The following is a 56,365-nucleotide window of genomic DNA, read 5'->3' as shown; positions in this document are numbered from 1 at the left end:
TCGCTGTTAATGCCGATGAATTGTCGAATCGTGATAAAGCCGTCGCGGTTATCTCAAGCATTGAAACTGGTGACCAAAACGCGATTTCATACATCAACCCAAACAAGTACATTCAGCATAATCTTGCGGTTGCAGATGGTTTAGCGGGCTTTGGCGAAGTAATGAAGATGCTGCCAGAGGGCAGTGCTAAAGCGAAAGTGATTCGTACCATTCAAGATGGCGAATACGTGGCATTGCACACGGAATACGACTTTTTCGGACCAAAAGCGGGCTTTGATATTTTCCGTTTTGAAGATGGTTTGATCGTCGAGCACTGGGATAACTTACAAGACGTGGCGAAACCTAATCCAAGTGGTCGCACTCAATTTGACGGTGCAACAGAAATCACAGATATAAACAAAACAGATGAGAACAAAGCGATAGTCTTTGATTTTGTACAAACCATTCTGATGAAAGGGGACATGTCTCAGATCAGTAAGTTCATCGGTGATAAAGACAGTGACTATATCCAACACAACGTTGCGGTGGCCGACGGTTTGAGTGGTTTGGGTGTTGCACTTAAACAATTAGCGGAAGCGGGCATGCCGATGGTATACAGCAAGAACCATTTGATTATCGGTGAAGGGAACTTCGTGCTATCAGTGAGTGAAGGACAGTTCATGAACCAACATGTCGCGTTCTATGACTTATTCCGTGTCGACAATGGCAAAATTGTAGAGCATTGGGACACGATTGAAGCGATTCCACCGAAGTCAGAGTGGAAGAACGGCAATGGCAAGTTCGGCTTTAAATAACATCTAACGACAACATTCACGAAAAAGAGAGTCACATTGTGGGCTCTCTTTTTTCGTTTTAGCGAGTTATATACCCAATAATAGTTCGAAAATAAATCAATGTGATACAGGTGTAAAATAAAAACAACTTAACTTTGGCTTTTATTTGTACAGAAATTAACGACATTAAGTGATAACTGGATTATTAAGGCCTTTATGAAATATGAATAGAATTAAGGCTCTAATTTTTCTCTTTCGTATTTTTGTTGTGGCGCATGAAAAATGTGTGACTTTAATTCCAAATAATATTTTGAAAATCGACTTATTTGATTTTCTTAACTTTTACATCCCTGTCATTTGTGTTGGTTATTAAATTGGTTTAATTATATCCTCCACTTATTTATTGTGCGAAAAATACTACAGCAAAAACAGTTAAGTTAATGTTTTTCATGTTTTATTTAACCAAGTTTTAGTTCTTTGTGTTGAATGTGAAACGAGGCTTTTGTTGCTAACTTGCTGTTAGAACTCTAGAAATTGCTGTCTTTTTTCTCAAAATAACGCCTTTCTTTTGATTGTGACAAAGCTACTATGAATTAAATTAAAATAAGCTAATTAAGTTTATTCTTTAACATGAATTTAAACTTGGTTGATATAATAATTAGCTTTATAAAATGGAGTGGTTATTCGCTATGAAAGATAAAGTTTGATATTTATCCCAGAAGTAAGAAGGAATTTTTGCCTTGGTTATTTTTATTTATAAATTAAGTGTGCTTGCAAAAAATAATTGAATCGTTAATTGCAGGTCTTTTGTGCAGTACCTAAATAATTAATATAAGACTAAGGACTTAATTATGTATCTAAGAAAGAGCAGTGCTACGCAGACAAACTCCATTGGTTATCGCACGTTAGGGTTAACAATGCTTTGTTCTGGTTTATTGTTGAATCCGATTTCACAAGCCATGGGGCTTTGTTGCGTAATTCGATGGAACTAAATCAAGAAACTACGATCTGAGCGGCTACGCCCATCAATCGTCGTAGCCTCATGCCTAAACCTCGTTACAAAACAACTAACTGGAAGCAGTACAATAAATCCTTAATCAACCGTGGTTCTCTGACCTTTTGGATTGATGAGGAAGCGATAGCTGAGTGGAAGCAAAACAAACAAGGCAAGCGTGGTAGACCTCGCCGATTCAGCGACTTAGCCATTACTACCGCACTGATGGTGAAACGCGTTTTCTCTATGCCCTTGAGAGCGCTGCAAGGTTTTCTAGACTCCGTATTTAAGCTGGCTAACATCCCGCTTGTTTGCCCGCACTACACCTGTATAAGCCGCCGAGCTAAGGAAGTTGAAGTTTCATTTAAAACCAAAACCAGAGGAGCAATACAACATCTGGCCATTGATGCCACTGGCCTCAAGGTTTATGGCGAAGGTGAATGGAAGGTCAAGAAGCATGGAACTGATGGGAAGCGAAGAGTCTGGCGTAAGCTGCATATCGCGGTAGATACAAGCACCCACGAAATAGTCGCAGCAGAGCTGAGCTTATCTAACGTAACTGATGCCGAAGTGCTCCCCAACTTACTCAAGCAAACACGTCGTAAAATCATTGAGATATCAGGCGATGGCGCTTATGACACAAGGAATTGCCATGATGCCATACGGATCAAGCGAGCTGTTCCGCTCATCCCGCCAAGAGAAGGAGCAGCCTTCTGGGAACAAGGGCATCCTCGTAACTTAGCGGTAGGTTGCCAGAAGCTCTACGGCTCCAACAAGAAGTGGAAAAAGCGGTATGGCTATCATAAGCGCTCTCTGTCAGAGACCGCAATGTACCGAGTAAAACAGTTGCTAGGTGGGAAATTAAGTCTAAGAAATTACAACGCTCAGGTTGGCGAGACTTACGCCATGATCAAAGCACTGAACAAACTTACAGGGCTTGGTATGCCTGAAACTCAGTATATTGTATAACAGTCGCTCAACTTTAGGAGGTTTGGTTTCTCGTCTGAATTACGCAACAAAGCCAAGCCATGGCGGCGGAGTTCAGCACCGATGCGGTTGCACAATCAGAAAGCGAATACTGGAGCACTTACAAGTTAGACATCAAAAACACTGGCTCAGACAGCGCAGACATGCGTGAGGCGGTGATTGAGTTCGTACTGCCTGTCGCAATTAACGACATTGGTTGGGCATCAAATCACCTTTCATACCCATCATGGGAGATCGCTCATACAACACAAGCTGACGGCGTGTTGAACGCTGTAACACTTAAATTCCCAGCAGGATCTTGGGTAGACAGTGAGTTGGCATCTGGTGAGTCGGCGGCGTTAACCATCTCTTTTGGCGGCGAACTGAAAGATCTCAATGCGTTTGAGAATTCCGTGGTGGTGAAAGTCGATGGTGAAGTTGTTCCTCCACCAGAGTTCTCATTGGATATCTTAGCGCCGGCACAAAACTCTGTGGTTTACACTGGCTCGAATGTAGACATCATCACGAGCGTAGAGGGTGAAGGTGCAAGCAAGCTAGAGTTCTGGGTCAACAATACTAAGCTGGCAGAACAACCTGTAGTAGACGGAACGACCGAGTATCAACAAGCTTGGCTACCAGCGGAAATTGGCGCCGCTTCAATTGCTGTCATGGCGTTCAACGAGAGTGGCGAAAAGCTGACTGAACAATCGGTACAAGTCACGGTTGAATCAGAATCTACCGCGCCGAACCCTCCTGTGATTGAGTTTATCTCGCCAGATTCAGGCTCTTCTCACCAAAAAGGTGACACGATTTCGATCTCAGCTAATGTTACCGATGTGGATGATGACTTAGCGACGGTTAAGTTCTTCGCTAACGATGCTGAAGTATGTCAGTTAGACGCGAAAACTACACAAGATTTCTCTTGTGATTGGACTGCACAAACAGCGGGTTCAGCAACGCTTCGCGCAGAAGCTCAAGATGACGAACAACATGTTACTCGCAAGAGCCTAACCATTACTGTGACAGACACGAGCACCAGCTGTGGCGATGTTCCTCAATATGAAGATGGCGTGCCATACAAGGTGGGTGATGAAGTTACCAATATCGGCAACATCTATTCATGTACCGTAGCAGGTTGGTGTGGAAACCCAGTTTGGACGCCTGGGACAGGTCACCCAGATTATCCAGATGCGTGGAAAGACGCGTGGGACGAAGTAGGGCAATGTGATCCGAACCCAGTTCCAGTGGTGGATGTTCAATCTCCTCGAGATGGACAAAAAATTGCACCAAACCAAGCATTTGATGTGATTGTCGATGCGACTGACGATACTGAAGTTGCTCGCGTTGATGTTCAGTTGAATGGTCAAGTGGTGGCAACATCAAGCACTCCATCACAAGGCGATACCTACACCATTACAGTTCCTGCACAAGACGAAGGCCAATACACGCTAACCGTCGTCGCTTACGATGACCAAGGCGCAAGTGCAGAAGCCGCACCAATTTCTCTGGCGATCACCGATAAAGACTTGGTGGTTTCGCTGTCTTCTCCTGTTGATGGTTCGAGCTACTTTGAAGGTCGAGCAATTTCAATCAAAGCCGACGCGAAGAGCTACGAAGGTGATATTACTTCAGTAAGCTTTATTGCAAATGGTAATGAGCTATTCAAAGACACCGAAGCACCATACGAATACGAATGGCTAGGTGCACAGAAGGGCGCTTACGCGATCACGGCTAAAGCGGTAAACACAGCAAGCCAAGAACAAACTTCGGCAACGTCTAACATTACGGTGAAAGAAAGCACTGGCGGTGGTGGTTTAGTTGATAACCCAGATCGCTCTATCAGTTACCTAACATCTTGGGGTTTGAATGACTACGAGCAGTTGTTCAATTCAGAGGGTGACGGTTACCTATTGTCATTTGGTAAGTGGGACGCGAGCGGCAACATTACGATCTCTGATGGCATGCTAACGCCACCAGATTACAATCCGGATTGGATGCCAACGCAGTACCTAGCTTGGTCAACACTTAAGCATGACAATGAAAATGTAACCATGATGGTGGCGTTTGGTGGTCAAACGTACGAAAGCATTTGGTCAGCGATCAGCACGCCACAAAGCCGTGAAGCGGTCGCGACTGGATTGGTTGATTTGGTACATACGCCATTCCCTGTGTACAAAAAGAATCTGACACCAGAAGAGATGGAAGGTGAATGTCTTGCATCAAAACCTGATGGTAGCTGTGATTACAGTAAATACCAGTTAGCAGGCTACGTGCACATTGACGGTCTAGATTTTGACTTCGAGAAAGCCGCTCGAATCACAGACAAAGAGAACCAAGATCTGACTGCTCTGATCAAACTGATCCGTGAGAAAGTAGGCAATACGAAGGTTCTGTCTTTGACGACTTACCATGTAGGTGCAGACCCAGTTGAGTGTATGGATGCGAGTGTGTTCGAAAATTGTTCTTACATTGAACCATCAGGCCGTTCGTCTCACCACGGTGAAGTGATCGATTTGCTGAAAGCAACCAAGAACGACTTCGATTTCTTCAACGTAATGACGTATGACGCAGGTCGAAACTTCCTCTACGACGTCGCGATGGCGAACTATGCTGAATATATTGGAGACAAGTCGAAGATTGTTTTAGGTAACACGATCAACAGCCAATGGGCGCCAGGTGGCAACTTTGTTGAAACGCGTCAAAACAACCTAGACCGTGCTAAGTGGCAGAAAGATAACGGTTACGGTGGTTTCTTTATGTGGACGTTAGGTTCAAACAACCAAGGTTTGAGCATGGCAGAACAAGTTGACTACTTTAACGACATGATCAGTGTAAGCAAGTAGTTCTCACCTCATCTTGTAATCTACTTGAACGACGGAAGGCTCTCATGCCTTCCGTTATTTCTTCAATCTTCATCATGGGAACGCCTCTCGCTCGCCGTATTCCCATGCAAATTCCAATTGAAATTCAGTGGTGACAATATGTCAAAACTAGATTCTGGTCAGCACCAGAAAGCGATTCCGCACGCCCAAAATAAGGCATTCAAACCTAAAAATGACTCACCCCAACGCCAAAGTAATACGTCACAACACTATGACGCGTTTAGTAAATGGTTACATTGGATAATGGCGGTGATCATCATCTACGCCACCATTGCTGGTTATGGCATGTTGTTTGTGATGGATATGCCGCAACTGTTTCATGTGTTGTCGACGCTCAACATGTCATTCGCGACCATTGCATCCGTGTTGTTAATCGTACGTTGGGGGTGGTCATTCTTTCGAAAGACACCAGAGCTACCAAGCACGATACCTAGTACGCAGAAAAGCATTGCTAAATTGGCCCATGGCACCATCTATCTTGTGATGTTTGTTGTCTTTGTCAGTGGCTTTTTGATGCTTAAGCATGAGTACCCATTCTTTTGGCTGTTTGCCATTCCAAACCCAATTTCTAATGCCGAAGTGAATGAGTTTTTCTTTATGGTTCATCGAGTTGGTTGTGCCACATTAGCGACGCTGGTGGCGTTGCACGTTGCGGCGGCATTGAAACACCACTTCGTGAGTAAGAATGATGTGTTAAGAAGCATGGCGTTGAGTACATCCAAGCAAAATTGATAGCAGGGAAACGGGCGCTTTAAAGCACATTAAAAAAAGCGCGTAAACCAAAAGAAAAAAGGCTTGGTGAGCCTCCAAGCCTTTGTTTCGCGTTATCAAGCCGTTTTGGACTAAATAACTACTTTTTAAAGGTGAGATTCAGAGTGAGTGGAACTCGGTCTGAAATCTTAATACCACCAACCGTTGCTGCTAGGTTCGTTAAGTTTTCAGTTGGGATACCAAAATCTGACGCGCCAATAATGACAGGCGTACTTGAGCTAACCATCACAGTATCGCCAGCATTGAGTACCACAACAGGGAATTCTACCGACTTGGTCTTACCAAAAAGCGTCACTTCAGCAGGTACTTTAAGCTTGTGAGAGCCTTCGCCTAGTGTCGACCAATCGACTTTACCGACAACTTTTACAGGGGCATGTTTTGCCGATTCGAAGAAGATTTCGTTGAGTCGCGTATTACGGATTGGAATGCCTGTTTCAATGCTGTTTAGGTCGATAGACACATCAAATTGTCCTTCGCTGTTAAGCGTGCCTTTGAGGGCATCGATGGTCGCGGGTTCAACAACAAACTGATTTTTGATGGTAGCAAAGCTGACTGAGGAGAATTTTGAATCTAGCGTGTAGTTATCAGCAGCGAACGATGCACCTGAAAATAGCGCAAGCGCGATGCTTAGGGTGGATAAAGTCTTTCTCATTATTATTAACCTTATATACGTTGAACAACGGTTCTCCTTGATAGTAGTTCGGATTTATAAAAGTTAATAAGGAATTAAATCGATTGATTTCGATGATTTTTTCGATGTGATTGTGCGCTCACTAATGATGATTTGATATCAATGTAACTGATGCCATTTACGCTTTTTATGTCAAAAATGTGCTAATTAGCAATGACTTATTAAGGTGTTGGTAAATCTATACGACCAATATGGTTATTCTATAAAAGTGTGATGCTGATATAAGAAAAGGTTCATTTTATTAAAGTTGTTGCACCTGATGCGGATAACGTAACTGAATAGTTAAAACCAGTGTCGCGGGAGAGTGATTTGGCAAAGAGAGTAATGCCAAACCATCGGCTTAATTAACCCCGTTGATAGAAATTAATCGCTTGCGTTGAGACAACCATAATGAAAAGAATCATCCTATTAGCCGTTTGTGCCATGTTTGGCATTGCTGTCATGGCGAGTATGGCGTCTACCTACTTTATCTCAAGTCAGAAAATCGATGACATCATCTTGCAAAAATCTCAAGTTCAGGCTGAGTTCTTAGCTGAGAATGCAAGTTACATCTTAGAGAACTCAAACCATCCGACCCAAGATCTCCAAGCGTTAGTTAACCAGTTAAAGCAACGCTCAGATGTAAGCTATGCCATTGTAATCGATAGCAATGTTTCTGCTGTTGCACACAGTGATAAACAAAAGCTAAACAAAAAATACGAAGATGATTATACGGTGGCGGGTGCAACCAAAGGTGTGCAGCAATACTCGAAGTGGTATGCGGATGTGCAGCAAGTGTGGGTGTTCGATATCATGGCCCCAATCTACGTGAATGGCCAGCTCTACGGCACGTTCGATATCGGTATTCCAATTACGGAAGTGAGCCAAGCAACGAACGGTATTATTAGCTACCAACTTGGTTCAATGATCGTGATATTTGTACTCTGCGTGCTACTACTTTCACTTCTGCTAAGCCACTTAATGAAGCCGTTATCTGTATTGAAAAATGCACTGCATGACATTTCGCAAGGGGAAGGAGATCTGACTGTTCGTTTGCCAACAAAAGGCAATGATGAAGTGGCTCAGATTTCATCAGCATTTAATGTCTTTGTCGAAAAGGTTCATGGCATTATTTCGCAAGTGGTGAATACTGGTGTTGCATTGAATGGCTCTGCAACTGCCTTACGTGAGCAATCTCAACAGGCGTTGACTCGTGGGCAGGAGCAAAACGAGCAAACCATGCTGGTGGTGACGTCAATGAATGAAATGATTGCGACGGTTAACGAAATTGCATCGAACGCAGCAGGTGCAGCGAGCGCGGCAAGTACTGCAACGGATGAAACACAAGAAGGCTACAAGACGCTGCAAAAGACCACTACGGCAATCACAAACCTTGAAACCGAGATGAACAGCACGTCCAGCATCATCGTCAGTTTGGCAGATAATACTCAGTCGATCGGTTCAATCCTTGAGGTGATTCGAGGTATCTCAGAACAGACCAACTTGTTGGCACTTAATGCTGCAATTGAGGCTGCTCGTGCTGGTGACGCAGGTCGTGGTTTTGCTGTGGTAGCTGACGAAGTGCGTAACCTTGCGACGAAAACCGCGCAGTCAACCGATGAGATTGACCTGATGATCAAACGCTTGCAAGACGAAGCGCAAAATGCCGTGAGTTCGATGGGGAACAGTAAAGCTCTGATCGAAGAAGGAACTGCGGAGACGGAACTTGCGCGACAAGCACTAGAAGCAATTTCTAAACAGGTAATGACCATTTTGGATATTAATACTCAGGTTGCAACGGCAACAGAACAGCAATCGACGGTAGCTAACGAGATCAACATGAACATGGATACGGTGAGCAACTCAGTGAAGCTCGGTCTAAATGCAAGTGAGCAATTAGAGCAATCGAGTCAACAACTGGCCGAGCTCTCACAAACGCTTGATCATTACGTCGGCTCGTTCAAAATCTAACCTACAACAAGCATGCAAAAGGCGACCATCGAGTCGCCTTTTTGTTTGCTGATACGTACACAAAGAGTGGTTATGGGGTGATGTTACTAAAGGTCACGGCTTGAATTTCGCTTTGCGCCGTTCGCTTGAAGTTATCCACTTTGCCTTGGAAATAATAAGGCGTGAAATCGGATTGCGCTTTGCTCGCATTTGCGTAATACAAAGTCACTGGCTGCTGGTTTAGTGCACCAGACGTTAAGGTGCCAATCAATGCGTGCTCGAATTGATGGTAACCATTGCCCCAATGAAACGCTTTGGTTGATTTTGGATCGAGACCGACGCCCCCATATTGATGATCAACCCATGCATCCATAAAAGTACGGGTAGTGTATGGCAGTACATTTCCCACCTTGTTATCTAAAATGGCAAGTGTCATGGCTGATTGGTCAAGCTCTGCCCATTCCCAAGAAGAGCTGCCGTTAGAATAAGGACGGCTTTGCCAAGCAGGGATGGACTGATTCGTCCATTCGCTTTGTAGTTCGGCAGAGAATAAAGCGCTAACTGGTTCAAACTGTTGTTGATATTGCGCTCGCTCTAATGTCGTTCTCATGCCTTGTTTCGCAAACTGTTTCCAATCGGCATTGTTTATTTGTTCTGCGACAAGGTAAGTCATCCAATACGCTTTAATGGTGTGACCAAAATCGTTATGTTTAGCGTTTGGCTGCATGACGGCTTTGTGATGAATGGCGCCGTAGAAGCGCTGCTCTTTATCTGAGTGATAATGTTCAACTAATGTATCTGTTAACCAAGTTAGATCACTGAGCCATGTCGTTCGGTGTGGTTCTGGTAATAGGGGAGCAACCAAAAGCATATAGCCGTTAATTTGGTCTAATTGTGCAACCAACTCATGCTGTTTTGCACTTTGCTCATCACCATCTTGTAAAACCCAAGCAAGTCCTACTTCATCGTTGAGTCTGTAGTTATCAAAGATAAATTTTTGCTGATCAATAAGCACTTTTTCTACTTGAGGATCGCCCGTTAAGTAGTAATACATTGCAAGTCCAACGAGTGCGTAAGCTTGGTCTTGTGAAGTTCTCTGTGTCCACTTTAAACCAGCTTGTTTGTTTTGCGTGAACGAAATAAAGCCGCCATGCTCTTTGTCTTGCAATTCATTGATTAAGTAATATGCCCCTTGTTTAGCTAACTCAAGGGCTTGAGTGTCTCCAGTCAGGTGGAAAAGAACCCCATAGGCGTAGGTTTGGCGTGACTTCATTCGCGTATATTCACGACCAAAATAGGGAGTAATCCAACCTCGATCTAACTCATTGCAGACATTAGCTGTATCCAGTTTGCGACCATCGTTGCAGCGGAAAGTGGGGAAGTTTCCAACAGGTTCTCCGTAAGCTTTTTCATCCATCCAGTAAGGGGCTAAGCCAGTTGTGACGTGGTTTAGCCATGTCTGAGTAGATGGAAAGGTCGTGGACGCCGCATTATTTGCAATCGCGTCTTGGGAAACTGTTTCGTGTGAAACGGAGCTTTCAATTGTCGCCGCCAGTGACAGCGAACTGGTGGTGAGAGAGAACGCTATTATTAACGACTTTGTCGAAAAAGGCATAAAGCAAGTCCTTGAAAGAAAAGAAAGAGTATATCGGTTGGAGACCTCTACAAACTGTTGAATCCCTCCGGTTTACTATTCCTTCTGCTGACAAGCTTGTCATTCTTTTTTGATAGAACGAGCGGGGTTACCAGCAACGCAGTCTCCCGGAGCAACATCTTTCGTTACGACCGATCCAGCCCCAATCACGGCTTCTTCTCCAATCGTCACGCCCGGCATAATGATCGCACCGCCACCAATCCAGACTTTATCTCTTATCGTTACAGGTTTTGCAGTTTCATCACCAGCAAGGCGTTGCTCTGTCTCTAAAGCATGCGCTGCGGTGTAGATTTGAACTCGTGGGCCAATCATCACGTTTGCGCCGATGGTTACCTGCCCGTTGTCTATGACGATGGCGTCCCAATTAATGTAAGTGTGCGAGCCGACTGAAAGGTTGCATCCATACGTCAATTGCAACGGGGCTTGGATACAAGCACCAACACCAAGATTGACACCCATTTCAACGAGAAGTGCATGTCGCTTTGTTGCATTGGGTTCATGGTTGAAGTTGAAAATGAGCTCACATGTGCGTTCCCGCATGAGCTGAAGTTCTTCGTCTAGGCAGTTATAAACCTTTCCTGAACGCATAAGTTCGAGTGCTGACATCTTTTTGCCCTTACCGCTTAAATAGTGCAACAAAGTGAGCAATATAAAGCGCGCGCTATACAAGTGGAAATTGAGAACCGTAAAATCAGAATATGGTCACTCAATAACACTTCATAACATCGCCTTGAGAAACACTTCAATACTAAACCGTTGAATGTACGGGGAAGTGTACTAGGTTTTATATGAGTGCTTGTTTTATGAAACCGTGGCTATTTAAGCCGTCGGTCTTTGATTAAGTGCGGATAAATACTGTGTTGGGTCTATTCACGCGTCATCGATTATCGGATTACCGATGAATAAGAATATGGCGCGAAATCAAAGGGAAAAACAGTTGAGCAATCCAAATGAAAACTTAGAGAAAGTGTTAGCTAAGGCGTTTACCACGTCTTTGATTCGATTCTCAGTCACGACGCTTATCGTTATTGTCTGTTGGTGGGCGTTTTTACCATTTCTTCCTATCTTACTTTGGGCGCTGGTGCTTGCCATTGCGCTCTATCCAGTCAAACTCGTCATTGAAAGAAAGCTTGGGTTAAGCTCGGCACGCGCTGCCACATTAATTGCCATCATTGGGGTTTTGATTCTCGGCACGCCAACGGCCATGGTGGGCAATTCCTTTGCTTCGAAAACACTCGGTGCATTTGAATCGTATCGAGATGGCACTTTGGTCATCGCCAAGCCTGCAGATAGCGTCAAAACTTGGCCTTTAGTTGGTGAAAAAGTTCATGCCGTTTGGTTTGAGGCCGCAGACGATCTGCCAACGTTTGTCGAAAAGCGTCAGCCTCAAATCAAAGGCTTCTTTAGTTGGTTCGTTGACAGTGCAACGGGAGCGGCGAAGAGCGTGTTTATGCTGATAGGCGCGATCATTATCGCCGGTATCATGCTCGCTTGGGCTCAACCTGCTGCAAAGTCGATACGTAAGATCTTCATTAGCTTCACTGATGAGGTGAGGGGGCCAGATTTACATCAACTCACCACGGCCACCATCAGGCAAGTCGCCGTGGGAATCATCGGTATTGCGTTCTTAACGGCAATGGCATTCGGTGGTGTCGTGGCGTTATCCGGTGTACCTGCCGCAGCATTGTTTACACTCATTGCGTTGATCTTTGCGATTGTGCAATTGCCAGTGACCATTATTGCGTTGGTTGCCGTCGGCATTCTATGGGCAGGAGATAGCGGCACGGTTCATAACTTCATCTTTACTGTGTTATTGATTGCAGCGAGTCTGATCGACAACTTCTTGAAACCACTGATTCTCGGACGTGGGTTAGAAGTCCCTATGCCCATTGTCTTGATTGGTGCGGTCGGCGGCATGATGTCGGGTGGTATTCTTGGCATGTTCATTGGTGCTGCCTTCTTAGCGGCGGGTTACCAAGTGTTTATGAAGTGGGTAGACACAGAAACCCAAGACGTTGCTGATGTGATCGAAAGTGAACAGGCACAAGAACCTACTCAAGAAACCGAACAAAAAGGAAAGGACTCGAACGACTAACGTTTTATTCAGTTTTTACTGCAGATAAACAAAAAAGACGGCTCACATGGCCGTCTTTTTTGTGCTCGTTAATCAGCTATAAACACGCTTTTAATGCAATCTATTCTCTGTGCGGTATTCGGAGGGAGTCAAACCGACTTTGTTTTTGAATAGGCGAGAGAAGTACTGTGGATACTCAAAGCCAAGTGTGTAGGCAATGGTCGCAACAGAATCCTCGGTAGAGAGAAGCAGATCTTTCGACTTATCGATCAAGGTTTTGTGAATCCAATCTTTGGTCGTTTTGCCCGTTTCTGCTTTAAGTGCATCGCTCAAGTATCGGCTGGTCATATTCATGCTTGAAGCCAATTCTTCCACTTCTGGGATACTAGAAGACTCATTAAGAATCGCTTGCATTCTGTAGTCCAACAGCTGTGAGAAGCGTTCGTATACTGAGCTTTCAGACTCTTTACGCATTAAGAACTGACGATGATAGTAGCGATTGGCGTACATCAGTAATGTGCCGAGTTGCGACAAAATCAGTTCCTTGGTGAAAGCATCCAAGTTATTGCGATACTCCGCTTCAATAGCGTCAAAAATCGCCGCCATTTGCTTTTCTTCTTTTGGCGAAAGGTGCAGCGCTTCGTTCACAGAATACTTAAAGAAATGGTACTTCTTAAGCTGTTCTTGCAGTTCGTGGCCGCGAATATAATCCTCATGGAAACAGATGCTTCGAGCCACAGAGTCGACTTTAATGCCAATGCCAGCAATCTCTTGCTCGGGTGCAATAAAGATCATGGTGCCATTGGAGCAATCGTATTTGGTTCGACCGTAAAGCAACTCGCCAGAAGTGATGTGTTTCAGCGAGATAGAGTAAAAGTCGCTTGAGATAGCAAAACCGTTGTCGCATCGCAGATCATCATCGTGGTCTTTAGAATCCATTTTGATGACATCAATTAACGGATGCTCAGGAGGGCGAATTCCAAACCACTCGTTTTGCTCTGCGATGGACTGAAAATGATACTTCTTCATACGATTACCTAAAATGACAGTGGCAGATAACCAAGCTGCCACTGTTGCCGTGTTGCCATGAATTAACTTGTTGGTTTATTTCGCGATACAGCCTTATGCGCTTTGGCTATTGAAGAACTCAGCAATCTTGTTCGCAGCAACCGTTACATACTCTTCAACATCGTATAAGTCTACATGACTCGCGCCAGGCACGGTAAACAGTTCTTTTGGCGATGTGACCTTCTCAAAGAATAGCTCAGTTGCGATTGCGGTATCTGCTCGTTCGCCTACAACACCCAAGAATGGCTGAGCCATGTGTTCAGCGTAGCGTTCACCGATATTCAGTACTGCCGACTCATAAATGTTCGATAACACTTCGTTAGAGAATCTAGGATAGGTCTCACTGCCTGCGCGAGCGGTACCGTAGAACTCATAACCTTCAAGTGCTGCTTCTGAAGCTTGAGGGTTGTTCCATTTGTAATCGGGATCGTCGTATCCAAACAAGTCGAATGTTTCCGAACTTTGCTCATCGTACATGCGTTGGCGAGCGTCATTTGCCGCGCCGATCATGCCTCGGTAAGCGGCTTTATCACCGAAGAACATAGCATCGGTTGCTAACATTGCACTGATAGAAGCAAAAGCTTTTACTCGTAAGTCTGTGATAAGCACGCTACTCATAATGTTGCCGCCGCCACAGATGCCAATGCCGTACAACTTGTCTTTGTCTACATAAGGTAAAGAGCAAAGGAAAGAAATCGCGTTGCGTAGATCTTCATGCTTACGGAAGCTGTTTTCATCGTTACTGAAACCTTCGCTGTAGCTGTCCGATTCACCCTTGCTGTTGTAATCAAAAGCAAGATACACGAAGCCCAGTTTTGCAAAGATAGGGCCGTACACCGCAGCGGTTTGTTCTTTGATTTGGTGCGCTGGTGGGGTAACTACGATGGTTTTGTATTGTTTTGATTCATCAAAACCTTGGGGTAGGTACATATCGCCAACCAAAGTTAGACTCAAGCTTTTAAATTCAACCTTTTGTACTGTCATCACGTTATCTCTCTTGTGTTTGTTGATGTGACTATCGTACTCCGTGGTGATTTTTAGTCAGTGCACAAAACACCGCAATGTGTATACAAAACCCCGAGGGACAACCAAACAAAAGTGGCGTGTTGTGAATGCGTGTTAAAGCGTTTGAAGTTGAAAATCCGAGCTGTTAGCGAGAGTTGAATGGTTTGCAAAAGGCAGCGGGGAAGCCGCCTTTGATATTCATACCTGTTGAAATGGCGTAGCGCTGTATGTTTCTAGTAATCCCCGCGTAAATTAACGAGTAGCATCGCTTCAATCGTGTCGACCATTTCATCGAGTGAAACTGGCATTGCTTTCGCCGTCACAGAGTATCCCTCAACGAATGGGATAAGAATCGATACTGCTCGTGATTGCGAGGTTTGATCTTTTGCTAGCGGCGCGATTTTCTCTTTCATTACCACGACCATCGTTTGATAGTAATCGCTCAGGTAAGACTCAATACTTTCATTACGCGTAGAGATTGCCCAATACTCTCTGAAGATTCGACACATGTCAGAAAGCTCATGACCGTGTGAAAGCAGCATAGAGACAATTGGTCTCAATGCCTTTTCTTCTTCCATCACCGGTAACGCTCTTAAATCGTCTAAACATTGTTGGAAATAACGATCGGCCACGGCTTTGAGTAAGTCATCTTTCGTTTTGAAGTAATACTGAACGTTGCTTAAAGACATGTCTGCGACGCTTGCGACCTTGCGCATCGTTACACCGAAGTCACCTTCTGTTTTTAATAGCTCGATTGCTATATCAAGAATTCTTTCTACTTTTGCTGACTTTTTAGGCATTTACAACATCTCGGAGCGTTAGATTAAGGATCACGTTTGATCTTAATTTGAAAAAGAGTATTGACATATTAGGTCTATTGACCTAATTTTTCAACCAGTAGGTCATGCGACCTAATTTCAAAAGGAGATACCCATGATTCAAGTCCAACGTACACCAGATGCTCAATTCGAAAATTTAAAAGATTACCCATTCAAACCCCACTATGTAGAAGGTTTAAAAGGCTATGAGGGTATTCGAGGTCACTACTTGGATGAGGGAAACCCGAACTCCGATGAAGTTTTCCTTCTACTTCATGGTGAGCCAACGTGGAGCTATCTATATCGCAAAATGATTCCAGTATTTGTTGATACGGGAGCACGCGTTATTGCACCGGATTTGCTGGGTTTTGGTAAGTCTGACAAACCAGTATCGGAAGACACCCATAACTTCGAGTTCCACCGCAACTATTTGCTTGGACTGATTGAGCACCTAGATCTAAATAACATTACGTTGGTGGTTCAAGATTGGGGCGGTTTGCTTGGCCTAACTTTGCCACAAGCGATGAAAGCACGTTTTAAGCGATTACTGATCATGAACACGGGTTTGTTGATGGGGCCAACCACTCAAGAAGCCTTCTTGGAATGGAAGAAAGACATCGTCGAACCAGAAGAGTTGGCGCTGGACCTCTTCATGAAGAAGTACGCACCAACGTTAGATGATGAAGAGGCTCGTGCTTACGCTGCCCCATTCCCTGATGAATCTTTCAAAGCAGCTGTTCGTAAGATGCCGAAGATGGTCGCTAATCCAGACCAAGCGTGCATTGATATTTCTACAGCAGCGGTTCCTTTCTGGGGTAAGGAATGGGAAGGGGAAACCTTTATGGCTGTTGGTATGAAAGACAAAATGCTAGGTCCTGCCGTAATGGGGTACATGCAAACGGTTATAAAAGGTTGTCCTGCTCCTATGGACGTGCCTGAAGCGGGGCATTTTGTTCAAGAATTCGGCAAAGAAGTCGCTCAAGCGGCTGTTGAACATTTCAAGCTTTAAGCATCGTTTTTAAGAGAAATCACCCATGAAAATTCTAAATCTCGTTTTCCATCCAAATTTGGAAAGCTCCCGCAACAACCAAACATGGAAAACTCAGCTTGAGGAATCTGGCAAGATCACCACAAGTCGCGATCTCTATGCGGAGTATCCGGATTTCCAAATTAACGTAGAGAAGGAACAAGCGTTATTGTTAGAGCATGACCGCGTTGTTCTGCAATTTCCTTTCTACTGGTATTCAATGCCACCACTGTTGAAAAAATGGTTAGATGATGTTCTAACCCACGATTTCGCATATGGCGCACAAGGTGACAAGTTGAAAGGGAAAGACATGCAGCTTGTCCTATCGGTTGGTGGTCGTGAAAAGTTCTACTCAGGCTTTGATATTTTCACCACGGTACCTGATTTGCTGCGACCATTTCAGCTCACGGCAAACTTAATTCAAATGAACTATCTTCAGCCTGAATATATGTTTAATGCTGATGCGGCCAAACCGGAGGAGATTGAGGCTTTTGGGGTTCAACTGGTAGAGAAAATTGATGATCCTAAGCGTTCAAACCCGAGACAGTATCTCTACGACAGCATGACGCAAGAGCTTGAAGATGTTTATGAAGATTTAGGTTTAGCATAAACAGCCAAGCTAGATAGCATTCTAATCTGAACGAGAGCGAATCAATCAGTTCGCTCTTTTTATTTATCGAAAAATTGTGTTTGTTTGTTGAGCTGGATACGTTGTCAGCAGTACGGAATATGGAATAATACAGAGCGGCTGATTGATAAAGCACATCGGCGTGAGTTGTGAAGAACAAGAATAAACAAGGAATGAAACAATGGTAGATTTTACTGTCGGTAAGTGGATTTTTGAACCTAAAGTGAGCGAAGTGACACAGGACTTTGTTTCCATCACGACGGAGCCAGAAACCGATTTTTGGCAGCGTTCATACTACGGCTTTAGAAATGATAATGCGCCGGCACTGCAAATCGAATCGGAAGAGAATTTTACTTTTACCACAAAAGTGAGTTTTGATTATCAGGCGCAATTTGATCAGTGTGGTTTGATTATTTACCTCGACAGCGAAAACTGGTTTAAAGCCTCTATCGAATATGAGAACGAAGCTTTCTCACGTCTAGGCAGTGTCGTGACAAACTTGGGTTACTCTGATTGGGCAACCTCTGACATCCCGCTGCCTGAGGCAATCTGGTATCGCTTGAGTCGCCGTGGCCCAGATTTTCTGATTGAGTCTTCTTTTGATGGCGTGGCATTTAAACAAATGCGAATCTTCCACCTACATAAGCTGGGTGAAACTACCCCAGAAATGGGCAAGTGCAACCCACCATTGCCGGCAAACAATGTTGTGAGTTTTGGTGTCTATGCTTGTAGTCCGCTTAAATCTTCATTTACCGCCACATTCACAGATATGCGTTTAGAGCCTTGTAAATGGCTAGCGCATGCGGTTTAAATCCAACTACACAACAAAGCAAAGTGAGGGATTATGAAGTTAACTGTGTACCTGTCGGGTGAGATCCATACCGACTGGCGTGAGCAAATCATCAAAGGCTGTGAGGCAAAAGACCTGAATGTGTCGTTTATTTCTGCCAACACGCATCATGAATCCAGTGATGCAGCGGGCGATGGCTTGGGCCCGGAAGACAATCCTTTTTGGCGCGATCATAAATCAGCGAAAGTAAATGCGATTCGAATTCAGACCGCCATTAAGTCTTGTGACCTTGCCGTGATTCGATTTGGTGACAAATACAAGCAGTGGAATGCGGCGTTTGATGCCGGTTTCTGTGCCGCTTTAGGTAAGCCTTACATCACTTTGCATGATGAAAACATTGTCCATGCACTTAAAGAAGTTGATGCTTCTGCTCAGGCATGGGCAACGACTCCAGAACAGATCGTCGAATTAATCGCGTACACGGTAAACCCTTAATCACTCGAAGCTAACTCTATCTTGTCATAGATATAAGCTGATCTTTAGGGTTTTAAATGCACTTAGATACTTAAACGCATAGTCATTTGGCTATGCGTTTTTTTCTGTTTCGCAATGGGATTGTGTGAACTTCGCACGGAATGCTTTGGGCGTAAGCTGCTTGTATTTTAAGAACAATCGATTGAAGTTCGACAAGTTATTGAATCCAGATAACTCCGCAACGAGGGAAACGGGCTTGTCGGTTTGTACCAATAGCGAACAGCCTTTACCCAGTCTTACTTGAGTGATGTAGTGACGGACACTCTGTCCCATCATCTTTTTAAAAAATCGCCCTAGGGTACTTTCACTCATTCCAACCAAAGAGGCCAACTCTGTGACTGATAGCGGTTCGGTGTAGTTTGCGTGTATTGCTTCAAGCAATTGACTGAGTAATCTTTGCTGGCGTTTGTCGGAGTCTTGTCGGTTCAAGGTTTGATTCACTGATATAGGTTGGTAATCAGCAGTGCTGCTTAGTTCATCAAGAATACTCAGCATGATGGTGAGCTTTTGCATCGGTGTTGCAGTGTCTAACTCTTCAAACAGAGGTAACAATTGCTTGGCGAGGGCTTGAGAGAAGTGCAGCCCTCTATGAGCTTCGAGTAGCAGGGGAGAAAAGGCTTGGCATTCAGGAAATAAACGGGAGAGTTCCTCTATCCATTGTGTGTCAAACCACAAGACATAAACCTTCTGCTCCTTATCTGTTTCTAGGCTTGTTCTTGATTGCCATGTGTGAGGGATGTTGGGGCCTAATAGCACTAAGTCAAAATCTTCATACTCAGAGATCGTATCGCCAATATAGCGTTCCCCCTTGCTGTTCAGAGTCAGTGTCAGCTCATACTCAGGGTGAAAATGCCATTCGAAAGGAATAGCCTCTAAGCGCCGAATCAGCAGTTGCCATGAATTGTCTTGGCTGTATTGAACCTTTTCGTATTGAGCTTTCATGAGTAATACAAACCTATCTAACGCGAATGTTTCTATGACGGTAAAGTATCAGTATCTGCGTTTTTTGTATCACTTTGTTGGATTAATTGTTGTCAGAATGTGACTAACCAAGCGCGCTCAACGCTTGTTAAACCAATAATAATCAGCCCTACAGGAATCAGTCACTATGAAAAACAAATACGGATTCGGCGACAACGCACCCGGAAATAACAGTGTTTCCAACATCAATTCAGCGCAACTAAAAGACATCAAAAAAACACTGCCGTTGAAAAAATTAACCCAAGAACAGTTCGACTTTTGGCAACACAATGGCTATTTGGTGCTGCGTCAAATCATCTCTCCGGAAGCAGTAAAGCGTTCACAGGATTTCCTATGGGAATTCCAAGAAATGGACCCAAACGATGCGAGCACTTGGTATCAAGCGCAGCGCCGTGACCACGCCATGGTTGAGCTCAACAACTCTGGTATGGTGGAGTGTTATAACAACCAAGTGCTGTGGGATAACCGCCAGAACCCAGAGGTATATAACGCATTTGTTGATATTTGGGATCAGGAAAACTTATGGGTCACTATTGACCGCGCTAACCTTAATCCGCCGAATAAATCGGGTCGTGAATTCAGTGGCTTTGTTCATTGGGATGCGGATTCCTCACTCGATCCATTGCCAGTAAACGTGCAAGGTGTGCTGGCACTGTCTGATACGGACGAAGAAACTGGTGGTTTCCAATGTGTGCCGGAGCTTTATCGTCAACTGGAAGAGTGGCGCAAAACCCAGCCTGCTGACCGTGACCCTTATGTGCCAGATCTCACCGGTTTTGAGGTGCAGTTTATTTCGATGAAAGCAGGGGACTTGTTGATCTTTAATAGCCTGCTTCCTCATGGCATTCGCCCGAACCAGTCCGATAAAGTACGTATGGCGCAATATATCTCTATGGTTCCGGCAGAAGAAGATAACCAACCAATTCGAGATTGGCGTGTTCGCTCTTGGCAAGATCGTCTTCCACCAGAAGGGTTTGCTTTCCCGGGTGATCCACGCAATTGGGAACAGGTGAAGTATCCCCAAGCTAAGCTCACACCACTAGGTGAGAAGTTGCTAGGTCTGGTGAGTTGGAAAGTACCTGAGTCTGCCTAAACAGATAGCTCTGGCTAAAACCAAGGTAAGCTGAAAATAAAGTTAGCTAAAAACAAAAGACCTCCATCACGGAGGTCTTTTTGAATTGTGCTGTTAATGTCACTAAGACAAAACTTAGATATTCACGACGACTTTACCAATCGCTTGACCACTGGCTAGACGATCATGCGCAGCGCCGGCTTGCTCAAGGGTAAACTCGTGTTCATCGAGAACCGGTTTTAGTGCGCCTGATTCTGCAATCTTAGCTAACTCTTTTAGGATGATGGCATGTTCACGTCGACCAACATTATGGATCATCGGAATAAGCATAAATACCACGTGCAATGACAAGCCTTTCATGTGAACGGTACTTAAATCTTGCTCATGCAAAGACACGGTTGTTGCAACTTGGCCGTTGAGTTTTGCTGCATCAAACGAGTTAGTTAGGTTTGCACCGCCAACTGAATCGAAGACTACATCAAAACCATCACCAGAGGTGTGTTTCGCAACGTAATCGGCTACTGACTCAGTACGGTAATCAATAGCTGTAGCACCAAGTTCAGTAATCAGGTCATTCTTCACTCCTGTGGAGCCAGTCGCGAATACTTCAGCCCCCATGTGACGAGCAAGCTGCAGTGCAATGTGGCCAACACCACCTGCGCCGCCATGAACCAGTACTTTTTGACCTTGGCGAACGCCAGCACGAATTAAACCTTCGTAAGCCGTAATGCCAACCAATGGAATTGCCGCCGCTTCACGCATAGAAAGGTTGTTTGGCTTGTGAGCGATAAGGTCAGCGTCTGCCACCATGTATTCCGCTAGCGAGCCTTGAAGATCACCAAGGCCACCCGCACAACCATAAACCTCATCACCAACCGTGTATTCGGTAACACCTTCACCAACGGCTTCAACCGTACCTGCGAAGTCCATCCCTAGAATGCCCGGAAGTTGTGGGTGGAAGGGTAAACCTTCGCCCATTTCACGCAGCATCATGTCAACAGTATTAACGCTTGATGCAGCGACTTTAACTAGAACGTGGCCCGCTTTAATTTCCGGTTTTTGCACGTCTGCTGTTTCGAATACTTCTGAACTACCAAACTGACGAATTACGGCTGCTTTCATTATGATTTCCTCGGTTGTGCGTTTGTATGGATTCAGTATAGGCGCGATTTCAAAATTGATAATTGGGCTGAAAAAGAAATCAGTTTTAAGTTTTTGTTGATAATAATACGAGTAGTAAACCGCAGAGTTACTTACTCACTAATTGAGAGTAAAGATCAGATTTGCGTGATTTGTTGCTAGCCGTTATTGAGGAAATCACCTTTTAGTTTTCGTAGATACTGTTTCTTTTTATGCGTCATTGTTTGATGTTTTTTAGAGGCGTAACGTTAATTGAGTTGCTTTGAAAAATAGCAACCTAATGATTTTATTGGAAAAAGGAAAAGGATATGGCTTACGAAGGCTACAAAACGTTTACTGCAAAGCAAGAAGACGCAATTCTTTATGTCACGTTTGATTTTGGTACGGTAAACGTGCAAGGGCAGGAAATGTTGGCGGATTTGAATGGGTTAGCACTGCGATTAGAACGTGATCGTAGTGTCAAAGTGGTTGTATTCCAATCAGCCAACCCGGAGATTTGGGTTTGTCATTACGATACCGAATTGCTTAAAGAGATGTCGACAGAGGCCGTTTCTCGCGAAGAAGCGAAGTTACTCGATCTTCAAGCGGTTCTCGAAAGAATCAGCAAGCTACCACAAGCCACAATTGCGAAGCTAGAAGGCTTTGCCCGTGGTGGCGGTCATGAATTTGCATTGGCCTGTGATATGCGTTTTGCCGCTCGCGGTAAATACAAATTCATGCAAATGGAAGTGGGTATGGGCATCTTGCCTTGTGGCGGTGGTGCATCTCGTATGGCGCGTCAGGTGGGGTTAGGTCGTGCCCTAGAGATCATCTTGAGCGCTCGAGACTTCGACGCGGATGAAGCAGAAGCGTACGGCACCATCAACAAAGCGTTAGAACCGGATGAAATTGGCCCTTATGTTGATGCATTAGCGCAGCGAATTTCTAAGTTCCCGGCTGAATCTATCAATGCGTGTAAACAGATGGTGTACGAGTCAATCGACAAGCCAATTGATGAAGCATTGAAAGCCGAAGCATACTGGCTTTACCAAGCAACGAGCAAAACGCCTGCAGTTAAGCGTTTCCAAATTGCCGATGATCAAGGCTTAGAGCATGACATCGAGAACCAACGCAATTGGGAAGACTTGGTGATGAAGGTGCAAGACATCAACTAAGCTGCTGCGTTAGTTTCTTATTAAGCACTAGAAAGGCGAGCCAAGTGGTTCGCCTTTTTGTGTTCAGCTGCCGACGTGTTTATCGTTCTTAAATTCGCAGGCCAATCGAGCTTGTTTATGGGCATGATCTTTCGAATTAAATCACAGACTCGATAAACGTTTTTGATAGACTGCAAAGCAATAGTTTTAGTGAGGAACACGTTTAATGCCGACCATACTTTGTTTTGGCGATTCAAATACCTGGGGCGCAGTACCGAATGAAGACCGCCGTTACGGACTAAACGAGCGATGGCCATCCTTGTTACGAATGTCTCTACCGGACGGTTATGAGGTCATAGAGGAAGGGCAACCGGGGCGAACCACTGTTCACGATGACCCTTTTGAAGGTGAGAAAAATGGCCTGCGCTATTTACGCCCTTGCTTGGAATCTCATCTGCCCGACTTGGTCATCATTATGCTCGGCACGAATGACATGAAAAACTGTTTGGGTTTATCCGCTTTCGATATCTCTCGTGGGGCAGCTCGCTTAGCGCAAGAGGTTCTTAACTTTGATAACTGGGCAAAGCGGGAAGCGCCGCAAGTTCTTTTAGTCGCGCCGCCACCCGTGCATGAGATTGGTTTCTTCGGCAGTATGTTTATCGGCGGGGCGGAAAAGTCCAAAGAGTTTGGCTTTCATTATCGAAACCGAGCGGAAGAGCTGGGATGTGCATTTCTTGATGCCGGAACCGTAGTGGAATCTTGTCCGAACGAAGGAATTCATTGGCAGCAAGACCAGCATGAAAAATTGGCTAAAGCACTGCAACCTATGGTGTTAGCGTCTTTTCAAAAATCATAGATGTTAAGAGATTACAGAGTAAACAGGCTTTTCGTCTAAGGAAAAGCCTGTATTGAAAAGGTTGAGAAGTAGGGCGAGTATGCGCTGTGCCCTTGAGGCGATCACGTAATCTGGTTGGCGTGTTCAGCATTTTTAAAGTGTTTACGCCAAGGCAAAACCGCTGTCTGGGCTTTCGTGTGCTGGGATTCTATGTATCCTTGCGGGACTGCCTTTTACGTGCGCCCACATCCGCAACATCGGACGCTTTGCAACAACCTCCGCCTTTGATCGGCCTACGTGAAAACATCACACCAATCGCGAGCATCGCAATACAACTTAGGAAAATAAGAACGGTAAGAACCAAAGTCATAACACCACCTCCTATAAATCGCTGTATTGTCATCTTTCTCCAATTTTATAAACAAAGCAATGGTCGTTTTGTAACCACTTATTATTTTTATCAATAGTCAGACCTTTGCTGGTGATGAAACATGATGAGAAACGAAGGCGAGTTCTGAAAAATCAGTCTCTGTGGTCTTTACCGATTCTTAAGCTTTGGGTCTAAGACAGCAATTGGATTCCTTCTACAACTCATCAAATTGTTATGTTATAACATGTATTTATTCAGAGTTTGTAGGTCAAAGGTATGCCATCAATTCCAGTCACCATTTTGCATGGATTTCTCGGGTCAGGGAAAACCACTTTTTTACGCAACATTCTTCAACAAGCCGATTCTTCTGGTGTTGATCTGTCAGTTATTGTGAATGACATGAGTGAGTTAGACGTTGATGGCGTGCTTATCTTAAATACCGATGCGGTGAGTGAAGAGCAGGGCAACTTTGTCACGATCAGTGGAGACAGCATCAGCAGCCCGAGTGGTGTAAAGCAGCTCGATAAAGCCCTTAAAAAGCTCTGCGTAGAAAAATCACCAGAATGGATTGTGATTGAAACGTCGGGCAGTAGTCATCCTTTGCCTTTGGTTGAGTATTTCAAAAACAACGCACAATTCGCACTCAAAGACGTTATTACGTTGGTGGATGCAACTTGGTTGCGAGATGACTATCGACAAGGTTCTACCTTAATTCCTACGTGGCAGCAGAACGTGCAGCAGGGTGTTCGCGGCGTTGAAAACTTGTTGGTAGAGCAAATCATGTTCTCAAACCGTGTCATGCTCACCAAGACGGACAAAGTGGATGACAATACCGTTCGCAACATCGCACAGGCGATTCACCCGCTTAATGTTTACACCGAGATAATCAAAACGTCATGGGGAAACTTGGATATCCGCATGTTGAAAGGTGAGCAAGACTACAATTTCTTCCTCGTTGAGCAGTTAATCGCAGAACTTCGTGAGACGGTGAATGAGCCGTTGAACCTCTCTGATAAAGACGAACAAAGCCTTGTTGCGAAAGTGATCAAAGATGATAGACCTTTTCATCCTGCGCGTTTGTGGAATACCTGCCATCAGTATTTAACTAAAGGTGTGTTCCGCAGTAAGGGGTTCTTTTGGTTCCCAACTCGAGACGATGTTTCATTACTTTGGAGCCAAGCGAACGGCAATGTGGGGCTTGAAATCACAGGCTTTTGGCGCGCTTCGGTAATCAATGACGAATCGCAAAACTTCACTGCTGAACATCGCCAAATCCTGCAAGATAAAATAGACAGCGTTGAAAGCCGCTTTGGTGATCGTCGTTGTCGCTTAACGGTGATTGGGCAGGAAAACGAAGTCGATGTGTTTATTGATGCGCTGGAAAACTGCTTTTTAACGGATGCGGAACTGGAGCAATGGCAACAAGGGGCAACATTTGAAGATCCTTGGCCAAAGAAAATAGCTAAGTTGAGCCAGAAGAAGACGCTTTGAATGCACTGGTGAGGATTCCCTCGCAGCATGTTTGCTCGGGTTGTTTCGAGAACGGACTTACTGAATTGGCTCGGTATACCAAAATTGGCTCTGTGTAACGAGAAAGCCTCCCGAATGGTGGGAGGCTTTTTGTATCTCAGTCGTTTACTGTTCCCATTCAGGGAAAGGGTCTTCCAGAGATAACCAATAGTCGAGCCCTTGCTCCATCTCATCTTCTGTTAACAAGCATTCATTGAGACGAGCAATCAATTTCTCTTGCTCTAATCCCTGACCAATGAACACCAATTCTTGTCGCATATCGCCATAAGGTTCTTGCCAAATGTCGTTTATAGCGTCGAGGTAATCTTGATCCGTCGGCCATTCCTCTTTCGGAATCGCTTTCCAAAACATACCCGCAACACCATAACGTGCGATGCCTCCCGCTTGGCTCCATTGACCGACAAACTCCGGTCTTGTTGCTAGCCAAAAGTAACCCTTGGAACGAATCAGTTTGCCGTAATCTTTCGCATTGTGGAGGAAGTCGTAAAACTTCTCTGGATGGAAAGGGCGTCTCGCATGATAGGCAAAGCTGGAAATGCCGTATTCTTCGGTTTCAGGTATGTGCTCGCCTCGCATTTCCTTCAACCAACCTGGGGCTTGTTGTGCCTTTTCAAAACTGAAGCTTTGTGTGTCGAGTACCGCATCAAGTTCTACTTCACCATTCGAGATAGGAAGGATGGTGGCGGATGTATTGAGAGTTCTAAGAATCGCAAGAAGCCTTTCGATTTCTGATTTCTCAGCAAGGTCGGTTTTACTTATCAAGATAACGTCAGCGAACTCTACTTGATCAACGAGCAAGTCGGCGACGCTGCGTTCATCGTCTTCACCTAAGGATTCGGCTGTCTCTGTTAAGAACTTAGCCTCATCGTAATCACGCAGAAAGTTAATCGCATCAACCACCGTAACCATGGTGTCTAAACGTGCAACGTCTGAAAGTGATAGCCCGTTTTCATCAGCAAACGTAAAAGTCTCTGCAACGGGAAGTGGCTCGGCGATGCCAGTGGACTCGATAACTAAGTAATCGAATCTGCCTTCTTGCGCGAGTTTAGTAACTTCTTCAAGTAGATCCTCACGCAGGGTACAACAGATGCAGCCGTTACTCATTTCAACCAACTTTTCTTCACTGTGGTTGAGAGAAACTTCATTCTGAACGGTCGCTGCGTCGATGTTGACTTCGCTCATGTCGTTGACGATGACCGCGACTTTTCTGCCTTGTCTATTGTTAAGAATATGACTTAAAACGGTTGTTTTTCCTGCGCCTAGAAAGCCGGATAAAACCGTAACAGGGAGTTTCTGGGTGTTCATGCTCATGCTCTTTATAGTGTAATGTTATAATATAACAATTAATATAGTCGGTGATCTTAACTCTGGCATCAAGCAGTTTGTGACTGTGTCGAGCACTGCACCTTATTGGCGGCTTTATTCGTCGTTAAGTTGTACAGATTCAGATGTACGGAATTTAGATATCGAACTCTTATCTCGGTGTGGAGGTTCTATGAACGAAGAGAAAAAGCATGTCATGACAGAAGAAGAAATTCTTGCAGCGCCCGAGGCGGATTATATGAATGAAGCTCAGCTCGCGTTTTTTGAAAACCGATTATTTGAGCTTTATGAATCGACGTTAGCGCATATTGAACGCGCCAAAGAAGAGATGATTGCGCCAATGGAATTCAGTGACGAAAGCGATAGGGCGTCCAGTGAGGAGCAATCTGCAATCGCATTAAGAATCATAGACAGAGAGCAAAAGCTGTTACCTAAGATTCAACAATCGTTGGCTCGCTTGCGCGCAGGGGAGTATGGCTACTGTTTAGAGTCCGGAGAACCTATCGGCATTCCAAGGTTATTGGCGCGACCTACCGCTGAATATAGTGCAGAAGTAAAAGCGCAAATGGAGTCAAAAGAGCACTGGTACAGAGAGTAAAATGTTACCCAAGTAAATAGGGGGAAAGTGGGTTTTAAATCTCCCTGCGTCGCATAATAACTTGCAAGGTATTGCTTGTTTTCACTCAACATGAATCTTCTTCATGTTGAGTGTGAGGAAATGTAACTTTTACTTACGTCATATTGTGATTGAATAGCCAAATAGATTTTAGCGGTATGGATGTCTAAATGGTAAATCTTACAATATTGGATGGTGGTATGGGGCGCGAGCTAAAACGCATCGGTGCTCCTTTTTCTCAACCTTTCTGGAGTGCCCAAGCACTTATCGAATCCCCACAGCATGTTACGCAAGCGCACCAAGGTTTTATTGATGCAGGTGCACAAATCATTACCGTCAACAGTTATGCCTGTGTCCCGTTTCATTTAGGTGAAGATTTGTATGCAGAGCAGGGACGCGAGTTGGCAGAGAAAGCTGCGAAAATTGCTCGTAATGTCGTGACCGCGTCACAAAAGGAAGTGCTTGTTGCTGGCGCGATACCTCCTGCCTTTGGTTCTTATCGACCTGACTTATTTGAAGAAAAGCGTGCTTACGACATCAGTGTGAGTCTATTTAAAGCGCAAGAGCCACATGTTGACATTTGGTTGGCGGAAACTGTCGCAAGCCTTGGTGAAGCGCGAGTGATCAGCAAAGTTTTGTCTAAAACCGACAAGCCAGTCTATATCTCGTTCACGTTAGAAGATGAAGTTAGCGAAGTGTCGCGTCTGCGCTCTGGTGAGCTTGTTACTGACGCCGTTGAGGCGCTTCTTGATACTAATGCGACCGGTATTTTCTTCAATTGCTCAATTCCTGAAGTGATTGAACAAGCGATCAAAGATGTGAATCAGGTATTGGAACGAAAAGGTAAGACGTTAACTATTGGTGTCTATGCAAACAGCTTTGCGCCCATTAAAGCGAATCACCAAGCGAACGAGTCATACCAAGGGCTTAGAAATTTCTCTCCAACAGAATATCTAGAATACGCGAAAACGTGGCACCGCTTAGGGGCGAGTATCATTGGCGGCTGTTGTGGCATTGAGCCTAGTCATATTGAAGAACTGACAGCGTGGAGAGACAGTCTTGAAGAATCTTAATCTCGGACTCACCATTCCTGCGATTGGCACTGTCCTGCTCATTTTACTTGTCTCTTCGATGTTCCCAGAGCAGTCTCAAGCTATGGCGAACAACGCAATGACGTTTGTGACCGATTGGTTTGGCTGGCTAGTGCAAATCTGCAGTCTTGCTCTTGTTGGCTTTCTACTTTGGTTGGCGTTTTCCAAGTACGGCGACATTCGATTAGGTGAAGGAAAGCCAGAGTATTCGAACTTCTCTTTTGGCGGCATGATCTTTACGGCTGGTGTTGGTGCATCGCTTATTTATTGGGGGATTGGAGAGCCAATGTACTACCTGCAATCTCCACCACTATTTGCTGAAGCGAACAGTTACACTGCAGCTGCGTGGTCAGTCACTTATTCAATGTTCCACTGGGGGATAACAGGGTGGGCGATCTACTGTTTCCCTGCGATTCCTTTTGCTTACGCTTTTTATGTGCAAAAACGCCGTACATTGAAACTCTCTACACTGTGTGAACCCGTGCTGGGTAAGAATCCAATCGTGGGCAAATGCGTCGACCTTTTGGCCATCTTTGGAACACTCGCGGCTTTTGCGAGTTCATTGGCGTTAACCGTCACGTTGCTGAGTACAGGAGCAGCAGAGTTATTTGGGATAGAGAACAACTTGTTGCTTCAAGGCGGCATCATCTTTTTGTTCGTATTGATTTTATTCGTAGTGACGCTGGTGGGCTTCAACAAAGGCATCAGTAAGGTATCCGATTACACCGTCATCGCTGCGATTCTCTTTGCCTTGTTTGTGCTGTTTTCATCAAATGCCCAATTTGTGCTGAACAACGTGACGGATTCACTCGGTGTTATGTTAGATAGCTTCTTCCGTATGTCTCTTTGGACAGATCCGGTGCAGAAGAGTGGTTTCCCTCAAGCATGGACTCAATATTATTGGTTTTGGTACTACGCGTACTTAATCATGATGGGTTTGTTCATTACACGTATATCGAGAGGCCGCACCATTCGTGAAGTCATCTTGTATACCATCTCAATGGGCGCTCTGGGATGCGCGTTCTTTATCTCAATCTTTGGTGGTTATGCGGTTTGGGCACAGTTGTTAGGTGGTTATCCGGTTCAAGAGTGGATGAGCAATGGTGGATTGACGTTTGCCGTCGTCTCATTGATCAAAACTTTGCCAGCAAACAATGTGGTTCTTGCAGTCTTTTTGGTGATTCAGTTCTTCTTAATGTTGACTACGATGTCGAGCGCGAGCGTGGCCACCTCAATGCTGACCACGAATCAGCTATCCCTAAACGGAGATCCAGACAACAAGGTCAAACTGATGTGGGCAGGTGCGATTGCACTTATCAGCTTTAGCGTATTCCTCACGGGTGGTGGCATCAATACCATTAAATCCTTGTGCGTGGTGGCGGGACTACCGATGATGTTTATCTACGGAATATTGGTTAAACAACTCATGATGGAACTGAAAGGCAAGACAGCTTCGCAACCAGAATCGGAAGCATCTGTGGAAGCACAAGAACTGATTGCTTAGCCTCAAACAACAAACCCTCTTCATGTTCAAACTTGAAGAGGGTTTCTATCGATTCATCCACCAACTTTGGCTTTTATCTCTTCCCTGAGCGCTAACTTGATGCGCTGTTCTTCATTAGTAAGAAAAACACAAACACGCCATCTCATTTCCAAACTAAGCCACGCTTATTGCTTTGAAGTGCAAGTAAAAAGTCGGCATGATGTTTAGCAATTCAAAATGAGCGGCACAGAAGAAACACTCGCACACCTAATCTGACAGGAATAAACATGTACCAAGTTATAAACGTGAATGAATATCCACAGGGTGTGGAAGTGTGCATTAAGTACATCCATACAAAGTGGGGTTCGGAAGACAATTACGCGTACTTTGAAAATGCGATTCTGCATTCAAGTAAGAAAGAAGACGCCATCCCTCAGTTTTATGTGTTGGTCACTGAAGGTGAGATTGTTGGCTGCTTTGGCCTGATCATTAATGATTTTGTGAGCCGACATGATTTATATCCTTGGTTAAGCTCTTTGTTTATCGAACCACAACATCGTGGCAAGCGATTGAGCGAATTGCTGTTTAATCATGCATTGAACGCTGCTAAAAGTATGGGCTTCCAAAGCCTTTATCTGACGACTGACCACGATGGCCTTTATGAAAAATTTGGTTGGGATAGAATAGAAGACGCTTACGACACGTCTGGTTATGTGACAAAGGTGTACCGTAAGTCTTTAGAAAACATCTAGAATCAACAGGAGTAGGTTTCTAGAATATCGATTAGTTAGTGTCCGAAGTAAGCAAGGAAGCAAAAATGCTATGGATTGTGACAAAGTACTTAACCACCGCCGCGATTGTGGTTCTCATTTCTGAAGTTGCGAAGCGAAGTGATAGATTAGGTGCGCTCGTGGCTGCATTGCCAACCGTTACCATATTGGCGTTGGTATGGATGTATATCGAAGGGCAAGGCACTGAGAAGTTGTCTAACCACGCGTTTTATACCTTTTGGTTTGTTGTACCAACACTGCCAATGTTTCTTCTTTTTCCTTATCTACTGAGTAAGTATTCTTTTTGGATTACCTTGCTTATTAGCTGTGTTGTATCCGTAATTTGTTTTGCGATAACGAATTTGATCGCAAAACAATTTGGTATCAACTTGCTTTAAGCTCGTCTTCCTTTTGGCTTTGCATCCATTGGCGAGGTGACATACCAGATACATTTTGGAAAGCACGAGAAAAGCCCGAGTAGCTGTTGTATCCCACCTCGTCAGACACCCAGTTGAGCGGTTTATTTTGCAGTAATAAAGACTGGGCGACGGATACACGCCATTTTTGTACATAATCTCCTGGTGTCTCCCCAACGATTTGTTTGAACGTCTCAATAAACTGAGTACGAGACATGGCCGCCAATGACGCCAATTCATTAAGATGAAAATGACGGGCAGGGAGCTGATGAATGGCATCCATAACGGGAGCTAGACGTGGGTGGGCGAGCGCAGCAAACAAGCCGTGTTCAATTTGCTTTCCCTCGATAAGATAACGAAAGATCAACGCCATTAAGGTATCGCTCAGCTTATCCAATAAAAACTCTTGTCCGATGCCATTTCCGCTTGCTTCCGAAGACAGCATATCCAAGACCGGTGTTAGGTTCGGCACCGCGTTAAAAGGGATAACGACGACATCCGGCAAGACAGACAAGAGAGGGTTGATCTGTCCACCTCGATAATCCACATTGGCGCAAACCAATTCTGTTTCTTCGCTTCCTTCAATTCTATGCGGCGTATTGTTTGGCAGATAAATGATGCAAGGCTCTGTTAGCTTTTGAGCCTTCTCGTTTGCGCTTGTCAGTATCAATTCACCAGCATTCAAAACATGCAAATGGCCCCGGTTATGGTGCTCTGCTTGGAACGAGGAGATACCACACAAGTGTCCAGAATAGAAAACGCCTGTCCGTATTGAGAAATGCTTCATCAGCTGTGACAACAGATCCATGTTACCTCCGAACGATTCGCGTACTTTTTTGGTCTTTTGTCCCTTTATAGACCGGAAGAGTTAGCTAATTTATTCACACAAGGCAAACAAACACAGACAAGGAGCTTACTATGTCACGCATTAAATCAACTGGTCGAAAACTCACTTTAATGACCGCTTTACTCGGAACCAGTTTTTCACTGATGGCTGCGGATGTAGGCATGAGCGTTGATGCAAATGATCTCGCTATCAAGGGTTACGACCCGGTGGCTTACTTCACGGATAATGGCCCGACTCAAGGAAAGGCCGAATATTCAGCGACGTACAACAATGCGATTTATCACTTTGTGAATGCTGCAAACCGAGACCAGTTTAAAGCGGATCCTCAAGCGTATGCGCCGCAATACGGTGGTTACTGTGCATTTGGTGTTGCTATGGGCAAGAAGTTTGAAACTGACCCAGAGGCTTGGAAGATTGAAGGTGGCAAACTGTACTTAAACTTGGATAAATCGGTACAGAAGCGCTGGCTAGAAGATACGCAAGGCTTTATTCAAGATGCCAACACCAACTGGACAACGATTAAAGTTGTTGATGCAGATAAGCTGTAACGGACGTCGTTTTTATCCTTTCCTCACATATTCAAGGCGAGCCAATTGGTTCGCCTTTGTGTATTGGCTCGAGGGAACGGACGTTTATAAGTTGTTATTTACCCAAGGTAGAAGCGATACGTTTGTCACGAAAATTGATTTATTCTCAATCAAATTTGTTAGATAGGTTGTTTTATAAATGCAGATAGGATTACTGTTATCGAATAATAATTTATATCAATAACAATCAGTTGGAACCTATCAGACATGAAAAACAATCTTCTTAAAAAACTTCAAGTGCTCAGCGTTATCGCAATGGCTTCTTTGACAGTGGGATGTTCATCTATGGATGCACATGCGAGAGGGGGTTACGGTAAACCATTTTCGGGTACGGCGTTGTCCGTCGCGCGCCAGCCATGCTTCTTGGATGGCTCAGCCGTGTCTTACGCTTTATATCCTATTTCTTTCGTCGATATGCCTTTGTCATTGGTTACTGATGTTGTATTCCTGCCTGCTGATTTAATCATGTTATTTACTCCAACGACGAGCTACGGCAGTGTTTTGTCACAAGGTTGCCCAAGTGGCAGTATGATTTAGTTGCTTTGCTTCATTCCATTATTAACTTTTAGGAATAATCGTTATAACTTCCAGCACTAAAGGGCTGCGGATAATATTGGATTCAGTTGTTAAGAATATTCCTACAAACCTTTAATTCTGGAGGGAAAGCAAATGAAGAAAGCTCTAATTTGCGTAGCGCTAACTTTACCTGCATTTCACGTGTTCTCTGCGCCAACAGACATCAATTCGCTTGAACGTATCGACTACGGAAACTATCAGTTTTATCAACCATACATTGAAACGGTACACACGGTAGATTTGATTGCACCGCCACCGGCAGAAGGCAGCAAACAAGATATCGAAGACAGGCGTGTGGGTGCTATCGACTTTTCAGTTGATGATCCAGCGAGAATGGCTCAAGCAACACAAGACGCGCGTATTACTCCAGAATACTTTGCCAAGATTTATGGTGATGTATTGGGCGTGAAGATTACTAAGGAAGACACCCCGGCAATGTATACCGTCTTAGGACGCAGCATTGCTTCTTTTGGTCTTGCGACATCTGACTCTAAAAAGCACTACAACAAAGCGCGTCCATTTGCGGTAAACGGCTTACCTTCTTGTACACCTTATGCCGAAGACTACCTATCTAAAGATGGATCTTACCCTTCAGGTCATACTGCATCAGGCTACGGGGTTTCATTAGTTGCCGCAGCAATTGCGCCGAACAATGCAAAAGCACTGACAGATCGGGGGGCGGATTATGGTTACAGCCGCGTCGTTTGTAACGCACACTGGATGAGTGATGTAGAAGCAGGGCAAAAAGTGGCGCACATCGTGTTTGATAAGCTAAAGGCAGATAAACAATTTGCTGAGGACTTACAAGCTGCGCAACAAGAGTACATTGCGCTAACCCAATAACGATAAATCGACACAGCTACAGGCGGCCACAGTGCCGCCTTTTTCATTCTGAGCTCTTGCTATATAGACTTCTAATCACGGCTGAAATCACTCCTTGACCTTAAGCTAGCTTGAGGTTTTATCCTCGTAACCTCAAACAACAACCCACCAAAATCGGTAAGAAACCAATCGGAAAAGGAACTTCTATGAATCTAAATCAAGTACTGTTAACCGTTAAAGACATTAAGTCATCTATCGAGTTTTATCAAAAGCTAGGGTTCAATTTGATTGTTGAAACAGAAAATTATGCGCGCTTTGAGTGCCTTGACGGAGATGCCACTTTTTCACTTTATCTCGGTGATTCAGAATCAAAAAGCAACAGCGTGATCTATTTTGAACACGAAGATCTTGATGCGTTAGTTGATACTTTAAAGAGGAAAGGCATCGAGTTTGTTCAAGAACCTACAGACAAAGACTATCTGTGGAGGGAAGCAATGCTTAACGACCCATCAGGTAATGAGCTAAAGCTGTATTGGGCTGGAGAGTACCGAAAGAATCCGCCTTGGCGAGTTGCTAACAATTAAGCTCTCTAAGCTAAGTAGCAGAGGTGAGCGAGTAGAGCGTGCTCACCTTAAAAAGGGCTTATGTTGCTGATTGGTTGTTACCAATTCACATGTCTGCTCGACAACTACTTATCAACGTCACCGACAACGCCTTCATGAGATAGATCGCCAGATAACTCTGCTTGGATCTCTGCAAGGCTTTCTTCTTCAGCGGCGACGATTTTTCCGGTTAGGGCATCAACCTCAACTTCATAAGCCTTGTCACCTTTCTTAATGAAGACGTCCCATTGCGTATCTGGTTCATCATGGCGAATGCCAAGCACTTCAACATCTAAAGCGCCAAGCGCGGATTTAATGGCTTCTTCTTGGCTAATGATTTTCGCGTCGGACGCGGCGTAACTTGGAAGGCTCAATACACCAAATGCGGTCAAGGCCGAACATAAGATTAACTTTTTCATTGGTTTCTCCTTAAGCTCTCATCTCACCAGAGAGAATTCTTTCGTTGGCGTCTCCATAGTGTAGGTGGTGACGTAAAAGAAATGTGAATATGCCCTTTGAAAGGCATTCGTTCTAAAAGCACACATTTTTGTCGCGTCGGGGACTGGCGTAAAAAGGGGGATCGATTCAGGAAGTACGGGACGTTTCGGCTCTACAAGTTTTTCACATTTCTATTGGTAGTTTGGCGACAGTTAAAATCATGATGGATTGAAGTAGCCGTATGAACAGAAATTTGATGCTCAACTTTGGCATTGTATTCGTTGCTTTACTTATCCCTTACTCGGTGCTGCAAATAGGCACGCCAACACTAGAGTGGCCAATGTTTTGGCAGGTGCGCACTTACTTGGTCAACTACAGTGGCATCGTCTCAATGATCTTGATGTCGTTGTGCGTGATTCTATCTGTGAAGCATTGGCCGTTGGAACGCTGGTTAGGGGGACTAGATAAGCAATATCGTCTGCACAAATACCTTGGGATCTCTGCGGTGTTTTCCGCTTTGTTCCACTGGGGCGCATTTTTAAGTGATGATTTCGCGATGGATTTTGGTTACATCGAGGCAAAGAGTGAAACCTTTCCGTTTTGGAAGTTGATTGATTCATTGGGTGATCAGGCGCAGTTGATTGGCGAATATGGTTTCTATCTGTCGGCGGCTTTTGTTTTGATTGCGTGGATTAAGAAGTTCAAACACAACGTCTTTCAGCTCACTCATAAAGTCTTTCCATATCTTTACCTGCTTATAATGCTGCACATGGTGATGTTCTTTGATGCAAGCCTATGGTTAACCGTTACCGGAGCTATCCTTCTGTTGGTCAGCGGTTTAGCAACGGTAGGATGCTTGATTACCATTTTAGATTTGAATGGTAAGAAGAAACGTTATCCCGCCAAGGTTAGTAGTATCAAATCAATCAACGGCGGAATTGAAGTGGTGCTTAAAGTACTTGAGCCTCAGTTTAGGTATAAGCCGGGTCAGTTTGCATTTATCGGATTTGACGATAAAGAACGACCGCATCCTTTTAGTTTGGCGTCAGCTCATAGTGACAACGGTAAGGTGCGATTACTAATCAAAGCCAATGGTGACTACACGCGTTCATTAATCGAAACGCTTGAAGTTGGACAATCGGCTCAGATAGAAGGCCCATACGGTTGTTTCAATTTCCAAGATAATACAGAACAACAAATTTGGTTTGCAGCAGGCATCGGCATCGCGCCATTTTTAACCGCTATTGAAACGATAGGTAGAGCAAAGTCCGTAACGCTTTTCTACAGCTACCGAGAAGAGGACAAAGCGCTTCTGGATGAATTACAACACAGATCAAAGGAAGCGGGCGTTAAGTTATACATGAGAAATACAAGTGAAGAAGGGCGTTTCATCAACACGGAAGTCATTGAGCGGATAACAAATATACAGCACAGCAGTGTATGGTTCTGTGGCCCTTCCGAACTGGGTAAGATGCTTGAGAAAGCATTCACCAATATCGGTCTACCAGCCAAGTCATTCCATCGAGAGTTGTTTGAGTTTAGATAGAACTAACTGTAATCCGCGCTAATAATCAATAAGACGAACCAAATGGCTCGCCTTATTTTGTTTTTGCTGCAAGGGCTTAAAAGATCGCCTGTTTTTTATCTTTGATATAGAAATAGACGCTGATAGCGATGAACAAGAACGTGAAATAGTAGAAGAACGAAGACAGCGATGCGATAAAGTCGATGTGTTGTTCTATCTGCGCTTCGGTGTAGTTTTGGGAGAGCAACTTGTAGTAGTAGGCATAGAGCATACCGATTAAGCCGTAGCCCAAGTTGAACATCAAACCTTTGAAGCTTAATACTGTCGCTCGGTTGTGAGATTCTGTTTTCTTGTTTAAGTGGTAGCTGATGAAAATGTTCATCGTCATGATAATAAAGATCAGAATCAGCGCAGGAATTACCCCGTATATCGACCAGCCTAAGCTTATCCAATAGTAGGTTGCCATCGTTGCGATGCCCATGACTAAAATGAACGTCTTGGGCGCCATACTCTCTGCCAATCGGCGGCTTTGTCCAGCTAAGATAATCTGCAAGAGGCTAATGCCAGCGCCGATTAAACCAAAGTAGATAATTGGAATATCAATCGCACGGTAGTACTGACTGTTCATAGTCAAAAACATTCGTGAAGTGTGCTCGAACAAACTGTAGTAGAGCAGAATGAACAGTACGTAAGGCGTAGACAATACCCACTTGGCGGTGTTGAGTGTGAGCTTCATGCTGGCCATGGTTGAAGCCAACTTGCTTTCACTACTTGGTATGACCTTTTTCTCTTCTCTCATGCTGAATGCGGCGTAGATAGCGATCAACGCAACAAACAAAGTCGCGTAAACAGGGATGCGCATGATGTCTTGTGTGGTTTCTGGCTTGTCGAATCCAAGGAGCTGATAAACGTTGGCCATAAAGTTCACGTCGTACATGGCAGCACCCACAAGTGTGACCACAATACCCACGCTCGAAGCAATACGAAGCTGAATCTGCAACACTCTCGGCCACAGCTCTTCCTTGCCTTGCTCTTTCAATGTGTCGTAAGCCAGCGCTTCATCCGCGCCACTTGCTAACGCCATCGCTAAGCCACTCAGAACTCTGTTAATCAAAAACACAACGAAAACAAAAGTGGGATTCCCCGTAGGAACAAAGGCGATCATTGCGATTTCGATGAACATGACGATGGACGACAGCACCACCAGTCGTTTTCGCCCTAAGGTATCGGCAAAAGCGCCGGAAGGGACTTCTGCAAGTACAATCGTCGCAGCCCAAACAACATTGAGCATGGCGAATTGAGACAGCGTTAATCCGTAATCCAAATAGAGCAGGGTGAATACGGGGTAATAGAAGCGCGCAAAGTAACTGCTTCGGAACATGAGGAAGCAGCGAACGTTACGGATTTTAAGGATTTCTTTCAGCGTCATGAAACATTCAGCAATATGAATAACATAACGTTATGTATAAACCTTTTTTAGATTGATGGGAAAGGTTTGTGCTTTGAAATCGCGAGATTTTTTTGAATAGTCGCTATTCCTTACTTAACGACTCAACGCGTCACCAAGTGGACGAAAGTACGCTTGAAGCGCTTCATATATTGCGTTTCTGTGTGCGATATCTGGGTAGAGAGGAAGGGTGTCCGCCTTTGTTGTGCCAGAAACTAGGTATGCGTTTTCAATGCCAGAACAAGACTCCACAACGGCTTCAAATGCTCGCGCCATCATCTCGGTGGGTTGTGAAAAGTAGCTCGACCCCATCGCTTGGTCTGCTTTTACACTTCGGGATACATAGTCATGTCGATCTTGGCCATCTGGCGTGAGCAATGTGGCGTCAAAAATCTTCAGTAATCGCTCGTTGAGTGGATGCGGAAAATGATCGGCATTTTTTAGCCAGCAATCACTCGCAAATAAGATTTGGCGTTGAGGCCCCGAACGATCGCCAATGTCGAAAGCTTTCTCGGCAATGTAATGATCGAACGCATGCCAAAACTCATGAGCAAGCGCACCTGCACCGGCATTCTTTGCTAAGGCTAATTCACGTTGATTCGGTGCGTAATGTGCTTGAACCCCTTTGCGGCCACCAGTACCAAAAGCAAGGCTCAAATTACCACGAAGCCCAATCGCCGAAGGCGGTAGCGCAAGGATGTACGCTAAGTCTGCGAGAGAATCGAATATTAAGTTTGCCGCGAGGTCTTTTTCTTCTTTGTTCACCCACTTACCAATCCGAATTCCGCCGATGCCAAATGTCTCTTTGATGTCGACAAACGACACCTGGTCGCCATGGCGATAATCAGGGCCTTTACGCGTTTTGTATTTAAAACTGGTTAACTGCAAGACATGCCTCGAAGTGGTGCTGAAGGAGTGGAAACTTATACTCAAAACATAAGACGTCAGATTATACCGCAATAGAAGGCTGAGTCGGAGATTTCGTCCTATCTCGTTTTACGCAGGCTCGCGAACTTGTCCAATCCATCTACACTAAAACTAACACGCGATTTGTTCGCTTTGATTTTCAATAGCTTTGATGTGATTCCGCCAAATGGATTCGAGTCATCGAAATACGGATATTTTATGTGGCAAACATTTCTGGTTTTTAAGCATGATTGGGAGATTTCGCCGTGGACCCGTTAACGCAAGGGTTGGTTGGGGCGTCATTGTCTCTATCAGTAAGCAAAAAACAACACTTGGTGGCGGCAGGTGTCCTTGGAATGCTTGCTGGTATGGCACCAGATTTGGACATATTGATTCGCTCTTCCAATGATCCGCTGCTGTTTTTGGAATATCACCGACAGTTCACCCACTCGTTGCTATTTATTCCTATTGGCAGCTTGCTCTGTGCTTTGGTTCTCTATCCACTTTTTGCTAAAAGGCTTGGTTTATCGTTTACACAAAGCTGGTGGTATTGTGCGCTCGGCTACGTCACACACGGTTTATTGGATGCGTGCACCAGTTACGGAACTCAGCTTTTGTGGCCGTTTACCAACGAGCGGTATGCGTTGAATACCGTTTCTGTTATTGATCCTGCCTTCACGCTTCCTGTTTTAATGGGCGTCGTATTTGTTTTGCTGAAACGTAACCCTTGGTATGCGCGAATCGCGATAGTTTGGGCGTTTGCTTATCTTACGTTCGGCATGATTCAAAGAGACAGGGCAGAAGAAGCAGGATGGGAGCTTGCACAAGCAAGGCAACATGCTCCAGTGCGCTTAGAGGCCAAACCTACGTTCGCGAATAGCTTGGTTTGGAAAGTCATCTACGAGACTGAAAGTCGATACTATGTAGACGCCATAAGAGTAGGGGCTGCGGCCAAAATCTATACTGGAGAATCGGTTGCCAAACTGGACATCGGGAAAGACTTCCCTTGGTTAAGCTCAACATCGCAGCAGGCCTTAGATATTGAGCGATTTCGTTGGTTTTCTGATGGCTTTGTCGCGCGTGATCCGGACGATGAAAGGCGCATTATAGACGTGCGTTACTCAATGGTTCCAAACCAGATAAAAGCCTTGTGGGGAATTGAGCTTTCTCCATCTGCTGATGAAAACGACCATGTGGCCTACACAACACATCGAGACACTTCGCAAGAATCAAGACAAGCATTTATCGATATGCTGAAAGGCAATGACTGAGGGAGACTCAACGTAATTAAGCGCACTGAAAGTCTTTAATCAATGTTGGCTTTTTAGAGAAGAAAAGTTTGCTAAACAAGGATTTGTATTCCCAGCCAAGAGACAGCAGTCTTTTTGCTAGGTTCTTGTTTTCAATGATGGCAACTTCAACACCTTGATAGTGATACGGGTTGTTTCTTACGTAGTTGATAAACGCGGTTAAAACCCCTTGGCCACGTACCGAAGGATCAAAGTTGATCGACACAATGGAAAAGCGCTGACTCCCCACAGGACAACGGACAAAGCAGTAACCCAACGGGTGAGTAATGGTTTCTGAAAACTCAGGGAAAGGGCGAGATTCAAAGTCCTTAGATAACTCATCGTATTGCTTACAGAGGTAATGAAAGAGTTGTTTCGCGTCGTTGTTCATAATGGTGTTGCTTTGTATTACTGGATTTCACGGTAATTTTAACCACAGCTTGCACCACAAAATGCGGTGAACTTTTTCCAGATTGATTTCCTCTTTTTGAAAGTTATGTAATTTCAAATGAAGATTTATGATTTCTATATGGAATAGAAAAAGCAGAACTTGCTACTCTGAAATTGAAAGAGTTAGAAAGTAAAATAGTAAGAAGAGACAGTAATAGATAGAAGCAAAGGCCACGGATTGATGGAACCAAATATGACGAACGGTACGGCACCCATTCTTTATTCTTTGCACAATTGCCCCTACGCGATTCGTGCAAGATTTGCGTTGCTCAAAGCCCAGCAATGCGTGCTTATTCGTTCTATCAAGCTCGATAACAAGCCATCAGAAATGCTAGAGGTATCGCCGAAGGGCAGTGTGCCAGTATTAGTGATTCCCAAACGTCCTCACATGGGTAATAAAGAACAAAAACAGGTGCTTGAAGAAAGCTTAGACATTATGATTTGGGCGCTTTCTGAATGTGACCCGAATGATCTTTTGGATAGCGATCATCCAGAAGCATTGCCTAAAATGCTCGAAGTGATTGGAGAGTTTGAATCGCACTTTGTACTCGCGATGAACGCCTTTGGTTGTGCGAAGCGTTACCATGAAGATAATGCAGATGAACTGCGTAAAGAGTGTGAAAGGGAGCTCTTCAAGCTTGAGTCTCTTTTAACACAGCATTCCTTTTTGTTTTCGGAACGAGAAAGCTTGGTCGATATCGCAATTCTGCCTTTCATACGTAAGTACGCCCGCATCGATAAACAGTGGTTTAGACAAAGCCCTTACCCAAACTTAAAAGCGTGGCTGAATGGTTATATTCAAAGTCCTCAGTTCTCCAAAGTGATGAAAAACTATGACTTGTGGTTGGACACTCGGGAGGAGCAATACTTTGGTAATTAAGCGCTGTTTCTAAGGTTATTTGGGCGGTATCATCGAGCGCATCTTCACATTTGCAATATTAGCTTACTGCCTCATCCATTGACGATCACATCTACGACGCGCATCCTTTTAAGTTCACTCAGGGCCAAGGCTCTTATTTCGCAAACAACTCGAAAGCTGCGTTTAGTGCGCAGTGCTTGAACTTAAAAGGTAGCGCGTATGAACAAGATTGTTATGTTGGTGATGGGGCTGCTTTTTACCAGTCGGTTGTTTGCAAGTATTGTCCCTCACGCAAGCCAACTTGAACACGATGCGCCCATTCTTCTTCGTTCTGTGTTGCTTGTCGGTGTTGCAGGCTTCCTGATCTGGAAAGTGGTTCAGTACTTTCAGAAAAGCAAATCCTCAGAGTAACGCGCTGCTACTAGACTTTATCTGCACGTCCAAACAAATAAAAAGTGGTAATTGAAATCACAGCCCTTAGAATGCGCAAACTAAAAGTTAATAACTGATGTAGAGTGATTTTATGCTTCGTGATTACACATTCGATTGTCTTGTGACTATGCCACGCCATGAACTGGAAGAGTTTAGTGCTCGCATGATCAGTAAAATGGTGCCAGAAGATGTGATGAACGAACTGTTTACCTTCGACCAAGAAGAAGTAGACAGTGAAGACCGCATGTTGTCAGCGCGCCTAGATGCGATGTTACGTATGACCGCAATCGCACTAAGTGAAATTCAGCAAGCGTTTGATGATTCGGACAACGCGAAGCAAAACAGCGAACGTATGACGCGTCTTGTGCTTTGGCACTTCTACGCAATTTCATTCCGTCTAGAAGAAGCCATCACGCTTGAAACACACTGTGAGCAAGTAGAAAAACTACTTCAAAACACACCGACAGACGTATTCGCATGGGTGAAGACGCTAACAGAGCTTCTACACACGTACGCGGAAATCAACGCGAAGGAAAACCCAGAAGGCTAAGTCCTACGGGGGATATAAGATACAGCATGAAAGGCGAGCCAATTGGTTCGCCTTTTTCGTTTTGATCCGAGATGATTGTTACGTGTTTTTAGCTCAAAGTGACGGCAATAGAACCCCCAAGTTGTGAACTAATGCAATGCATTAACGTTGTGCTCGATAAGGAAAGCCGTCACCATAAAAAACAAACCATAGGAGCTAGAACGAGAGGAGTATGGCCAAAATCTATTTTGTTTGTGGTTTTATCGGTTCGGGTAAGACGACGTATTCAAAAGCGCTGGCAGAAAAGCATTCAGCGTTTCGTTTCTCCATCGATGAATGGATGATCCCTTTGTATGGAGAGCACATGGAACGTGACGTTTTCGATAGTCGTTTAGCGACACTCCAGGCGCTATTTAAAGACTCAGCACAACAGCTGTTCTCCCTTGATGTCCCAGTAATATTTGATTTCGGTTTTTGGCGCAAAACAGATAGAGAAGCCTTTGTCGATTGGGCGTCGAGCCTTGAAGTGGACAGTGAAGTGCATTATCTCGATGTACCTTTCGAAATCTGTAAGCAAAGAGCATTGGCACGTAACGCGGAACTGGGTGGGAATTCATATCACATGTCGCCAGAAATGTTGGATTTGTTTTGGTCTTGGTTTGAGGTTCCAACATCAAATGAAAATGTACTTTGGGTTAAATAAACAAACTCATCCCAAATCGTCACTCCATGTTTTCCATCGACATATCCGTTTACTCGGTCAGCCTTTCTCGTATCTCGTATCTCGTATCTCGTATCTCGTATCTCGTATCTCGTATCCCGCCCAAATAACCACATATACTACGGGGTAGTATTATATACTGGAGGGGAGTATAGTTTTTAAAAAACATAACTCACTGGGAAGTGTCACTGTATGAAAGACGTAAAGGGTGTTTTTCGTAACCTAGAAAAAATGCTGCAAAACGCGAATTGGTTTGAAGATGGTTGGGAAATTTACAACCGAGGAGAGTACCTGCAGCTGTATAAGCAAAACTGGTTCAACGAAAACCAAGGTGGTGTGCATTTCGAAACGTATATCGAAGGGCCACAAGTGAAGCAAAAAGCCTTTCCGATTTGTATGCATGCGGAAGAAGACTGTCCATCTCAAGCTGAATTTGTACGTCAATTCAAAGAGCTAGAAGGGAGCCGTATTGCTGGTTGGAAAGGGTATAAGACATTGGATAACAGCTATGGCATTTGCCAGCGAACCCTGCCGCTCAACTTTAAAAACCTAGAACAACGTTTGTTTGAAGAATTCAACTGACTGCGTGCGCTAGAAGCAAGCATCGACAAAGTGCTGGATAGGTTATAAATGAAAAAGCAGAAAAGCCCTTGTATTGATGTATGTGATTTTTCCCATAGCAGAGGGTGGTGCGCTGGGTGCGGAAGAACGCGAGAAGAATGTAAGGCTTGGAAGTCGATGAAGCCTTACGCCATCAATGCTCTCAAAAAAGATCTGCAAAAGAGAATGTCTCAAATGAAAGCTCAGTAAAACTGGGCTTTATTTAATGTATGAGTCGATAACTTTAATCACCACGTCCATATCCGCTTCTCGTTGTTCTTTATCTTCCTCTAGAACAAGGTGCTCATGTAGATGGCCTTTGATTACCTCTTTCATCAAACCGTTTACCGCACCTCGAATCGCGGCGATCTGCTGCAACACGTCCTGGCATTCTTGCTCTTCATCTAACATCTTTTTAAGACCGTTGACCTGACCTTGTATCTTGCTGACTCGGGCCGTTAGCTTTTTCTTATCTTTGGCTGTATGTGACATAGCATCTGTACTCAATGTAATTGGCAGGAGAGAGGAGTTAGTCGGTAATGTAGCACCGAATTTATACTGGGGGGTAGTGTTTATACTAACGGGGGTATATTTGCGATGAATTGTTTTAAAACAAAGCCCGCTAGTTTCAGCGGGCTATATGGAAGGTTACTCTAGGTGCTTAAATTGCAACGCAACAAGGCGCTGATAGAGTTCACAACTTTGCATTAACGACTGATGGTTGCCAAGGTCAATCAACTCGCCGCCGTCTAACACCGCAATTTTATCGGCGTGCTGGATGGTTGAAAGACGGTGAGCAATGATCAGTGTGGTACGGTCTTTCATCAATGCTTCAAGTGCTTGTTGAACATGATGTTCACTTTCACTGTCCAGCGCGCTGGTGGCCTCATCAAGCAAAAGGATTTTTGGATCTTTCAGAATCGCACGAGCAATCGCGATACGTTGTTTTTGACCGCCAGATAATCTCACGCCACGCTCACCCAAAAAGCTATGGTAACCGTCTGGTAGCTTCTCAATAAACTCATGCGCGTGGGCTTTCTTCGCCGCCTCAATGACTTGTTCGTCAGTAGCGTCTGGATTGCCGTAGCGAATGTTGTGGAACACGTCGTGACTAAACAAAGCGGGTTGCTGTGGAACCAATGCCATTTGACGGCGAAGATCATTTGGATCGAACTGTCGAATGTCTTCTCCACCAAATAATACTTTGCCTTGTTGTGGGTCGTAGAAGCGTTGTAGCAATTCGAATAAGGTCGTTTTACCAGCACCAGAAGGGCCAACTAAAGCCAACACCTTACCTTTCTCGGCGGTCAGGTTTAAACCTTTGATAGCGGGTTGGTCGGGGCGAGAAGGGTAGTTGAAGTTCACTGAATCAAACATCACTTCCGCTGGCATATCATCGGTAATAGGAAGGTGATTGTTTGGTGCGCTGATGTCACTTTCTACTTGAAGGATCTCAATCAGCCTTTCTGTTGCACCGGCGGCTCTTTGTAGTTCCCCCATGACTTCGGAAATCGTTGCCATAGAAGACGCAACCATGATGGCGTAGAACACAAATGCCGCTAGATCGCCAGCGGACATTTTGCCGTGAATCACATCACTGCCACCAACCCAAAGCATGCCAGCAATGGCGCTGAACACGATAACGATAACGCCAGAAATCAGAATTGCGCGCTGTTTTACTCGCTGTCTCCCAACTTCGTAGGCTTTTTCTACCTCGACAGCAAACGCCGCGCGTTCATGTTGCTCTGAGCTAAAGCTTTGAACCGTTTTGATGTGCTCAATCGCTTCGCCTGCATAGCTGCCGACATCGGCCATGGTGTCTTGGCTTTGGCGTGATAGGGCACGTACTCGTCTTCCATAAACCAAAATAGGAACCAGTACGAACGGCACAGAAGCCAGCACAATCAAAGTGAGCTTAAAGTTGGTTGCGAACAACATGATGATCGCACCAATACACATAAGCGCGCTGCGCATCGCCATAGAAAACGACGACCCAATAATGCTTTGCAGCAGCGTCGTATCTGTCGTGAGGCGAGACATAATATCGCCGCTACTATTGGTCTCAAAATAACTAGGATGCAGCGTAATCACATGGTTAAACACCGCAAGACGAATGTCTGCGCTGACGCGTTCGCCAACAGAAGAAACCAGATAGAAACGGAAGAACGTCCCCACCGCGATACACAGCGTCACACCGACGATAAATTGAATCGCATTGGTGAGTTCTTGCAGCGATTGCTGAGCAAAGCCTTGGTCTATAAGAATGCGCACGCCGTAGCCGACAGATAGCGTTAGGCTAGCCGTTGCGATAAGGGCAACTAAGGCAGCAGCAACGCGCCATTTATAAGGTGAAACGAAGGTGTTGAGTTTAAGAAGAATGCCGAGATTTTTATTATTTTTACTGCTCATGAGTGGCTCACAAAGCGTTATAGGTACTTGGCATAGTAAGCGACTTTGGTACGTGAAACCAGTGGTGAGTCTGTTTCGATAACAGAGTGATCCCTCTGCCAAGGCATTCAGCTCGATGGAACCTAATTTCTCACTTTTGTTATTGGCATATGCTAATTACAGGGCATAAAGTGAATGCCTCAAAATAGATAAAGGAATTCACCATGTCAGTCGCTCACCAAGTCTAACGCTTCTTTTCTTTGTTCTCTTTACTCATTCTGTTTTGTTCCACAGACAATCTCAAACTCAGAGGTCTTTATGTCTATTCACGCTCCTAGAAACCACCAACATTGCGCAGTCTGTTGCCAGCCGTTTTTCAACGCGCACGATACGATTCAATTTACGGCAATGCCGAGTGGTGGCGTGCAAGGACAAATCGTGCCGACAGAAAAGGTTCAAGGCTATCAAGGCGTAATACAAGGCGGTGCCATCAGTGCGCTTCACGATACTGCTATGACACACTGTCTTTTCGCCCAAGATATCTGCGCAATGACGGCTAAGCTGGAGGTGCGCTTTATCAAACCTATCCCTCTCAATAGTTCAATCCGAGTGGAAGCGCATTGCATCAAGAGTAAGCGAGGCATGTATTTGCTAGAAAGCGAAATCTATGTTGGTGAGCAGTGCTACTCAAAGGCTGAAGCCAAGTTTATGCAGCAGGCTGTTGAGGTCTAATATTGCTTACTTTTTGAGTACAGCAGTGAGCCACGAGAAGAGTTTAAAAGGAAAGGTTGTTACGGAAGGGAAAGGGAAGTGAGTCAACCTATTTGGTCAACTCACATTCTTTGCTATTGGCGTAGTGAGTAAAGAACCTAAACAGCGATGCAGTTAATCCACATACGCCACGGTGCTTGGTTCTTTATAAATACAGTCTACTTTTGTCACACTGCCACTCGAGTCTTGATATTGAGCATAGACGACCCATAGGCCATTGGTTCGCGCGCCCATTACCGTAACCCGAGTATTTTCACCATAAGTTGTATTGTCCGTGCCAGATCCTCTACCAAAAGAGACTTGGAACTCCTTCTGGACAGCACGTTGTACTTCCATGCCGTTAAAGTCCCCCTTTGGCTGAACATGCAAAAACTCAAGCCCGCCTCCTTTTCCTTTACGGATTGCAAAGGTACAACCGGTCAATTGAGTGGTTACCAAGTAGTCAGCAGCATCATAATGGGTGACTTTAGAAATGGAGTCGGGTTTAAGTTGTTCAAAAGGAGAAACGGGGATATGAATACATTGAAGTGCTTTCGCGTTTTTAACTAACGATTTTGGACCAAGGCGGAAACGCATCTCCTTCATCTTTACCCCCTGATTTATCCCAAAAGCGGTATCGCCATGGCTATACAAGTAAAACCTCATAGCACCTTTCGATTGGCCCGCGCTGGTAATGGATAGTGGGAAGCGAAGTAAAAACTCCTCTAAATCTCGGTCTAAAACCTGAACAGCCTGATCTAACGTTTGTGGCATAACACAGTCCTTTGTTGTTATTTATAGAATGTATGGAATCTTATTGATTATAGTTCACAGGCATAAGCATATATGAACATATAGAATCCAATGAAATTTCTTCTTCTTTCATCACGAGAACATGATATTGCTCGGAAGTAAGCACTGGTTATGTTGATGAAGTCGTCCGCTAACACAAAGACAATGTCGTTTCGCCATTTAATAAACATAAAGGTGAACCAAACCGTTCACCTTCATCGTTTCATTGCTTAGCGCTTTGACCTAAATCGAGCATCAAACTCAGTTAGTACCTCAACTTTGGGGTTTGTGGGCCGTTTTTATCTGTTCGAAAAGCTCTTCTGCCTCCGCAGTTAATAAAGAGTAGGTACGTATGTCGCCGCGTCTTTGCGCTTGCATCGCTTGTTCAAGCAGCATTGAGTGGCGTTTTTTGAGTTTCTTGACGGAATTGTTTTTGAAGAAAGAAAACATAAATAAATCCTTTACTTAGAACCTCCCTTTATTACGCGTTTAGTCTGCTTTTGGTTCAAACCATCAGCACCGCATTATTGTTTTGTCACGTCTTTCTGTTGTTCAATCTGCCGCCAAAGATGACGGTTTTCGACTCATTGATGAGAGGGCTCTTGGGACAATTTTGACTCACTTTGCCATACAAAAACTTATCTGAATTCATGTGGCTAATTGTTTGTTATTTATATCGCCATTTCACATATGAACTACAGGGCATTATTGGCGAAATGAGGAGCGATCTTTTTTGAGTCAATAGTAAATAACGGTCAGGTCATGAAAATAAAGGCTTCAAAGATGAAGGATGTGATGTTGTAAGAGTATTTCAAAATGTTTCCTTTGTTACACCTTGTAACATTGGTGCGTTGTCGGTATGGTTCGTCCCCTCAAAAAATAGACTTTTACGCTCAACTTAAAGGAAGAACTATAATGATTTCTAATGATGCGGTAATCATGGGCATGCTCGCTGTCATACTCGGCGCTATCTTTATCACGGAAAGCAGCCAAAACAGCGCACTAAAAAGATTCTATTCGATCATTCCGGGTCTTTTACTCTGTTACTTCGTTCCTTCATTGCTAAACAGTTTCGGTATCATTGATGCGTCGAACTCTAAACTGTACTTCGTAGCAAGCCGCTACCTACTGCCAGCAGCGTTGGTGCTTTTGATCATTTCTGCTGATCTGCGCAAAATCATTGGTCTTGGCCCGAAAGCGGTCATCATGTTCTTGACCGGTACGGCAGGGATTATCATCGGTGGTCCTCTGGCGATCCTGATTATCGACCAAGTTTCTCCGGATCTCGTTTCTGGTGATGTATGGCGCGGCCTAACCACGGTTGCTGGTTCTTGGATCGGTGGCGGTGCAAACCAAGCCGCAATGAAAGAAGTCTTCGAGGTGAACGACGAACTGTTCTCGGCAATGATTACGGTTGACGTTATTTGTGCCAACGTTTGGATGGCAATCTTATTGATTATGGTTGGCCGTCAGAAGAAGGTAGACGCATGGCTTAAAGCGGATACATCGTCTATCGAAGAGCTAAAAGAAACCGTTTCTAAGTACCAAGAAGAAAACGATCGTCCAACCACAACAACCGATCTCGTTAAAATTGCTTCAATTGCGTTTGGTCTAACCGGTCTTGCGCATTACTTTGCCGATATGATTGCGCCGTGGATTTCGACTAACGCTCCAGAACTGGCGAAATACAGCCTGACTTCGGGGTTCTTCTGGCTAATCGTATTGGTAACAACATTTGCGCTGGTTGCTTCTTGCTTTAAATCAACACGCAGTCTTGAGCACGGTGGGGCATCCAAAGTAGGTTCAACCTTCATCTACATCCTTGTTGCAACAATTGGTATGCAGATGGACGTAACGGCAATCTTCGACAACCCAGGTTACTTCTTTATCGGCATCGTTTGGTTAACCATCCATGCTGTATTAATGATTGCCGTTGCGAAACTGATTCGTGCGCCACTGTTCTTTATGGCGGTAGGTAGCCAAGCGAACGTTGGTGGTGCTGCATCTGCGCCTGTTGTTGCGGCAGCATTCCACCCAGCACTAGCGCCAGTTGGTATTCTAATGGCCGTTCTTGGCTATGCATTAGGTACATACGGCGCATACATCAGTGGTCTACTAATGCAGTTGGCTGCAGGTCAATAATTTAACCTCGCAATTCAACCTAACGATACCCAAAGAAAAGTCCGGCATAGGAGCAACCATGCCGGACTTTTTGTATCTAGTTTGCTTGGATTAATTAGTAATGGTATCGGCGATTTAGCGATATTTATTTGCGTCGGTTATAGAAATAAACCTTTGAGGCATAAGCAGAAAATGCATCGCGAAAATGCAGTTTACGCCTCCGTTTTAACAAGTTACATTGTTGAAACTTTGATTCAAAGGACAGAACAATGAGTGCCCACCTAAAACAGCTTTGTCATACCCATCTCCCTGGTAATAAAGAAGATTCTCCAGCCGAACACTTTGCGAAAATGGCAAAGTGGTGCGAAGAAAACAACGTCAATCACGATGTCTACGGCGATGGAGAAACGATTCAAGCGTTCGAGCAAAAGGTTGCCGATCTGCTGGGTTACGAGGCCGGGCTTTTTGTTGTAACAGGGACGATGACGCAGCCAACAGTGCTTGAAATTGTCACAAGACAAAAGCGCAATCCTATTGTCGCTATGCACGCATCTAGCCATATTCCGGTGCATGAAAAACAAGGCTATCAGCTTCAACATCGCTTTGGTATTTTGCCAGTAGGGAACCCGTATCAAACATGGAAGCTTGAAGACCTTACAGCGTGGCCGGATGAAATCGCAGCCGTTCTTTATGAACTCCCGATGCGTGAAATTGGCGGTCAGCTACCTTCATGGCAAGAACTGGAAGAAATCAAAGCGTACTGCGCCGAAAATGACATTCATCTTCACATGGATGGCGCAAGACTGTGGGAAACTGCAGCTTGCTATCAGAAAGAATACTGCGAAATCGCCGCTGGTTTTGATACGACCTATGTTTCACTTTACAAAGGCATCAACGGCATGGGTGGATCCATGCTACTTGGCTCAAAGGCGTTCATTGAACTGGCTTCAATGTGGATGAAGCGACAAGGTGGCAACCTGTATCATAAAACACCTTATGTGGTGTCTGCGGCCATGCAGTTTGATGAAAGGTTGTCACAAATGCCGGCTCTGTTTGAGCGAACAAAACAGATCTACAAGATCATTGAAGAGTTCCCATCTTTGGCGGTGAGACCAACCCAGCCACAAGCAAACATGTTGCACCTTATCCTGCCATTTAGCTGCGAAGAGCTGAAAGAACTCCAACACACGTTTGCCACGGAAAAGGGCATTTGGTTTGGTAACCCGCAAGTCACGGCACATCCAAATCAATCCATTGTTGAATGGTATGTTGGCGACTACCTTCTCAATCTTGGTGATGATGAATTAAGGTCATTTTTCAATCAGTTACTCGGTAATAACGCATAAACTTATCAATATGCGAGCTTACTAACACGCCATACGTGACACTTCATGTATTCTTAATTGAAGCGAAGAAGAGGATTTATCAATGTCAAAAAGCTCCAAGCTTCACAATGAAGACAAACTGGTTAAGAAGGCACTAGAGATTGGTGGGAAGATGGCGAAGCTACAAGGTTTTGACCTTCCTCAGTCACCACAACCTCTAAGAGTAAAAGCGATTTACCTATTCTTGGTCGATGCAAAACAGATAACGCCACTACCTGAAAGCAAGCTAGACGGCGCAAGCATCAAACACCGACTGGCAGTCTGGATACACAGTGCATTGCCAGATAACGACCCTCTAAAGTAGAAAACCTCAATAAGTCACATAGGTCACTAATTAACAAGGCGAGCCAAATGGTTCGCCTTGTTTGACCTTGGCAAGTGCACCAAGGTCTTTTAGTGTGGCGGTATCATTGATTTACAAAACAGAATCAAAAGGACTAAAGATAAATCCTGAGAAGCGCTACAATGCACGCGTTGCGAGAGTGCAACCAAGATTACTCATTTACAGAAGCCTTGAAGTAACCATACATGTCTAAAGATTTCGAATTCACTACAGAATACATACTCGACAAACCTTTCTTTGCTGAGTGTTATGATCAAACTAGCCAGCCAACGAAGTTCCCACAAGCATACCTAAAAGGGATGCTGTTTCTTATCTTTGGTGTGGTCTTATTGGAGTTTGAACTGCTACCTAACGGTTATGTCGGTTGGTTTTTTATCGTATTGAGTGTGATTGAAGCGTGCAGTGTTTACTTCAAAAGAACTTGGTGGCTGTGGCGTCAAACCATTAGCTCAAGCCGTGGCAGCAAAGTGGTTTTTGATGTGAATGCAGAGGGTGTGCGCTACAAAAGCGGCAAAGTTGACCGCAGTCTCGCTTGGAATGAAATCGACCAACTCGAACAAACCGATTTGGGCTTTATCCTTCATCTTGGTAAACAACGCCAATACATCAGCAAATCTTGTTTAAACGAAGAAGTCATCGCGTTTATGGTAGAGCAGCACGCGGCATCAAAAGCGAGCTAACAAATCCTATGATTAAAAGAGGCGAGCCCAGTGGTTCGCCTTTTTTGATCTTGGTTTTGAATAGTGAGATTGTTAGCTTTTGCCTAATAATAATTTAGCTATTCATCATCTAGTTCTAACTCATCTTATCTATATCATTTATTCCATAGACGCAGAGTGCGTAACTTATTGGAAAAGCACCTTGAAAAGTCCAGGGTGTAGATAGGACAGTTATTATGACGACAGCAACAAAAACAGGCCCAATGACAAACAGTGTCGGGCTGACTCTTCTTGCGGGTTTACCTCTTTTCACTCTTCTGCCACTTGGCTTAGACATCTTCTTACCTGCGGTATATCAAATCGGAGAATTCTTCTCTGACCAAGGTGTGCCTTCAATGGCAATCAGCATCTACATGTTGTTCTGGGGGCTTGGCCAATTGTTCTGGGGCGGTATGGCTGACACCATAGGCAAAAAGAACATTGCGCTGATTGGTCTCGCTTTGTTTGCTTTCAGTTCTTTTATGATTTCGACCATTGATAGCGACCAAGCAATGCAGTTCTTGGCGTTTCGTGCGCTACAAAGCTTTGCTGGCAGCGCGTGCTTTACCGCGATCTACGCTCTGATCCGCATGCGATTTGAAGGCGAGCACTTGAATAAAGCCTACAGCTACCTGAATGGTATTCTTGCGTTTGTTCCGGTTAGTGCTCCGCTTGCTGGTGCGTACATTGTCGAGACAAACTCTTGGTTCACGCTGTTCACAATCATGTCTGTACTTGGTGTCGTAAGCATTGTTTGGATTTTCCTGACTCTGCCAAATGACAAAAAAGAGCAGCAATCATTGGTAGCAGAAGCATCGAACGTAACGAACACTAGCTTTATTCGTCGTTATGCCGACGTAGTTGTGAATACGCGCTTTAAGACATTCCTATTCTTTGCGCTGGTGGCTCAGAGCTTGTTTATCTACCTACTGACCGTTGCGCCAATGTACCTCATGGGCAAACTTGAAGTATCACAAGTCGCGTTTGGTCAAATGTTTATGGCAATCGCAATTGTCTTCATGCTTGGTAGCTTCTTATCGCCAGCCATTAACGCACGCTTAAGCATTAAATCTTTAATCGCACTTTCACTCGGATTGATTGTGACGGGCGGCGTACTCATGTTTGTTATGAGCGGCATTCAAGCTTGGTATTCGCTCATTGGTCCTATGGTGATTATTGCTATAGGTTGCACCATGCTTCTGTGCAGCTGTCCGGCAAATGCACTGGCAGATTTCAAAGAAAACGCAGGTGTGGCAAGCGGTTTATACACAGCGACAACATTCGGTGCTGGTGCGCTAATCTCAGCCTTGTTTACTCATGTGATTGATAGCACTGACCTTAGCCAAGTATCTCTGGTTTACGCGTTGTTCGCACTGTTTGCATTGGCGGTATTCTCAATAAATAAAACCGTGAAAGCATGAGTCTCTGAGCCAAATCCAGCAGAGTTCAGAGTCACTAGCAATAAAGTACAAAAAACAAAGCAGGATTCTTCAATCTATTGCGACTCACACTAAGTAATCTAGACCTGATCGAAGTACAGATTACACAAAGTAAGAGAGAAAATTATGCTCATCGTTACAGTAACAGGCAAAGTAAAACCTCAATTCAAATCGCTTTTCATCGAGCACATGGCGGAGCTGGCAAAAGTGGTTCGTACTGAAGATGGCTGCATTACCTATCAACAAAACATCAGTGCAGACGACGAAAATACGCTATTCCTTTATGAAGAATGGCAGTCAGAGCAACAACTACAGGCGCATCTGGCCACAGCGCACATGACAGAGCATTTTGAGCTCGCTCGACCATGGTTTGATTCGGTAGAGATGAAAACCTTCGAAGCAACTGAAACCCAAGCTTAAGAAGATAGAGAACTGACGAGGAACTCGACATGAAAAACACAACCCAGCGAGTCGCGATTGTTACTGGCGCAAACCGTGGCCTCGGTAAAGAAGTGAGTCGTCAATTGGCAGAGCAAGGCGACATCGTCATTGTTACGGCTCGTCAGTTGAGCAGCGCACAGCAAACGGTGGAAGAGTTGGGTTTGGACAACTTATTAGCGGCGCAACTTGATATTACTAACCAAGAGAGCGTTGACCAATTGGTTGAGTTTGTTGAGCAACGTTTTTTTACTGTCGATGTGTTAATCAACAATGCCGCCATTCACTATGACACTTGGCAAAACGTTGTAAACGCAGACCTCAATACCGTTCAAGAAGCGATGGATACCAATGTTTATGGCGCATGGCGGATGACACAAGCCTTCTTACCTTTGCTTCAAAACAGCCAACAAGCTCGAATCGTTAACGTCAGCAGTGGTGCGGGTGCGATGAAGAACCAGACTGGCAGCACTCCTGCATACAGTATGTCGAAGATCGCCCTTAACTCATTAACCTTAATGCTGGCTAATCAACTCAAAAGCAGTGGAATTCTTGTTAACGCTGTCTGTCCGGGTTGGGTCGCGACAGACATGGGTGGAAGCGGTGGTCGACCTGTAGAGCAGGGGGCTAGTGGCATAACTTGGGCTGCAAATTTGCCAGCAAATGGACCAACTGGTGGTTTCTTCCGAGATGGTGAAGAAATCGAATTCTAGTCGTTAATGGGTATAAGCTTTAATCAAGGTTACGGCTTCTCTGACGCATGGAAGCTGATAAAACAAGAAACAATAATAGTGGGTAATATGAAAAAGTTAATTGTCATTTTCTCGTTGGCAGCCGTTGCCATCACAACGGCATTTCAAGCGTTTTGCGCAGATACCATTCACCTTGCTGCTTACAATGGCAATGAAGCTCAAGTGATTGAATTATTGAAAACCAATCCCGATCCGGATGAGAGAGATTCTTACGGCGGCACCGCACTGCATGCCGCGATGTTCCAAGACAATACGCGAATTGTCGAACTGCTGATTGAAGCAGGCTATGACGTTAACGCCGTAGGCCCTAGAAACGGATACACACCACTGCATGATGCGGTATGGGCTAACAACCTTCCGGCACTAAAAATCTTGGTTGCCAATGGTGGTGATATCACGATTAAAGGGAAAGACGGTAATACGCCACTTGAAAAGGCAATCGCCGAAGACAAACCAGAAATCGTCGCTTACTTGCAAAGCCTTAAATAGGGAATAGGTGTCCACAATGCAATATCAAAAGGCGGATTACAATAAACTGATTCAGCAGTATGCGGAACACAAGTTTACCAAGAATGACATTAAGAGCTTTGTGTACCGCGTTTTCTCAATGTATGAGCGTGCAACTGTAGGAAAGGTGCGAGTGCCAGCAGAAGCATTTGCCGATCTCGTTGATGAAAATATCCAAGTCGACTTTCCCGATTACAAAATCCATTCTCGCCAAGAGTTTATGGAATGGCACCATTGGATACATGGCTTGTTGCTGTCTGACGACCACGATATCGAGAGTATTGATGTTTCTTACCTAGGCGAAGGTAAATATGTCGCTGAATTTGATGTCCGTTGGCGCGGCGATTTTAAGGATGGTTTGTTTACTGACCTAACCGTAGCCCAACGTTGGGTGATGTACGAATCAGAACAGTTTGTTCACCCAGTGATTGAGAACTACGTCGCGGTGCTTAAGAGCAATAACCTGACTGGCGATTAAGGGAGGTAGGAAGCAACTCTCGTTATTAGCTTAGGTTTAACACCTTAAACGTCTCAGTCCTAACTCAGTTACCTCATGCACTACTAAGAAGGCGAACCACGCGGTTCGCCTTTTTCGATCTTGAAGCTTGGTGTTTAGTGGGTTACTCAAATTCAGATTCAAAAGCTGAACCACTACACTCGGTGTTTTTTCTGGGTGATTCCAGCGAGCCTAGGCGAGACTAGGAATCTCAGAAAGCACGCTAGGGGAGTTAATATTTAAACTGAACCGAACGAAAAAT

The 56,365-nt window shown here is 44.6% G+C and carries 58 protein-coding genes and 1 pseudogene (1 of these 59 running past the window's edge); 41 read left to right on the top strand and 18 right to left on the bottom strand.

Annotated elements, in window-relative coordinates; all coding sequences use genetic code 11:
- The 4 genes and pseudogenes from ACLIIY_RS26015 to ACLIIY_RS26000 form a co-directional block, all read left to right on the top strand.
- Positions 1–794: the 3' portion of a nuclear transport factor 2 family protein gene (locus ACLIIY_RS26015; protein WP_334438504.1), read on the top strand. The gene continues 67 nt to the left of window position 1, outside the view; the window shows 794 of its 861 coding nt (coding positions 68–861); its start codon lies beyond the left edge, outside the window; it ends in the stop codon at positions 792–794.
- Positions 795–1,815: 1,021 nt separating this feature from the next.
- Positions 1,816–2,736: an IS5-like element ISVa2 family transposase gene (locus ACLIIY_RS26010; protein ID WP_010446562.1), complete on the top strand. Its 921-nt coding sequence runs from the start codon at positions 1,816–1,818 to the stop codon at positions 2,734–2,736.
- A 50-nt stretch (positions 2,737–2,786) separates the two neighbouring features.
- A pseudogene (locus ACLIIY_RS26005) lies at positions 2,787–5,576 on the top strand (Ig-like domain-containing protein); the annotation flags it as partial.
- 138 nt (positions 5,577–5,714) lie between these two features.
- Positions 5,715–6,347 (top strand): cytochrome b, encoded by a 633-nt coding sequence (locus tag ACLIIY_RS26000; RefSeq protein WP_434528818.1) that lies wholly within the window; start codon positions 5,715–5,717, stop codon positions 6,345–6,347.
- A gap of 118 nt (positions 6,348–6,465) precedes the next feature.
- Here ACLIIY_RS26000 and ACLIIY_RS25995 read toward each other — a convergent pair whose 3' ends face one another.
- Positions 6,466–7,038: a YceI family protein gene (locus tag ACLIIY_RS25995; protein ID WP_434528817.1), complete on the bottom strand. Its 573-nt coding sequence runs from the start codon at positions 7,036–7,038 to the stop codon at positions 6,466–6,468.
- Between the two features lie 429 nt (positions 7,039–7,467).
- Between ACLIIY_RS25995 and ACLIIY_RS25990 the strand changes: the two genes are divergently transcribed.
- On the top strand, positions 7,468–9,027 hold the full coding sequence (locus tag ACLIIY_RS25990; RefSeq protein WP_434528816.1) for a methyl-accepting chemotaxis protein: 1,560 nt from the start codon (positions 7,468–7,470) through the stop codon (positions 9,025–9,027).
- 70 nt (positions 9,028–9,097) lie between these two features.
- Here the strand turns inward: ACLIIY_RS25990 and ACLIIY_RS25985 are convergent, their stop codons facing one another.
- Both ACLIIY_RS25985 and ACLIIY_RS25980 read right to left on the bottom strand, forming a co-directional pair.
- Positions 9,098–10,621 (bottom strand): AGE family epimerase/isomerase, encoded by a 1,524-nt coding sequence (locus ACLIIY_RS25985; RefSeq protein WP_434528815.1) that lies wholly within the window; start codon positions 10,619–10,621, stop codon positions 9,098–9,100.
- Positions 10,622–10,720: 99 nt separating this feature from the next.
- On the bottom strand, positions 10,721–11,266 hold the full coding sequence (locus tag ACLIIY_RS25980; protein WP_434528814.1) for a sugar O-acetyltransferase: 546 nt from the start codon (positions 11,264–11,266) through the stop codon (positions 10,721–10,723).
- A 331-nt stretch (positions 11,267–11,597) separates the two neighbouring features.
- Between ACLIIY_RS25980 and ACLIIY_RS25975 the strand changes: the two genes are divergently transcribed.
- A complete protein-coding gene (locus tag ACLIIY_RS25975; RefSeq protein ID WP_434528813.1) occupies positions 11,598–12,755 on the top strand; it encodes an AI-2E family transporter in 1,158 nt (385 codons plus the stop codon).
- A gap of 90 nt (positions 12,756–12,845) precedes the next feature.
- On the opposite strand, the gene ACLIIY_RS25970 is transcribed toward ACLIIY_RS25975, so the two are convergent.
- The 3 genes from ACLIIY_RS25970 to ACLIIY_RS25960 form a co-directional block, all read right to left on the bottom strand.
- On the bottom strand, positions 12,846–13,763 hold the full coding sequence (locus tag ACLIIY_RS25970) for a helix-turn-helix domain-containing protein (protein ID WP_434528812.1): 918 nt from the start codon (positions 13,761–13,763) through the stop codon (positions 12,846–12,848).
- Positions 13,764–13,856: 93 nt separating this feature from the next.
- Positions 13,857–14,786 (bottom strand): alpha/beta hydrolase, encoded by a 930-nt coding sequence (locus tag ACLIIY_RS25965; protein WP_434528811.1) that lies wholly within the window; start codon positions 14,784–14,786, stop codon positions 13,857–13,859.
- 254 nt (positions 14,787–15,040) lie between these two features.
- Entirely contained in the window at positions 15,041–15,607 is a 567-nt protein-coding gene (locus ACLIIY_RS25960; protein ID WP_039839472.1) for a TetR/AcrR family transcriptional regulator, read from the bottom strand.
- 133 nt (positions 15,608–15,740) lie between these two features.
- On the opposite strand from ACLIIY_RS25960, the gene ACLIIY_RS25955 reads away from it, so the two are divergent.
- From ACLIIY_RS25955 to ACLIIY_RS25940, 4 genes are all read left to right on the top strand, one after another.
- Positions 15,741–16,634, top strand: coding sequence for a haloalkane dehalogenase (locus tag ACLIIY_RS25955; RefSeq protein ID WP_434528810.1), 894 nt, complete (start codon positions 15,741–15,743; stop codon positions 16,632–16,634).
- Positions 16,635–16,659: 25 nt separating this feature from the next.
- Positions 16,660–17,262, top strand: coding sequence for an NAD(P)H-dependent oxidoreductase (locus tag ACLIIY_RS25950; RefSeq protein WP_434528809.1), 603 nt, complete (start codon positions 16,660–16,662; stop codon positions 17,260–17,262).
- Positions 17,263–17,461: 199 nt separating this feature from the next.
- Positions 17,462–18,091: a DUF1349 domain-containing protein gene (locus tag ACLIIY_RS25945; protein ID WP_009704544.1), complete on the top strand. Its 630-nt coding sequence runs from the start codon at positions 17,462–17,464 to the stop codon at positions 18,089–18,091.
- 33 nt (positions 18,092–18,124) lie between these two features.
- Positions 18,125–18,565, top strand: a complete 441-nt coding sequence (locus tag ACLIIY_RS25940) for a YtoQ family protein (RefSeq protein ID WP_020196348.1) — start codon at positions 18,125–18,127, stop codon at positions 18,563–18,565.
- Positions 18,566–18,655: 90 nt separating this feature from the next.
- On the opposite strand, the gene ACLIIY_RS25935 is transcribed toward ACLIIY_RS25940, so the two are convergent.
- Positions 18,656–19,546 carry a helix-turn-helix domain-containing protein gene (locus tag ACLIIY_RS25935; protein WP_434528808.1) on the bottom strand — a complete coding sequence of 297 codons (891 nt, stop codon included), beginning with the start codon at positions 19,544–19,546 and terminating at the stop codon, positions 18,656–18,658.
- Between the two features lie 166 nt (positions 19,547–19,712).
- Here ACLIIY_RS25935 and ACLIIY_RS25930 point away from each other — a divergent pair, with 166 nt between their 5' ends.
- Positions 19,713–20,678 (top strand): phytanoyl-CoA dioxygenase family protein, encoded by a 966-nt coding sequence (locus tag ACLIIY_RS25930; protein WP_434528807.1) that lies wholly within the window; start codon positions 19,713–19,715, stop codon positions 20,676–20,678.
- Between the two features lie 114 nt (positions 20,679–20,792).
- Here ACLIIY_RS25930 and ACLIIY_RS25925 read toward each other — a convergent pair whose 3' ends face one another.
- Positions 20,793–21,779: a zinc-dependent alcohol dehydrogenase family protein gene (locus ACLIIY_RS25925; RefSeq protein WP_434528806.1), complete on the bottom strand. Its 987-nt coding sequence runs from the start codon at positions 21,777–21,779 to the stop codon at positions 20,793–20,795.
- Positions 21,780–22,105: 326 nt separating this feature from the next.
- Here ACLIIY_RS25925 and ACLIIY_RS25920 point away from each other — a divergent pair, with 326 nt between their 5' ends.
- The 3 genes from ACLIIY_RS25920 (at position 22,106) to ACLIIY_RS25910 (ending at position 25,626) form a co-directional block, all read left to right on the top strand.
- Complete coding sequence (locus ACLIIY_RS25920; RefSeq protein ID WP_033006300.1) at positions 22,106–22,951, top strand: enoyl-CoA hydratase/isomerase family protein; 846 nt, start codon at positions 22,106–22,108, stop codon at positions 22,949–22,951.
- Between the two features lie 205 nt (positions 22,952–23,156).
- Entirely contained in the window at positions 23,157–23,786 is a 630-nt protein-coding gene (locus tag ACLIIY_RS25915; protein ID WP_434528805.1) for an SGNH/GDSL hydrolase family protein, read from the top strand.
- Between the two features lie 625 nt (positions 23,787–24,411).
- A complete protein-coding gene (locus ACLIIY_RS25910; protein WP_434528804.1) occupies positions 24,412–25,626 on the top strand; it encodes a CobW family GTP-binding protein in 1,215 nt (404 codons plus the stop codon).
- Between the two features lie 144 nt (positions 25,627–25,770).
- Here the strand turns inward: ACLIIY_RS25910 and zigA are convergent, their stop codons facing one another.
- Complete coding sequence (gene zigA, locus ACLIIY_RS25905) at positions 25,771–26,970, bottom strand: zinc metallochaperone GTPase ZigA (RefSeq protein WP_182038360.1); 1,200 nt, start codon at positions 26,968–26,970, stop codon at positions 25,771–25,773.
- Positions 26,971–27,160: 190 nt separating this feature from the next.
- On the opposite strand from zigA, the gene ACLIIY_RS25900 reads away from it, so the two are divergent.
- The 5 genes from ACLIIY_RS25900 to ACLIIY_RS25880 all read left to right on the top strand — a co-directional run bounded on the left by ACLIIY_RS25900 (position 27,161) and on the right by ACLIIY_RS25880 (position 31,346).
- The gene (locus tag ACLIIY_RS25900) at positions 27,161–27,586 is read left to right on the top strand and encodes a TraR/DksA C4-type zinc finger protein (RefSeq protein ID WP_020196339.1); all 426 of its coding nucleotides are present in this window, start codon (positions 27,161–27,163) and stop codon (positions 27,584–27,586) included.
- Positions 27,587–27,774: 188 nt separating this feature from the next.
- Complete coding sequence (locus ACLIIY_RS25895) at positions 27,775–28,677, top strand: homocysteine S-methyltransferase family protein (RefSeq protein WP_434528803.1); 903 nt, start codon at positions 27,775–27,777, stop codon at positions 28,675–28,677.
- On the top strand, positions 28,664–30,199 hold the full coding sequence (locus ACLIIY_RS25890; protein WP_434528802.1) for a BCCT family transporter: 1,536 nt from the start codon (positions 28,664–28,666) through the stop codon (positions 30,197–30,199). The genes ACLIIY_RS25895 and ACLIIY_RS25890 overlap by 14 nt, the downstream gene beginning before the upstream one ends.
- A 266-nt stretch (positions 30,200–30,465) precedes the next feature.
- Positions 30,466–30,930, top strand: a complete 465-nt coding sequence (locus tag ACLIIY_RS25885; protein WP_434528801.1) for a GNAT family N-acetyltransferase — start codon at positions 30,466–30,468, stop codon at positions 30,928–30,930.
- Between the two features lie 65 nt (positions 30,931–30,995).
- Entirely contained in the window at positions 30,996–31,346 is a 351-nt protein-coding gene (locus ACLIIY_RS25880; protein ID WP_005440716.1) for a DUF3147 family protein, read from the top strand.
- Here the strand turns inward: ACLIIY_RS25880 and ACLIIY_RS25875 are convergent.
- Entirely contained in the window at positions 31,333–32,172 is an 840-nt protein-coding gene (locus tag ACLIIY_RS25875; RefSeq protein ID WP_434528800.1) for a cupin domain-containing protein, read from the bottom strand. The two genes, ACLIIY_RS25880 and ACLIIY_RS25875, sit on opposite strands and share 14 nt — an antisense overlap.
- Positions 32,173–32,282: 110 nt before the next feature.
- On the opposite strand from ACLIIY_RS25875, the gene ACLIIY_RS25870 reads away from it, so the two are divergent.
- The 4 genes from ACLIIY_RS25870 to ACLIIY_RS25855 all read left to right on the top strand — a co-directional run bounded on the left by ACLIIY_RS25870 (position 32,283) and on the right by ACLIIY_RS25855 (position 34,780).
- The gene (locus ACLIIY_RS25870) at positions 32,283–32,759 is read left to right on the top strand and encodes a YHS domain-containing (seleno)protein (protein WP_033006299.1); all 477 of its coding nucleotides are present in this window, start codon (positions 32,283–32,285) and stop codon (positions 32,757–32,759) included.
- 324 nt (positions 32,760–33,083) lie between these two features.
- Positions 33,084–33,335, top strand: a complete 252-nt coding sequence (locus ACLIIY_RS25865) for a YceK/YidQ family lipoprotein (protein ID WP_005440710.1) — start codon at positions 33,084–33,086, stop codon at positions 33,333–33,335.
- 132 nt (positions 33,336–33,467) lie between these two features.
- The gene (locus tag ACLIIY_RS25860) at positions 33,468–34,217 is read left to right on the top strand and encodes an acid phosphatase (RefSeq protein ID WP_434528799.1); all 750 of its coding nucleotides are present in this window, start codon (positions 33,468–33,470) and stop codon (positions 34,215–34,217) included.
- Between the two features lie 185 nt (positions 34,218–34,402).
- Positions 34,403–34,780, top strand: coding sequence for a VOC family protein (locus ACLIIY_RS25855; RefSeq protein WP_434528798.1), 378 nt, complete (start codon positions 34,403–34,405; stop codon positions 34,778–34,780).
- Between the two features lie 104 nt (positions 34,781–34,884).
- On the opposite strand, the gene ACLIIY_RS25850 is transcribed toward ACLIIY_RS25855, so the two are convergent.
- Entirely contained in the window at positions 34,885–35,217 is a 333-nt protein-coding gene (locus ACLIIY_RS25850) for a PepSY domain-containing protein (RefSeq protein ID WP_409583795.1), read from the bottom strand.
- Positions 35,218–35,477: 260 nt separating this feature from the next.
- Between ACLIIY_RS25850 and ACLIIY_RS25845 the strand changes: the two genes are divergently transcribed.
- Positions 35,478–36,782 (top strand): ferredoxin reductase family protein, encoded by a 1,305-nt coding sequence (locus ACLIIY_RS25845; protein WP_434528797.1) that lies wholly within the window; start codon positions 35,478–35,480, stop codon positions 36,780–36,782.
- A gap of 76 nt (positions 36,783–36,858) precedes the next feature.
- Here the strand turns inward: ACLIIY_RS25845 and ACLIIY_RS25840 are convergent, their stop codons facing one another.
- A complete protein-coding gene (locus tag ACLIIY_RS25840; RefSeq protein ID WP_104046674.1) occupies positions 36,859–38,190 on the bottom strand; it encodes an MFS transporter in 1,332 nt (443 codons plus the stop codon).
- 114 nt (positions 38,191–38,304) lie between these two features.
- Positions 38,305–39,096 carry a CLCA_X family protein gene (locus ACLIIY_RS25835; protein ID WP_009704528.1) on the bottom strand — a complete coding sequence of 264 codons (792 nt, stop codon included), beginning with the start codon at positions 39,094–39,096 and terminating at the stop codon, positions 38,305–38,307.
- Positions 39,097–39,380: 284 nt separating this feature from the next.
- On the opposite strand from ACLIIY_RS25835, the gene ACLIIY_RS25830 reads away from it, so the two are divergent.
- Positions 39,381–40,385 (top strand): metal-dependent hydrolase, encoded by a 1,005-nt coding sequence (locus ACLIIY_RS25830; protein ID WP_434528796.1) that lies wholly within the window; start codon positions 39,381–39,383, stop codon positions 40,383–40,385.
- A 16-nt stretch (positions 40,386–40,401) separates the two neighbouring features.
- Here ACLIIY_RS25830 and ACLIIY_RS25825 read toward each other — a convergent pair whose 3' ends face one another.
- The gene (locus ACLIIY_RS25825; RefSeq protein WP_039839449.1) at positions 40,402–40,794 is read right to left on the bottom strand and encodes a hypothetical protein; all 393 of its coding nucleotides are present in this window, start codon (positions 40,792–40,794) and stop codon (positions 40,402–40,404) included.
- A gap of 252 nt (positions 40,795–41,046) precedes the next feature.
- On the opposite strand from ACLIIY_RS25825, the gene ACLIIY_RS25820 reads away from it, so the two are divergent.
- The 6 genes from ACLIIY_RS25820 to ACLIIY_RS25795 all read left to right on the top strand — a co-directional run bounded on the left by ACLIIY_RS25820 (position 41,047) and on the right by ACLIIY_RS25795 (position 44,204).
- On the top strand, positions 41,047–41,733 hold the full coding sequence (locus ACLIIY_RS25820) for a glutathione S-transferase (RefSeq protein ID WP_434528795.1): 687 nt from the start codon (positions 41,047–41,049) through the stop codon (positions 41,731–41,733).
- A gap of 198 nt (positions 41,734–41,931) precedes the next feature.
- On the top strand, positions 41,932–42,123 hold the full coding sequence (locus ACLIIY_RS25815; protein ID WP_009704524.1) for a hypothetical protein: 192 nt from the start codon (positions 41,932–41,934) through the stop codon (positions 42,121–42,123).
- Positions 42,124–42,235: 112 nt separating this feature from the next.
- Entirely contained in the window at positions 42,236–42,694 is a 459-nt protein-coding gene (locus ACLIIY_RS25810) for a hypothetical protein (RefSeq protein WP_009704523.1), read from the top strand.
- A gap of 211 nt (positions 42,695–42,905) precedes the next feature.
- Positions 42,906–43,376: an AAA family ATPase gene (locus tag ACLIIY_RS25805; RefSeq protein ID WP_199481393.1), complete on the top strand. Its 471-nt coding sequence runs from the start codon at positions 42,906–42,908 to the stop codon at positions 43,374–43,376.
- Positions 43,377–43,586: 210 nt separating this feature from the next.
- On the top strand, positions 43,587–43,976 hold the full coding sequence (locus tag ACLIIY_RS25800) for a hypothetical protein (RefSeq protein WP_434528794.1): 390 nt from the start codon (positions 43,587–43,589) through the stop codon (positions 43,974–43,976).
- Positions 43,977–44,024: 48 nt separating this feature from the next.
- Complete coding sequence (locus ACLIIY_RS25795) at positions 44,025–44,204, top strand: DUF1289 domain-containing protein (protein WP_434528793.1); 180 nt, start codon at positions 44,025–44,027, stop codon at positions 44,202–44,204.
- Between the two features lie 9 nt (positions 44,205–44,213).
- Here ACLIIY_RS25795 and rcnR read toward each other — a convergent pair whose 3' ends face one another.
- Complete coding sequence (rcnR, locus tag ACLIIY_RS25790; RefSeq protein ID WP_038878009.1) at positions 44,214–44,486, bottom strand: Ni(II)/Co(II)-binding transcriptional repressor RcnR; 273 nt, start codon at positions 44,484–44,486, stop codon at positions 44,214–44,216.
- 156 nt (positions 44,487–44,642) lie between these two features.
- On the bottom strand, positions 44,643–46,403 hold the full coding sequence (locus ACLIIY_RS25785) for an ABC transporter ATP-binding protein/permease (protein ID WP_434528792.1): 1,761 nt from the start codon (positions 46,401–46,403) through the stop codon (positions 44,643–44,645).
- A 297-nt stretch (positions 46,404–46,700) separates the two neighbouring features.
- Between ACLIIY_RS25785 and ACLIIY_RS25780 the strand changes: the two genes are divergently transcribed.
- Complete coding sequence (locus ACLIIY_RS25780) at positions 46,701–47,114, top strand: PaaI family thioesterase (protein ID WP_434528791.1); 414 nt, start codon at positions 46,701–46,703, stop codon at positions 47,112–47,114.
- 153 nt (positions 47,115–47,267) lie between these two features.
- Here ACLIIY_RS25780 and ACLIIY_RS25775 read toward each other — a convergent pair whose 3' ends face one another.
- Together ACLIIY_RS25775 and ACLIIY_RS25770 are read right to left on the bottom strand one after the other, a co-directional pair.
- Positions 47,268–47,906: a hypothetical protein gene (locus ACLIIY_RS25775; RefSeq protein WP_434528790.1), complete on the bottom strand. Its 639-nt coding sequence runs from the start codon at positions 47,904–47,906 to the stop codon at positions 47,268–47,270.
- A 291-nt stretch (positions 47,907–48,197) separates the two neighbouring features.
- Positions 48,198–48,374, bottom strand: coding sequence for a DUF6435 family protein (locus ACLIIY_RS25770; RefSeq protein WP_009704518.1), 177 nt, complete (start codon positions 48,372–48,374; stop codon positions 48,198–48,200).
- Between the two features lie 465 nt (positions 48,375–48,839).
- Between ACLIIY_RS25770 and ACLIIY_RS25765 the strand changes: the two genes are divergently transcribed.
- From ACLIIY_RS25765 to ACLIIY_RS25725, 9 genes are all read left to right on the top strand, one after another.
- The gene (locus ACLIIY_RS25765) at positions 48,840–50,066 is read left to right on the top strand and encodes a DUF819 domain-containing protein (RefSeq protein ID WP_009704516.1); all 1,227 of its coding nucleotides are present in this window, start codon (positions 48,840–48,842) and stop codon (positions 50,064–50,066) included.
- Positions 50,067–50,314: 248 nt separating this feature from the next.
- Positions 50,315–51,391 carry a threonine aldolase family protein gene (locus ACLIIY_RS25760; RefSeq protein ID WP_434528789.1) on the top strand — a complete coding sequence of 359 codons (1,077 nt, stop codon included), beginning with the start codon at positions 50,315–50,317 and terminating at the stop codon, positions 51,389–51,391.
- Between the two features lie 82 nt (positions 51,392–51,473).
- The gene (locus ACLIIY_RS25755) at positions 51,474–51,734 is read left to right on the top strand and encodes a DUF5062 family protein (RefSeq protein WP_005376453.1); all 261 of its coding nucleotides are present in this window, start codon (positions 51,474–51,476) and stop codon (positions 51,732–51,734) included.
- 224 nt (positions 51,735–51,958) lie between these two features.
- Positions 51,959–52,453, top strand: coding sequence for a YcxB family protein (locus tag ACLIIY_RS25750; protein WP_434528788.1), 495 nt, complete (start codon positions 51,959–51,961; stop codon positions 52,451–52,453).
- Positions 52,454–52,668: 215 nt separating this feature from the next.
- Positions 52,669–53,892, top strand: a complete 1,224-nt coding sequence (locus ACLIIY_RS25745) for an MFS transporter (RefSeq protein WP_434528787.1) — start codon at positions 52,669–52,671, stop codon at positions 53,890–53,892.
- A gap of 144 nt (positions 53,893–54,036) precedes the next feature.
- Positions 54,037–54,330, top strand: coding sequence for a putative quinol monooxygenase (locus tag ACLIIY_RS25740; RefSeq protein WP_434528786.1), 294 nt, complete (start codon positions 54,037–54,039; stop codon positions 54,328–54,330).
- Positions 54,331–54,359: 29 nt separating this feature from the next.
- Entirely contained in the window at positions 54,360–55,061 is a 702-nt protein-coding gene (locus tag ACLIIY_RS25735) for an SDR family oxidoreductase (RefSeq protein ID WP_434528785.1), read from the top strand.
- 87 nt (positions 55,062–55,148) lie between these two features.
- Positions 55,149–55,589 (top strand): ankyrin repeat domain-containing protein, encoded by a 441-nt coding sequence (locus ACLIIY_RS25730; RefSeq protein ID WP_132697329.1) that lies wholly within the window; start codon positions 55,149–55,151, stop codon positions 55,587–55,589.
- A 16-nt stretch (positions 55,590–55,605) separates the two neighbouring features.
- Positions 55,606–56,085, top strand: a complete 480-nt coding sequence (locus tag ACLIIY_RS25725; RefSeq protein WP_434528784.1) for a hypothetical protein — start codon at positions 55,606–55,608, stop codon at positions 56,083–56,085.
- Positions 56,086–56,365: the final 280 nt, after the last annotated feature.

It is taken from the genome of Vibrio sp. K4 (genome assembly GCF_051122595.1).
GTDB lineage: Bacteria > Pseudomonadota > Gammaproteobacteria > Enterobacterales > Vibrionaceae > Vibrio > Vibrio owensii.
Note: the sequence above shows the minus strand (reverse complement) of the source record. Positions and strands in the feature narration are given on the sequence as shown.

What these genes read in the sequence shown, in the direction of transcription:
- ACLIIY_RS26010 (WP_010446562.1), top strand. Translation starts at nt 1,816, where the DNA reads ATGCCTAAACCTCGTTACAAAACAACTAACTGGAAGCAGTACAATAAA.
- ACLIIY_RS26000 (WP_434528818.1), top strand. Translation starts at nt 5,715, where the DNA reads ATGTCAAAACTAGATTCTGGTCAGCACCAGAAAGCGATTCCGCACGCC.
- ACLIIY_RS25995 (WP_434528817.1), bottom strand. Translation starts at nt 7,038, where the DNA reads ATGAGAAAGACTTTATCCACCCTAAGCATCGCGCTTGCGCTATTTTCA.
- ACLIIY_RS25990 (WP_434528816.1), top strand. Translation starts at nt 7,468, where the DNA reads ATGAAAAGAATCATCCTATTAGCCGTTTGTGCCATGTTTGGCATTGCT.
- ACLIIY_RS25985 (WP_434528815.1), bottom strand. Translation starts at nt 10,621, where the DNA reads ATGCCTTTTTCGACAAAGTCGTTAATAATAGCGTTCTCTCTCACCACC.
- ACLIIY_RS25980 (WP_434528814.1), bottom strand. Translation starts at nt 11,266, where the DNA reads ATGTCAGCACTCGAACTTATGCGTTCAGGAAAGGTTTATAACTGCCTA.
- ACLIIY_RS25970 (WP_434528812.1), bottom strand. Translation starts at nt 13,763, where the DNA reads ATGAAGAAGTATCATTTTCAGTCCATCGCAGAGCAAAACGAGTGGTTT.
- ACLIIY_RS25965 (WP_434528811.1), bottom strand. Translation starts at nt 14,786, where the DNA reads ATGACAGTACAAAAGGTTGAATTTAAAAGCTTGAGTCTAACTTTGGTT.
- ACLIIY_RS25960 (WP_039839472.1), bottom strand. Translation starts at nt 15,607, where the DNA reads ATGCCTAAAAAGTCAGCAAAAGTAGAAAGAATTCTTGATATAGCAATC.
- ACLIIY_RS25955 (WP_434528810.1), top strand. Translation starts at nt 15,741, where the DNA reads ATGATTCAAGTCCAACGTACACCAGATGCTCAATTCGAAAATTTAAAA.
- ACLIIY_RS25950 (WP_434528809.1), top strand. Translation starts at nt 16,660, where the DNA reads ATGAAAATTCTAAATCTCGTTTTCCATCCAAATTTGGAAAGCTCCCGC.
- ACLIIY_RS25945 (WP_009704544.1), top strand. Translation starts at nt 17,462, where the DNA reads ATGGTAGATTTTACTGTCGGTAAGTGGATTTTTGAACCTAAAGTGAGC.
- ACLIIY_RS25940 (WP_020196348.1), top strand. Translation starts at nt 18,125, where the DNA reads ATGAAGTTAACTGTGTACCTGTCGGGTGAGATCCATACCGACTGGCGT.
- ACLIIY_RS25935 (WP_434528808.1), bottom strand. Translation starts at nt 19,546, where the DNA reads ATGAAAGCTCAATACGAAAAGGTTCAATACAGCCAAGACAATTCATGG.
- ACLIIY_RS25930 (WP_434528807.1), top strand. Translation starts at nt 19,713, where the DNA reads ATGAAAAACAAATACGGATTCGGCGACAACGCACCCGGAAATAACAGT.
- ACLIIY_RS25925 (WP_434528806.1), bottom strand. Translation starts at nt 21,779, where the DNA reads ATGAAAGCAGCCGTAATTCGTCAGTTTGGTAGTTCAGAAGTATTCGAA.
- ACLIIY_RS25920 (WP_033006300.1), top strand. Translation starts at nt 22,106, where the DNA reads ATGGCTTACGAAGGCTACAAAACGTTTACTGCAAAGCAAGAAGACGCA.
- ACLIIY_RS25915 (WP_434528805.1), top strand. Translation starts at nt 23,157, where the DNA reads ATGCCGACCATACTTTGTTTTGGCGATTCAAATACCTGGGGCGCAGTA.
- ACLIIY_RS25910 (WP_434528804.1), top strand. Translation starts at nt 24,412, where the DNA reads ATGCCATCAATTCCAGTCACCATTTTGCATGGATTTCTCGGGTCAGGG.
- zigA (WP_182038360.1), bottom strand. Translation starts at nt 26,970, where the DNA reads ATGAACACCCAGAAACTCCCTGTTACGGTTTTATCCGGCTTTCTAGGC.
- ACLIIY_RS25900 (WP_020196339.1), top strand. Translation starts at nt 27,161, where the DNA reads ATGAACGAAGAGAAAAAGCATGTCATGACAGAAGAAGAAATTCTTGCA.
- ACLIIY_RS25895 (WP_434528803.1), top strand. Translation starts at nt 27,775, where the DNA reads ATGGTAAATCTTACAATATTGGATGGTGGTATGGGGCGCGAGCTAAAA.
- ACLIIY_RS25885 (WP_434528801.1), top strand. Translation starts at nt 30,466, where the DNA reads ATGTACCAAGTTATAAACGTGAATGAATATCCACAGGGTGTGGAAGTG.
- ACLIIY_RS25880 (WP_005440716.1), top strand. Translation starts at nt 30,996, where the DNA reads ATGCTATGGATTGTGACAAAGTACTTAACCACCGCCGCGATTGTGGTT.
- ACLIIY_RS25875 (WP_434528800.1), bottom strand. Translation starts at nt 32,172, where the DNA reads ATGGATCTGTTGTCACAGCTGATGAAGCATTTCTCAATACGGACAGGC.
- ACLIIY_RS25870 (WP_033006299.1), top strand. Translation starts at nt 32,283, where the DNA reads ATGTCACGCATTAAATCAACTGGTCGAAAACTCACTTTAATGACCGCT.
- ACLIIY_RS25865 (WP_005440710.1), top strand. Translation starts at nt 33,084, where the DNA reads ATGGATGCACATGCGAGAGGGGGTTACGGTAAACCATTTTCGGGTACG.
- ACLIIY_RS25860 (WP_434528799.1), top strand. Translation starts at nt 33,468, where the DNA reads ATGAAGAAAGCTCTAATTTGCGTAGCGCTAACTTTACCTGCATTTCAC.
- ACLIIY_RS25855 (WP_434528798.1), top strand. Translation starts at nt 34,403, where the DNA reads ATGAATCTAAATCAAGTACTGTTAACCGTTAAAGACATTAAGTCATCT.
- ACLIIY_RS25850 (WP_409583795.1), bottom strand. Translation starts at nt 35,217, where the DNA reads ATGAAAAAGTTAATCTTATGTTCGGCCTTGACCGCATTTGGTGTATTG.
- ACLIIY_RS25845 (WP_434528797.1), top strand. Translation starts at nt 35,478, where the DNA reads ATGAACAGAAATTTGATGCTCAACTTTGGCATTGTATTCGTTGCTTTA.
- ACLIIY_RS25840 (WP_104046674.1), bottom strand. Translation starts at nt 38,190, where the DNA reads ATGACGCTGAAAGAAATCCTTAAAATCCGTAACGTTCGCTGCTTCCTC.
- ACLIIY_RS25825 (WP_039839449.1), bottom strand. Translation starts at nt 40,794, where the DNA reads ATGAACAACGACGCGAAACAACTCTTTCATTACCTCTGTAAGCAATAC.
- ACLIIY_RS25820 (WP_434528795.1), top strand. Translation starts at nt 41,047, where the DNA reads ATGACGAACGGTACGGCACCCATTCTTTATTCTTTGCACAATTGCCCC.
- ACLIIY_RS25815 (WP_009704524.1), top strand. Translation starts at nt 41,932, where the DNA reads ATGAACAAGATTGTTATGTTGGTGATGGGGCTGCTTTTTACCAGTCGG.
- ACLIIY_RS25810 (WP_009704523.1), top strand. Translation starts at nt 42,236, where the DNA reads ATGCTTCGTGATTACACATTCGATTGTCTTGTGACTATGCCACGCCAT.
- ACLIIY_RS25805 (WP_199481393.1), top strand. Translation starts at nt 42,906, where the DNA reads ATGGCCAAAATCTATTTTGTTTGTGGTTTTATCGGTTCGGGTAAGACG.
- ACLIIY_RS25800 (WP_434528794.1), top strand. Translation starts at nt 43,587, where the DNA reads ATGAAAGACGTAAAGGGTGTTTTTCGTAACCTAGAAAAAATGCTGCAA.
- ACLIIY_RS25795 (WP_434528793.1), top strand. Translation starts at nt 44,025, where the DNA reads ATGAAAAAGCAGAAAAGCCCTTGTATTGATGTATGTGATTTTTCCCAT.
- rcnR (WP_038878009.1), bottom strand. Translation starts at nt 44,486, where the DNA reads ATGTCACATACAGCCAAAGATAAGAAAAAGCTAACGGCCCGAGTCAGC.
- ACLIIY_RS25785 (WP_434528792.1), bottom strand. Translation starts at nt 46,403, where the DNA reads ATGAGCAGTAAAAATAATAAAAATCTCGGCATTCTTCTTAAACTCAAC.
- ACLIIY_RS25780 (WP_434528791.1), top strand. Translation starts at nt 46,701, where the DNA reads ATGTCTATTCACGCTCCTAGAAACCACCAACATTGCGCAGTCTGTTGC.
- ACLIIY_RS25775 (WP_434528790.1), bottom strand. Translation starts at nt 47,906, where the DNA reads ATGCCACAAACGTTAGATCAGGCTGTTCAGGTTTTAGACCGAGATTTA.
- ACLIIY_RS25770 (WP_009704518.1), bottom strand. Translation starts at nt 48,374, where the DNA reads ATGTTTTCTTTCTTCAAAAACAATTCCGTCAAGAAACTCAAAAAACGC.
- ACLIIY_RS25765 (WP_009704516.1), top strand. Translation starts at nt 48,840, where the DNA reads ATGATTTCTAATGATGCGGTAATCATGGGCATGCTCGCTGTCATACTC.
- ACLIIY_RS25760 (WP_434528789.1), top strand. Translation starts at nt 50,315, where the DNA reads ATGAGTGCCCACCTAAAACAGCTTTGTCATACCCATCTCCCTGGTAAT.
- ACLIIY_RS25755 (WP_005376453.1), top strand. Translation starts at nt 51,474, where the DNA reads ATGTCAAAAAGCTCCAAGCTTCACAATGAAGACAAACTGGTTAAGAAG.
- ACLIIY_RS25750 (WP_434528788.1), top strand. Translation starts at nt 51,959, where the DNA reads ATGTCTAAAGATTTCGAATTCACTACAGAATACATACTCGACAAACCT.
- ACLIIY_RS25745 (WP_434528787.1), top strand. Translation starts at nt 52,669, where the DNA reads ATGACGACAGCAACAAAAACAGGCCCAATGACAAACAGTGTCGGGCTG.
- ACLIIY_RS25740 (WP_434528786.1), top strand. Translation starts at nt 54,037, where the DNA reads ATGCTCATCGTTACAGTAACAGGCAAAGTAAAACCTCAATTCAAATCG.
- ACLIIY_RS25735 (WP_434528785.1), top strand. Translation starts at nt 54,360, where the DNA reads ATGAAAAACACAACCCAGCGAGTCGCGATTGTTACTGGCGCAAACCGT.
- ACLIIY_RS25730 (WP_132697329.1), top strand. Translation starts at nt 55,149, where the DNA reads ATGAAAAAGTTAATTGTCATTTTCTCGTTGGCAGCCGTTGCCATCACA.
- ACLIIY_RS25725 (WP_434528784.1), top strand. Translation starts at nt 55,606, where the DNA reads ATGCAATATCAAAAGGCGGATTACAATAAACTGATTCAGCAGTATGCG.